58 protein-coding genes, 1 tRNA gene and 5 pseudogenes (2 of these 64 only partly in view) are annotated in these 53,889 nt (G+C 62.1%); 28 read left to right on the top strand and 36 right to left on the bottom strand.

Annotation, left to right across the window (positions count from 1 at the left end; translation table 11 throughout):
* Window positions 1-546, bottom strand: partial view of a hypothetical protein gene (locus ASD00_RS09400; protein ID WP_025427471.1) — the 5' portion only. The gene continues 27 nt to the left of window position 1, outside the view; the window shows 546 of its 573 coding nt (coding positions 1-546); the start codon lies at window positions 544-546; its stop codon lies beyond the left edge, outside the window.
* Between the two features lie 415 nt (window positions 547-961).
* On the opposite strand from ASD00_RS09400, the pseudogene ASD00_RS41570 reads away from it, so the two are divergent.
* The 3 genes and pseudogenes from ASD00_RS41570 to ASD00_RS42270 all read left to right on the top strand — a co-directional run.
* Window positions 962-1,114, top strand: a pseudogene (locus tag ASD00_RS41570) (IS5/IS1182 family transposase); the annotation flags it as partial.
* Window positions 1,115-1,771: 657 nt separating this feature from the next.
* A complete protein-coding gene (locus tag ASD00_RS09390) occupies window positions 1,772-2,080 on the top strand; it encodes an SEL1-like repeat protein (protein ID WP_162249721.1) in 309 nt (102 codons plus the stop codon).
* 650 nt (window positions 2,081-2,730) lie between these two features.
* Window positions 2,731-2,865 carry a hypothetical protein gene (locus ASD00_RS42270; protein WP_255569852.1) on the top strand — a complete coding sequence of 45 codons (135 nt, stop codon included), beginning with the start codon at window positions 2,731-2,733 and terminating at the stop codon, window positions 2,863-2,865.
* A 120-nt stretch (window positions 2,866-2,985) separates the two neighbouring features.
* Here the strand turns inward: ASD00_RS42270 and ASD00_RS09380 are convergent, their stop codons facing one another.
* Window positions 2,986-3,306: a DUF4440 domain-containing protein gene (locus ASD00_RS09380; protein WP_025427474.1), complete on the bottom strand. Its 321-nt coding sequence runs from the start codon at window positions 3,304-3,306 to the stop codon at window positions 2,986-2,988.
* A 307-nt stretch (window positions 3,307-3,613) separates the two neighbouring features.
* On the bottom strand, window positions 3,614-4,162 hold the full coding sequence (locus ASD00_RS09375; RefSeq protein WP_025427475.1) for a BA14K family protein: 549 nt from the start codon (window positions 4,160-4,162) through the stop codon (window positions 3,614-3,616).
* A gap of 410 nt (window positions 4,163-4,572) precedes the next feature.
* Between ASD00_RS09375 and ASD00_RS09370 the strand changes: the two genes are divergently transcribed.
* Entirely contained in the window at window positions 4,573-4,995 is a 423-nt protein-coding gene (locus ASD00_RS09370; RefSeq protein ID WP_025427476.1) for a YciI family protein, read from the top strand.
* A 220-nt stretch (window positions 4,996-5,215) separates the two neighbouring features.
* On the opposite strand, the gene ASD00_RS09365 is transcribed toward ASD00_RS09370, so the two are convergent.
* The 7 genes and pseudogenes from ASD00_RS09365 to ASD00_RS09335 form a co-directional block, all read right to left on the bottom strand.
* The gene (locus tag ASD00_RS09365) at window positions 5,216-6,547 is read right to left on the bottom strand and encodes an amidohydrolase family protein (protein ID WP_038577126.1); all 1,332 of its coding nucleotides are present in this window, start codon (window positions 6,545-6,547) and stop codon (window positions 5,216-5,218) included.
* Between the two features lie 523 nt (window positions 6,548-7,070).
* Complete coding sequence (locus ASD00_RS09360) at window positions 7,071-7,676, bottom strand: hypothetical protein (RefSeq protein ID WP_057206235.1); 606 nt, start codon at window positions 7,674-7,676, stop codon at window positions 7,071-7,073.
* Between the two features lie 223 nt (window positions 7,677-7,899).
* Entirely contained in the window at window positions 7,900-8,484 is a 585-nt protein-coding gene (locus ASD00_RS09355) for a helix-turn-helix domain-containing protein (protein WP_025427479.1), read from the bottom strand.
* Window positions 8,474-9,142, bottom strand: a complete 669-nt coding sequence (locus ASD00_RS09350) for a hypothetical protein (RefSeq protein ID WP_225906313.1) — start codon at window positions 9,140-9,142, stop codon at window positions 8,474-8,476. The genes ASD00_RS09355 and ASD00_RS09350 overlap by 11 nt, the downstream gene beginning before the upstream one ends.
* Window positions 9,081-9,734 carry a hypothetical protein gene (locus ASD00_RS09345; RefSeq protein WP_057206234.1) on the bottom strand — a complete coding sequence of 218 codons (654 nt, stop codon included), beginning with the start codon at window positions 9,732-9,734 and terminating at the stop codon, window positions 9,081-9,083. The genes ASD00_RS09350 and ASD00_RS09345 overlap by 62 nt, the downstream gene beginning before the upstream one ends.
* 1,193 nt (window positions 9,735-10,927) lie before the next feature.
* Window positions 10,928-11,305 carry a hypothetical protein gene (locus ASD00_RS09340; protein ID WP_025427482.1) on the bottom strand — a complete coding sequence of 126 codons (378 nt, stop codon included), beginning with the start codon at window positions 11,303-11,305 and terminating at the stop codon, window positions 10,928-10,930.
* 4 nt (window positions 11,306-11,309) lie between these two features.
* Window positions 11,310-11,576: pseudogene (locus tag ASD00_RS09335) on the bottom strand (repressor LexA); the annotation flags it as partial.
* 243 nt (window positions 11,577-11,819) lie between these two features.
* On the opposite strand from ASD00_RS09335, the gene ASD00_RS09325 reads away from it, so the two are divergent.
* Window positions 11,820-12,509 (top strand): S24 family peptidase, encoded by a 690-nt coding sequence (locus ASD00_RS09325; RefSeq protein WP_057206233.1) that lies wholly within the window; start codon window positions 11,820-11,822, stop codon window positions 12,507-12,509.
* Between the two features lie 455 nt (window positions 12,510-12,964).
* Here ASD00_RS09325 and ASD00_RS09320 read toward each other — a convergent pair whose 3' ends face one another.
* The gene (locus ASD00_RS09320; protein ID WP_025427486.1) at window positions 12,965-13,213 is read right to left on the bottom strand and encodes a hypothetical protein; all 249 of its coding nucleotides are present in this window, start codon (window positions 13,211-13,213) and stop codon (window positions 12,965-12,967) included.
* Window positions 13,214-13,461: 248 nt separating this feature from the next.
* Between ASD00_RS09320 and ASD00_RS09315 the strand changes: the two genes are divergently transcribed.
* The 6 genes from ASD00_RS09315 to ASD00_RS09290 all read left to right on the top strand — a co-directional run bounded on the left by ASD00_RS09315 (window position 13,462) and on the right by ASD00_RS09290 (window position 16,695).
* The gene (locus ASD00_RS09315) at window positions 13,462-13,899 is read left to right on the top strand and encodes a hypothetical protein (RefSeq protein ID WP_025427487.1); all 438 of its coding nucleotides are present in this window, start codon (window positions 13,462-13,464) and stop codon (window positions 13,897-13,899) included.
* The gene (locus ASD00_RS09310; RefSeq protein ID WP_025427488.1) at window positions 13,899-14,105 is read left to right on the top strand and encodes a hypothetical protein; all 207 of its coding nucleotides are present in this window, start codon (window positions 13,899-13,901) and stop codon (window positions 14,103-14,105) included. The genes ASD00_RS09315 and ASD00_RS09310 overlap by 1 nt, the downstream gene beginning before the upstream one ends.
* A gap of 256 nt (window positions 14,106-14,361) precedes the next feature.
* Window positions 14,362-14,781 (top strand): GNAT family N-acetyltransferase, encoded by a 420-nt coding sequence (locus tag ASD00_RS09305; protein ID WP_025427489.1) that lies wholly within the window; start codon window positions 14,362-14,364, stop codon window positions 14,779-14,781.
* Between the two features lie 115 nt (window positions 14,782-14,896).
* Window positions 14,897-15,535 (top strand): putative immunity protein, encoded by a 639-nt coding sequence (locus tag ASD00_RS09300; protein WP_200951447.1) that lies wholly within the window; start codon window positions 14,897-14,899, stop codon window positions 15,533-15,535.
* 34 nt (window positions 15,536-15,569) lie between these two features.
* The gene (locus tag ASD00_RS09295; RefSeq protein ID WP_057206230.1) at window positions 15,570-16,190 is read left to right on the top strand and encodes a C39 family peptidase; all 621 of its coding nucleotides are present in this window, start codon (window positions 15,570-15,572) and stop codon (window positions 16,188-16,190) included.
* Between the two features lie 100 nt (window positions 16,191-16,290).
* Window positions 16,291-16,695, top strand: coding sequence for a hypothetical protein (locus tag ASD00_RS09290; protein WP_025427492.1), 405 nt, complete (start codon window positions 16,291-16,293; stop codon window positions 16,693-16,695).
* Between the two features lie 230 nt (window positions 16,696-16,925).
* Here ASD00_RS09290 and ASD00_RS09285 read toward each other — a convergent pair whose 3' ends face one another.
* Entirely contained in the window at window positions 16,926-17,078 is a 153-nt protein-coding gene (locus ASD00_RS09285) for a hypothetical protein (protein WP_025427493.1), read from the bottom strand.
* 168 nt (window positions 17,079-17,246) lie between these two features.
* Between ASD00_RS09285 and ASD00_RS09280 the strand changes: the two genes are divergently transcribed.
* Complete coding sequence (locus tag ASD00_RS09280; RefSeq protein WP_057206228.1) at window positions 17,247-17,735, top strand: hypothetical protein; 489 nt, start codon at window positions 17,247-17,249, stop codon at window positions 17,733-17,735.
* 375 nt (window positions 17,736-18,110) lie between these two features.
* Here the strand turns inward: ASD00_RS09280 and ASD00_RS09275 are convergent, their stop codons facing one another.
* Together ASD00_RS09275 and ASD00_RS38540 are read right to left on the bottom strand one after the other, a co-directional pair.
* The gene (locus ASD00_RS09275) at window positions 18,111-18,512 is read right to left on the bottom strand and encodes a hypothetical protein (protein WP_025427495.1); all 402 of its coding nucleotides are present in this window, start codon (window positions 18,510-18,512) and stop codon (window positions 18,111-18,113) included.
* An 83-nt stretch (window positions 18,513-18,595) separates the two neighbouring features.
* Complete coding sequence (locus tag ASD00_RS38540) at window positions 18,596-18,769, bottom strand: DUF1328 domain-containing protein (RefSeq protein WP_025427496.1); 174 nt, start codon at window positions 18,767-18,769, stop codon at window positions 18,596-18,598.
* A gap of 237 nt (window positions 18,770-19,006) precedes the next feature.
* Between ASD00_RS38540 and ASD00_RS09270 the strand changes: the two genes are divergently transcribed.
* Window positions 19,007-19,669, top strand: a complete 663-nt coding sequence (locus ASD00_RS09270) for a hypothetical protein (RefSeq protein ID WP_025427497.1) — start codon at window positions 19,007-19,009, stop codon at window positions 19,667-19,669.
* Between the two features lie 445 nt (window positions 19,670-20,114).
* Here ASD00_RS09270 and ASD00_RS09265 read toward each other — a convergent pair whose 3' ends face one another.
* The 5 genes and pseudogenes from ASD00_RS09265 to ASD00_RS09240 form a co-directional block, all read right to left on the bottom strand.
* Window positions 20,115-20,477, bottom strand: a complete 363-nt coding sequence (locus ASD00_RS09265) for an SPW repeat protein (protein ID WP_025427498.1) — start codon at window positions 20,475-20,477, stop codon at window positions 20,115-20,117.
* A 94-nt stretch (window positions 20,478-20,571) separates the two neighbouring features.
* Window positions 20,572-21,171 (bottom strand): annotated as a pseudogene (locus tag ASD00_RS09260) (DUF6596 domain-containing protein); the annotation flags it as partial.
* Window positions 21,172-21,621: 450 nt separating this feature from the next.
* Window positions 21,622-21,942, bottom strand: coding sequence for a hypothetical protein (locus ASD00_RS09255; protein ID WP_025427500.1), 321 nt, complete (start codon window positions 21,940-21,942; stop codon window positions 21,622-21,624).
* 174 nt (window positions 21,943-22,116) lie between these two features.
* Complete coding sequence (locus ASD00_RS09250) at window positions 22,117-23,634, bottom strand: DUF1254 domain-containing protein (protein ID WP_057206224.1); 1,518 nt, start codon at window positions 23,632-23,634, stop codon at window positions 22,117-22,119.
* Window positions 23,635-24,512: 878 nt separating this feature from the next.
* A complete protein-coding gene (locus ASD00_RS09240) occupies window positions 24,513-25,124 on the bottom strand; it encodes a hypothetical protein (RefSeq protein ID WP_025427503.1) in 612 nt (203 codons plus the stop codon).
* Window positions 25,125-25,472: 348 nt separating this feature from the next.
* Here ASD00_RS09240 and ASD00_RS09235 point away from each other — a divergent pair, with 348 nt between their 5' ends.
* The 4 genes and pseudogenes from ASD00_RS09235 to ASD00_RS09220 form a co-directional block, all read left to right on the top strand.
* Window positions 25,473-25,670 (top strand): hypothetical protein, encoded by a 198-nt coding sequence (locus tag ASD00_RS09235; protein WP_025427504.1) that lies wholly within the window; start codon window positions 25,473-25,475, stop codon window positions 25,668-25,670.
* A 55-nt stretch (window positions 25,671-25,725) separates the two neighbouring features.
* Complete coding sequence (locus ASD00_RS09230) at window positions 25,726-26,007, top strand: hypothetical protein (RefSeq protein ID WP_025427505.1); 282 nt, start codon at window positions 25,726-25,728, stop codon at window positions 26,005-26,007.
* Between the two features lie 145 nt (window positions 26,008-26,152).
* Window positions 26,153-26,347, top strand: coding sequence for a hypothetical protein (locus tag ASD00_RS09225; RefSeq protein ID WP_025427506.1), 195 nt, complete (start codon window positions 26,153-26,155; stop codon window positions 26,345-26,347).
* Window positions 26,348-26,402: 55 nt separating this feature from the next.
* Window positions 26,403-26,717, top strand: a pseudogene (locus tag ASD00_RS09220) (hypothetical protein); the annotation flags it as partial.
* A gap of 87 nt (window positions 26,718-26,804) precedes the next feature.
* On the opposite strand, the gene ASD00_RS09215 reads toward ASD00_RS09220, so the two are convergent.
* Window positions 26,805-26,880, bottom strand: a tRNA-Lys gene (locus tag ASD00_RS09215).
* A 444-nt stretch (window positions 26,881-27,324) separates the two neighbouring features.
* Window positions 27,325-28,242: a PhzF family phenazine biosynthesis protein gene (locus ASD00_RS09210; RefSeq protein WP_057206218.1), complete on the bottom strand. Its 918-nt coding sequence runs from the start codon at window positions 28,240-28,242 to the stop codon at window positions 27,325-27,327.
* 564 nt (window positions 28,243-28,806) lie between these two features.
* Here ASD00_RS09210 and ASD00_RS38535 point away from each other — a divergent pair.
* From ASD00_RS38535 to ASD00_RS09195, 3 genes are all read left to right on the top strand, one after another.
* Window positions 28,807-29,511, top strand: coding sequence for a DUF930 domain-containing protein (locus tag ASD00_RS38535; protein WP_025427509.1), 705 nt, complete (start codon window positions 28,807-28,809; stop codon window positions 29,509-29,511).
* 318 nt (window positions 29,512-29,829) lie between these two features.
* Complete coding sequence (locus ASD00_RS09200) at window positions 29,830-30,450, top strand: TetR/AcrR family transcriptional regulator (RefSeq protein WP_038576209.1); 621 nt, start codon at window positions 29,830-29,832, stop codon at window positions 30,448-30,450.
* Window positions 30,451-30,462: 12 nt separating this feature from the next.
* Entirely contained in the window at window positions 30,463-30,999 is a 537-nt protein-coding gene (locus ASD00_RS09195; protein ID WP_025427510.1) for a DUF6151 family protein, read from the top strand.
* A gap of 153 nt (window positions 31,000-31,152) precedes the next feature.
* Here the strand turns inward: ASD00_RS09195 and ASD00_RS09190 are convergent, their stop codons facing one another.
* Window positions 31,153-31,401 (bottom strand): hypothetical protein, encoded by a 249-nt coding sequence (locus tag ASD00_RS09190; protein WP_025427511.1) that lies wholly within the window; start codon window positions 31,399-31,401, stop codon window positions 31,153-31,155.
* Between the two features lie 173 nt (window positions 31,402-31,574).
* Here ASD00_RS09190 and ASD00_RS09185 point away from each other — a divergent pair, with 173 nt between their 5' ends.
* Both ASD00_RS09185 and ASD00_RS09180 read left to right on the top strand, forming a co-directional pair.
* Entirely contained in the window at window positions 31,575-31,907 is a 333-nt protein-coding gene (locus ASD00_RS09185; protein ID WP_025427512.1) for a hypothetical protein, read from the top strand.
* Window positions 31,908-31,999: 92 nt separating this feature from the next.
* Window positions 32,000-32,530 (top strand): GNAT family N-acetyltransferase, encoded by a 531-nt coding sequence (locus ASD00_RS09180; protein WP_025427513.1) that lies wholly within the window; start codon window positions 32,000-32,002, stop codon window positions 32,528-32,530.
* Window positions 32,531-32,771: 241 nt separating this feature from the next.
* Here ASD00_RS09180 and ASD00_RS09175 read toward each other — a convergent pair whose 3' ends face one another.
* The 8 genes and pseudogenes from ASD00_RS09175 to ASD00_RS09145 form a co-directional block, all read right to left on the bottom strand.
* A complete protein-coding gene (locus ASD00_RS09175; RefSeq protein WP_025427514.1) occupies window positions 32,772-33,506 on the bottom strand; it encodes an NUDIX hydrolase in 735 nt (244 codons plus the stop codon).
* A gap of 2 nt (window positions 33,507-33,508) precedes the next feature.
* Window positions 33,509-34,615: an endonuclease/exonuclease/phosphatase family protein gene (locus tag ASD00_RS09170; RefSeq protein WP_025427515.1), complete on the bottom strand. Its 1,107-nt coding sequence runs from the start codon at window positions 34,613-34,615 to the stop codon at window positions 33,509-33,511.
* On the bottom strand, window positions 34,584-34,910 hold the full coding sequence (locus ASD00_RS39855; protein ID WP_128090503.1) for a hypothetical protein: 327 nt from the start codon (window positions 34,908-34,910) through the stop codon (window positions 34,584-34,586). Before ASD00_RS39855 ends, ASD00_RS09170 begins: the two co-directional genes overlap by 32 nt.
* A 152-nt stretch (window positions 34,911-35,062) precedes the next feature.
* Window positions 35,063-36,430, bottom strand: a complete 1,368-nt coding sequence (locus tag ASD00_RS09165; RefSeq protein WP_225906321.1) for an FAD-binding oxidoreductase — start codon at window positions 36,428-36,430, stop codon at window positions 35,063-35,065.
* 135 nt (window positions 36,431-36,565) lie between these two features.
* Window positions 36,566-38,956, bottom strand: a complete 2,391-nt coding sequence (locus ASD00_RS09160; RefSeq protein WP_025427517.1) for an arylsulfatase — start codon at window positions 38,954-38,956, stop codon at window positions 36,566-36,568.
* A 476-nt stretch (window positions 38,957-39,432) separates the two neighbouring features.
* On the bottom strand, window positions 39,433-39,729 hold the full coding sequence (locus tag ASD00_RS09155; RefSeq protein WP_225906314.1) for a hypothetical protein: 297 nt from the start codon (window positions 39,727-39,729) through the stop codon (window positions 39,433-39,435).
* 199 nt (window positions 39,730-39,928) lie between these two features.
* Complete coding sequence (greA, locus tag ASD00_RS09150; protein WP_025427518.1) at window positions 39,929-40,411, bottom strand: transcription elongation factor GreA; 483 nt, start codon at window positions 40,409-40,411, stop codon at window positions 39,929-39,931.
* Between the two features lie 336 nt (window positions 40,412-40,747).
* A pseudogene (locus ASD00_RS09145) lies at window positions 40,748-41,648 on the bottom strand (LysR family transcriptional regulator).
* A gap of 137 nt (window positions 41,649-41,785) precedes the next feature.
* Between ASD00_RS09145 and ASD00_RS09140 the strand changes: the two are divergent.
* Together ASD00_RS09140 and ASD00_RS09135 are read left to right on the top strand one after the other, a co-directional pair.
* A complete protein-coding gene (locus ASD00_RS09140) occupies window positions 41,786-42,559 on the top strand; it encodes an SDR family oxidoreductase (protein ID WP_057206216.1) in 774 nt (257 codons plus the stop codon).
* A 161-nt stretch (window positions 42,560-42,720) separates the two neighbouring features.
* Window positions 42,721-44,964 carry a mechanosensitive ion channel family protein gene (locus ASD00_RS09135; RefSeq protein ID WP_025427520.1) on the top strand — a complete coding sequence of 748 codons (2,244 nt, stop codon included), beginning with the start codon at window positions 42,721-42,723 and terminating at the stop codon, window positions 44,962-44,964.
* 131 nt (window positions 44,965-45,095) lie between these two features.
* On the opposite strand, the gene ASD00_RS09130 is transcribed toward ASD00_RS09135, so the two are convergent.
* The 3 genes from ASD00_RS09130 to ASD00_RS09120 all read right to left on the bottom strand — a co-directional run bounded on the left by ASD00_RS09130 (window position 45,096) and on the right by ASD00_RS09120 (window position 48,277).
* Window positions 45,096-45,911, bottom strand: a complete 816-nt coding sequence (locus ASD00_RS09130; protein ID WP_234907742.1) for a nucleotidyltransferase domain-containing protein — start codon at window positions 45,909-45,911, stop codon at window positions 45,096-45,098.
* Between the two features lie 104 nt (window positions 45,912-46,015).
* The gene (gene ftsZ / locus ASD00_RS09125) at window positions 46,016-47,065 is read right to left on the bottom strand and encodes a cell division protein FtsZ (RefSeq protein WP_025427522.1); all 1,050 of its coding nucleotides are present in this window, start codon (window positions 47,063-47,065) and stop codon (window positions 46,016-46,018) included.
* Window positions 47,066-47,668: 603 nt separating this feature from the next.
* Window positions 47,669-48,277: a glutathione S-transferase family protein gene (locus ASD00_RS09120; protein WP_057206215.1), complete on the bottom strand. Its 609-nt coding sequence runs from the start codon at window positions 48,275-48,277 to the stop codon at window positions 47,669-47,671.
* Between the two features lie 219 nt (window positions 48,278-48,496).
* Between ASD00_RS09120 and ASD00_RS09115 the strand changes: the two genes are divergently transcribed.
* On the top strand, window positions 48,497-48,793 hold the full coding sequence (locus tag ASD00_RS09115) for a hypothetical protein (RefSeq protein WP_025427525.1): 297 nt from the start codon (window positions 48,497-48,499) through the stop codon (window positions 48,791-48,793).
* A gap of 73 nt (window positions 48,794-48,866) precedes the next feature.
* Here ASD00_RS09115 and ASD00_RS09110 read toward each other — a convergent pair whose 3' ends face one another.
* Genes ASD00_RS09110 through ASD00_RS09100 form a run of 3 tightly spaced genes read right to left on the bottom strand, consistent with a single transcriptional unit; the run spans window position 48,867 to window position 52,671 of the window.
* Window positions 48,867-49,892, bottom strand: a complete 1,026-nt coding sequence (locus ASD00_RS09110; protein ID WP_025427526.1) for an ABC transporter ATP-binding protein — start codon at window positions 49,890-49,892, stop codon at window positions 48,867-48,869.
* Complete coding sequence (locus ASD00_RS09105) at window positions 49,880-51,682, bottom strand: iron ABC transporter permease (RefSeq protein ID WP_025427527.1); 1,803 nt, start codon at window positions 51,680-51,682, stop codon at window positions 49,880-49,882. The genes ASD00_RS09110 and ASD00_RS09105 overlap by 13 nt, the downstream gene beginning before the upstream one ends.
* Window positions 51,683-51,690: 8 nt before the next feature.
* On the bottom strand, window positions 51,691-52,671 hold the full coding sequence (locus ASD00_RS09100; protein ID WP_025427528.1) for an ABC transporter substrate-binding protein: 981 nt from the start codon (window positions 52,669-52,671) through the stop codon (window positions 51,691-51,693).
* 139 nt (window positions 52,672-52,810) lie between these two features.
* On the opposite strand from ASD00_RS09100, the gene ASD00_RS09095 reads away from it, so the two are divergent.
* The 3 genes from ASD00_RS09095 to ASD00_RS09085 all read left to right on the top strand — a co-directional run.
* Window positions 52,811-53,068 carry a hypothetical protein gene (locus tag ASD00_RS09095; protein WP_025427529.1) on the top strand — a complete coding sequence of 86 codons (258 nt, stop codon included), beginning with the start codon at window positions 52,811-52,813 and terminating at the stop codon, window positions 53,066-53,068.
* A 311-nt stretch (window positions 53,069-53,379) separates the two neighbouring features.
* On the top strand, window positions 53,380-53,850 hold the full coding sequence (locus ASD00_RS09090; protein WP_025427530.1) for a carboxymuconolactone decarboxylase family protein: 471 nt from the start codon (window positions 53,380-53,382) through the stop codon (window positions 53,848-53,850).
* Window positions 53,850-53,889, top strand: partial view of a sigma-70 family RNA polymerase sigma factor gene (locus tag ASD00_RS09085; RefSeq protein WP_025427531.1) — the start only. The gene runs 818 nt beyond the window's last position; 40 of the gene's 858 nt are visible here — the first part of the coding sequence; the start codon lies at window positions 53,850-53,852; the stop codon falls past the right edge of the window. Before ASD00_RS09090 ends, ASD00_RS09085 begins: the two co-directional genes overlap by 1 nt.

Genomic DNA, 53,889 nt, shown 5'->3' with positions numbered 1-53,889 from the left:
CGACAACGAACCCAGCAACGTCTTGAGGCTTTCGCTGTCGGGTAAGCGTTTCTCGCCTCGGTCGTCACCGCATCTCGAGCGCAGGCCACGCAAGAACTGGGCGACATCGACGAGTTCACCGATCTCCACCCGCACCTGCGCCTCGATCGTCCTGTAGATCTCTTCGAGCTCTGCCGCTTCCCCCACATCGACAGAGCCGGAAAGGGTTGAAACCCTCGCCTTGAAATCATCCAGCAGCCCATCGAACTCGCTGGCGTCACGCGCAGCCTTGGCCTCCAGGCTCGCAATCAGCATGTCGAGAATATCCAAGTGCCGCCGCTCCACCGATTGCAGGTCGAAGGCCGCACGCAGGTCCTTGCGGGTGCGTTCGCCCTTGCGCAGATGGGCCTTGAGGCGGACGCCGTTCTCCGCGCAACGCCTCCTGATTTCATCAACGGAGAATTGGCCCTCCGCCAACTGGTCGAGAAAGGGCCGGATAAGCGCCGGTGGCGCAGTGATGTTCAGCGCTGCCGAATAGAGCGCCAAGTCGATCGAAGCATCCGGCATACGCTACCTCCGCCTCATAGGGGCCTCTGGACGCCAGACTAACAGCATCCCCAAAACGCAAGCGCAGTTTTGTCGACAATGCTTTCCTATTTGTTAAGCAGAATCACCGATCGTCCGCGTCGCGACATGAAAGTCGTCGGAGCAAGACCATGAGCTACGATTGGACCGGCGGACGCCGCCGCCGCATCACAGTGGCCAAGTACGGAGCCGCTCTCGCACTCGCGACACTTCTGGCAGTGCTTGCGGCCTCAATCGCCGTTTAGGCTCTGGACCCAATAATTTTGGCTGACATCTGATTTAGATTCTTCGCTGAAGGATCCGATGAGTGGTTTGTTCTTGTGGCTCTAGGGTCAAAACCCAATCAAGCCATTGAACATTCTTCGTTGCCATGATTCAATCACTCAACCAAAGGAGGACCATCTACAACCGGTTTCATCGCTGGTCGGCACGGGGAATATGGCGGCGGCTGGTTGAGGCTTTGGTCAAGTGTGGCGATGCGGATATTCATATGATCGATAGTACGACCGCCAAAGCGCATCGATCGGCAGCCGGAGGAAAAGGGGGGGCAGATGCGCATCCGTCATCTCGCCGATCTGGTTGACATTGACATTCACGTCCTTCGGCATCAGCGAGGCCACGGCCTTGAGAAAATCGTGCGGACTCTTTTCGATCAGCGCGTGGATCGCGGCCGCCCCCCGGCTCTCCCAGGCAACAAGCATGTCTTCGAGAAACAGCTCGCCGAGCTTGGTGCGCACCGCCTTGCGGGCGCGTGTCCGGACTGGTGTCGCCGCCCCCGGCACACGCGGCAGGAAGCGCCCGGTCTTCGGGTCCTTGGCTGGCTTACCGATGCTCATGATGATGGCTCCCATGCAGCGCCACGCGTCGATTTAAGGAAACATGCAGTAGCGCCGCAAAGCTCTCTAATGTCGCCCACGCACCCACGCGCCCGGCCATCGGCAATCAGGCAACAGCCACCCGATATCCACGGGGAATTGCATTCACCTACTTGACCTTAGGTTGTATTCTGTCACCAATACTAATTTACACGCAGCGCATTCGCGGCACGCTGGGCGGCCAAAGGCGCCTCGCAGCGGATATGACAGGCAGGTTGAAGACATAACACTTTCAAATCGCAGCATAATTTATCCGTTCGATCGATGCCGACTTTGAGGAATTATGCGATGAATAAGACGGGTGTCTGATGATCCAAAATGCAGTCAGAAGGTTGAAGACCATTTTTAAGCCGCGGCTCTCCGCCGCAAATGTCTCGCCAAGGTTGCTCGAACTCGCCACGTCAGGAAATCTCGACGCCCAGGCGGCGCTCGGCGAAATCTATTTCAACGATGGCCGCAAGGAAAACTACGCTGCGTCCTACCACTGGAACGGCCAAGCCGCCCGCCAGGGCGACGCCGCATCGCAAGCCCGCCTGGCAGCGATCGACCACAAGGGCATCGGTGTCGAGCCCGACCAGCAGGAGGCACTTCGCTGGTTGCGGAGCGCGCGCGCAAGGGTCATCACGGCGCCCGCCAGGTGATCGACAGGCGCAATCAGGACGACGGTGGCCCCGAACAGAACACGGCATCGGCCAGCCTGTGCGCAGCACTCGATCCCCGCGAAAGGCGCGAAGGACCCGTCGAAAGAAAGCCTGCGGAAAGCCTGTCAAATCAGGCGCTGGAGAGGGTCGAAGACGAACAGAGAGAAACTGGGCGCCGTTGAGTACAACGAGAGGTGTTGAGTACAACGAGAGGTGTCGCCCGGAAGGGCCGCCTGCCCCGCTAAAATGAAAAAGGCCGCTTCGATTACGAAACGACCATCCTGTAATATCCTTAGCCCGGTTCTAGGCGAATGGCAACCCTCTCGGACAAACTTTGTTCTATTTTCGTTCTTTTTTTGAGGCCGCACATTCCGGACCATGCCATCACGTGCGGCCAGGCGGTCTCAACGCGAAACTGACAAAGTCCCATCGACTTCGCCGACGGCTCCAAACGCAGATCGGACAACCAAAGCCCGCGTCCGGCCGATTAAACCGGATATCTTCAAACCGCTCGGAACAACCCACGCCCCGCCCTCGTTGTCCCTTCGGGCTCGACTTTTGCCTGCAGCCAATGCCGGTTCTCGAGGATGTGCAGGAATTTGGTTGTGCGCGTCCGATTGTGTTATCATCGCTGCCGGGAGGAGAATGTCATGGAGAATTTCTTCGCACTACTCGCCGTCGTCATCGGTTCTGCCGTGCTGGGGCTTGCCCTCGCCTACGGGATGCGCCGCCAGAGAGACAGCCACCCGCCACCCAAACACGACGACGCCACGCTGAAATTCTAGGCGCTTGCGCAAAAGTGTGAAGCGGTTTTGCGATAACGACATGCGCAAAAACAACGCTGAAACCGGAGTTGACCGCAACGTCGGTCCACATGACGCAAAAGCCGCGCCCGCCCGGATGAATTAGCCGCGGCCATCAACCAGGCAGCATTGTGCGCGAGCATCAGCACCTGCTTCGGTCGACATCGTGTCGTCGCCCCGGGCGGAAATGCGCGTCAGCGAAAAGTCCGTCGCTCGAAGCTCATCACCCGCTGGGTCGTCGTCTTCCTCTGAGAGAAGGTCGATCATTTCCGCGCGGTGATATTTCGTCCCGGACGCTCCGAACTCGACAAAGCCCTCGGCCAGCAGCACCTCGACGGCCGCTCTTGAGCGACGCAGCTCCGGACGATGAAGCGCCTCCTCGAGTGCCCGGATCTCGTCAATATGAACGGCAAAATCGGCCATGTCTCACGCGCTTCCATCAGGGGTCATCGGGGACACCATGCACTCTACAGCGCCGCGCGTATTATCAGACGCGCAAAGGTCGCTGTAACACTTTGAGTTACTGCATGTTTTTATCCTTAAATCGAATAGGATTTAAGGAAACATGCAGTAGGTCACCGGCAATCCAGCGAGGAGGCGCGTCCATCGTCTGTGGGGCTCGGTTCGGCCTGGCAGCTCAAGTAAAAGCGCGCGCCGCGACCGAACGAAGCGTCTGGCAGGTCCCGAGGAAACCCGCCGATCGCAGCCGATCGGCGGGTTCTCTTTCAGCTCAATAATACGGCGAGTAGCACTGCTGCCGCGGTCCGCCATAGGGCTGGAACGAGTTGTCCCAGGCGCGGTAGGAGCGGTAGCGGTCATAGCACCAGCTGGCATGACGCTGGTTCACACCGGACTCGACGCGGCGTGGCGGAGCAGCGATCGCACCGCCGATGATGGCGCCGGCGCCGAAGGCTGCCAGCGGATACCACCAGCCGTCATTGTGGCGACGATAGCCGTCGCGATAGCCGCGGTAGCCGCGGTGACCATTGTACCAGCCATAGCGGTATCCGCCGCCATGCCAGCCCGGCCGCGGGCGGTAGCCGCCATCCCAGTGCGGACGCGGACGGTAGCCGCCGTGCCAACCTGGGCGCGGCCGATATCCGCCATGGTTCCAACCCGGCCGCGGACGATGTCTGTCGCCGCCCCATTCGCGATTCTGTACCCTGTCCATGTCACTCTGCTGCGTCAGCTGAACGGCTGCAACCGGCATGGCATTCGCAGGCGTGTAGCTCGTCAGAGCCGTCACCGCCGCAAGGATCACAATGCCTATCTTCTTCATCTCGATACCTATCCGTTTCGAACAGGCGCAAGCTATGTCCCCCTGACGTGAACCCATGGTGAATGCGTCCTTCGTCATATTATCATTTAAAAACATAGAGATATGAACGACAGGTCATCACACTCGGAAACCAGCGCGACAGCGCAGCCGATCTCGTCGCCAGCGCATCTCGCCATCCGCGGCAATCGCCATATCTTTACGAAGATGTCTTCCCTGCGCTGGTCGACGACACCACCTGAGCACTCGGCCAGGCGTTGCGGAAACGCTGCGCTCCCTCTCTGCGTGGGGTTCACGCAGTGCCGCGACGGTGTGCGGAAAAAAGTTTCGGCGAAATGTCGGCCCCGTCGTCGGCCGATCGTCATTCAGGCAGAGAGGTCGTTGTGGCTTCGTCGATCAAAGGAGAAAAGACCATGCGCGTGATAGTTATGGTGAAGGCGACCGAGGATAGCGAAGCGGGCAAGATGCCTTCGACCGAGTTGCTCGATGCCATGGGCAAGTTCAACGAAGAACTGGTCAACGCCGGCATCATGCAGGCGGGCGAAGGCCTGCATCCCTCGTCCAGGGGCAAGCGCGTCGCCTTCGACGGCGCAAGCCGCCTCGTCATCGACGGCCCCTTCACCGAGACCAAGGAGCTGGTCGCCGGCTTCTGGATCTGGCAGGTCAAGGACATGGACGAGGCGATCGCCTGGGTGAAGCGCTGCCCCAACCCGATGCCGGGCCCGAGCGAAATCGAAATCCGCCCAGTCTTCGAGGCCGCCGATTTCGGCGACCTGATCACCCCGGAGATCGCCGAGCGCGACGACCGCCTGCGCGAACGCATCGGCGGCAATTGAGAGCGTCTTAGACCGGCAATGCATTGCGGAGAGCTGGGGTTCTAACGAATCCCGGCTGTCGACACCAGCATTGAGCACGCCATCTTCCCGGGTACGTCTTTGCCGCCTGTGCCTGGCTATCATCTGACGGCAAATCCGCCGCCGCTCGGGCCTGCGCCGTCAGCCTGCTGTACCGTTTCTCACAATCGTGTGCCAGGCAACAAGCCGTTTTAGTTGTTCCTTATTTCACCAACGTGTTCTTGTAGATGATGCCGTCCTTCATGATGATCTTGAAGTTGTTGGCGGGATCGGCCACCAGGTCGATGTTGCCCAACGGGTCGCCGTCGACGAGCAGGAGATCGGCAAGCGCGCCCTCCTCGATCACGCCGAGCTTTCCCGGATAGGGATTGCGCGGGCCGGATAGCGCCAGCAACTCCGCATTAGTCCCAGTCGCCATGGAGAGCGCTTCGGCAGGCGTGTACCAGCGAACGAGGGAGGCGAGGATCGCCCCCTGCTGCTGCGCCAATGCGCGGGAGAACAAGACATCGGTGCCCCACGCCGTCTTGATCTTGTACTTCTTCGCCAGCTCGTAGGTTCTGCCGATGCCGGGCCACACCTCATCTGCCTTGGCCCGCTCGACCGATCCCTCAGGAAAGCCTTGCCGCAACAACTCGGGAAGCGGTTGCAGGCTTAGCCAGATGCCCTTGTCGGCAATCAGCTTGGCGGTTTCCTCATCCATGAGGAAGCCGTGTTCGATGCACTTCACGCCGGCGGCAATCGCTGTCTTGATCGCATGCGACGTGAAGGCGTGTGCCGCAACGTAGGTGCCCCAATTGTCGGCTATTTCGACCGCGGCCCGCAGCTCAGCCTCGGTAAAGGTAGTTACATCCAGCGGGCTGTGGGGTGACGACACGCCGCCACCTGCCGTCATCTTGACCAGCGCCGCGCCCTGCATCAGTTGCTCACGGACCCGCATGCGCACCTCGTCGGGGCTGTCGACGACGATGCTCCCGCCGATCTGCTCCATGCGGGTGAGCGGGCCGCCGATCACCCGCGGCAGGTCGGTCATCTGGCGGAAGTCTCCATGCCCGCTGGTCACGGTGATCATGGCGCCGGAGGGGTAGATGCGCGGGCCCTCGACAATACCGGCGTCTATCGCGCGCTTCAGACCGAACACCGGCCCTCCAACATCGCGGACGGTGGTGAAGCCACGCATCAGTGTGTCCGTCGCCTCGTCGCCGGCCACAAGATTGTTGAAGCCGACGTCGCCGAACGATTCTGCAGGAGTGGACCGGGCCAGCATTGCGTGCCAATGCGCATCGATAAGACCCGGCATCAGCGTTCGGCCGTTCCCGGCAATGCGCTGGGCACCCTCCGCTTCGACAGGGCTTGTCGAGATCCGAGTGATCACATTGCCTTTGACCAGTACATTCGACGGAGCCGAAAGCGAGGTCGCTCCTTTTCCATCGAAAATGCGGACGTTCTCGAAAAGCACATCATCCGCCCACGCAGCCGGGCAGGCTCCGAGCACGAGAACTGCCGCAATCCACCGCCTGCGGGACAGCAGCACCATGAAAGCTGTGCGGACACAAGCGTACACGGCTACGGCGTGGGACAAGGCACGCGTCACAAACGTGGCTTTCATCAACTCCTGCGATTCGAAAGAATTGATACACACGGCGATTCTCCAACCTTGAGGAAGGGATGGGTCGTGGCACACGAGAGAAAGTTGCAGCATCCATTGCGATGGGCCGAGGCGCGAGCCACCGCTCGTCCATGCACTTGCAAGGCCATGTTCGCAGTCAGGCCGATCGCCATTCGGCACCAAACAATATCAACGTCTGCTTTTAGGTACAAGCAGACGTTGATGACGCAAGCCGAAGCGTCGCCATGGATCATGGTTGCACCAAGGCCATCGCGGCGCGATTCCGCCTCACCCTACAGCCCAGCGCGCCTTATCAGACGCGCAAAGGTCGCTGGATCCCGGCCACAGGGACGAGGATAAGGTCAACGGGGTCACTCCCAGGCATTATCAGCAATTGCCCGGAGCCTAGGGGGCCTGCCTGAGACCGCTCCCTCGGCAACAGGCGCGCCACTCAAACCGCCTCCCTCTCCCTGGAAAGCCCGAGATGCCAGTGCAGTTCGGTCAGGCCGCGCTTCAGCCAGGCCAGTTGCGGTTCCGGCATGGTGCGCAGCACCTCGTAGTCCATGACGCAGACGTTGAAGACCGTGGTCTTCACCCGCGGCCCTTCCGGCAGCTTCAGAAGCACGCCCTCGAGCTCCATCATCCGGTTGGTCGCAGCCATTGCGGCCCGGGTGCGCTCGGTCGTCTCGCCTTCGAAACCCTTGACGCTGAACAGCGACTGCGCCCGCACGCTTGGGAAGGGAATGCCGGTCAGGCTGTAATAGCGCGCCATCTGCCGGGCATACTCGTCGCCAGCCGCGCGTTCGTGTGCGGTCAGCTTGCCGTCGAGAAACATCCGGCCGAGTGTGTAGCCGGCAAAGGGACTGCCGACATCGACGCCCTTCGCTCCTGAAAAGTGGTGACTTTGCCGTGCGGCGATGGCGACCGAGCGCACCTCTCTTTCGGTTTCGCCATGCTTGATCTGCCCGCCGGGATAGCGCGCCACATCGGCCTTGCGCGGCCGGCCCGCCTTGCCTGCCCGCTTGGCCGCGGCAATGCGGGTGCTCGCCTCGAAAATACGTGTTCGTCAGTGCGTCCATCGTGCACCGGGCCTGGCACCGCCACACCCGCCCGATGGCGACGGCGAGCAGAGACTGCAGCCCGCCACCGGCGATAGCCGGCGACCCACCAGCCGAAGCTGGCGATAGTCCGCCGCCCAAGCCACCCCGTCCCGTCGCCGCCGATCGCGATCGCCCGTGGACCGGGCCACGATCCGTCAGGCCGACCGCTCAGAGAGCGGCTCATCGCTTCGCCCTGCCCTTGTTGACCGCGTGCAGCACCGAGGTGTGGTCGCGCCGGAAGATGCGGCCGAGCGCCGGAAGCGAAAGGTCCTCCCGCTCGTCATAAACCGCCGCCATGCAGCGGTGGCGCGGCTCCACCAGCCGGCGCTCCCGGCGAACCCCGATCACATCGGCCCAGCCGATGCCGGGATAGGCAATGAGCACCTCCTCGACGATCTCGCGCACCGGTCGGCGGCTGAAGAGGCCGCCCTCGCCGTCGGCATTCGTGCCGCAGAGCAGCTGCGCTTGCGACAGGATCCGCGCTTCAGCGTCGGCAAGCGCAAGCTCCAGCTCCAGCACCCGCAGCCGCTGCGCCTTCACATGGGCGCTGAGCGCGCCGAGCAACGCGTCGGGCGTTGGCGCCTGCGGCGGCTCGCTTTCGCCGGCATTTCCGCTGGTCGTGCAGTCCGCCGTCCGCGTTTCCAAAGAATGCGGCTCGGCATCCGGCCCGCCCCTCCTGCCGCGCGCGGTGCCGACGCTGCCGGACCCCTTCTGGGCGAGCTGCTCGCCCGTCGGCATCGTCGAATATCTCGTTTCAGGCTGCATCGCTCGCCACCTCCATGGTCAAATCCATCGCCGCCCCACGCCCTGCGGGATGGGCCATCTCGCGTTCCAGCCTCACTCGATAGGCGCGCTGTTCGGTCGTAATGGTGGCTGCATCGGGAAGCCCGATCATCTCAGCCAGCACCCCGGCCCGCGAGACCGCTGGCGCCTCGCTTGGCATGGCCTTGGCCGCCTTGACCGCCGCCTGCTCGGCACGAAACTGGCGAAGCCGCACCCTCACCCGCTCGCGGATCTCGGGCGAGCGCTCAGGCACTGGCCCTGTCGGGTTCAGCGCCACGGCGAGGTCGCGTCTGCGCGCCAGTTCGGCGCGCGTCGCTGCTGCCTCGCTCTTGGCCAGCGCCGCCAGCACTGGCGGCTTCGGAATCGTGCCCAGAAGCACGTTGGCGTTGGCGGCATAGTCGCCGCGGATCAGCTTCTGCGTCGCTACCGAAAGCCCGCAAGCGGGCACCCCCGCCAGCGCATATTGGTAGACAGGCAGAAGTTTTCGGGGATCGATGCCCTGCGGCATGGTCATGCCGGCCGTCTGCATCACGTTGAGGCTGCGCAGGATCGCATCGTCGCTTGCCGGCGCCAGCCGTTCAGTGAGCGCGGTAATCTCCCGGCTCAAGGTCGAATATCGGTTTGTTGATAAGGTCGTCATTTCCAAGGTTTCCATTGAGTTCTCGCTCTATCGCTTGTCGGCATTCCCGCTGGTGGCGGGCAAAGGCGCTTTCGAGCGGCGGCGCCTGTGGCCTGTGATCCTTGCGCGGCCTTGCGGCATTGCGCATCCGGTTGCGCCAGGTGGCGAGCCAGTCGAGCTTGGCCGCGTCCCGACCGGATTTCGCCGTCCAGTAATCCCGGAATTTTTCAAGCTCCAGCTCCACCTGGGCCGCGCCGAAGCCCAGCCGGGCGGCAAAATCCCGGTCCGGCTCGAATTGCTCGGGAAGGCGCGTGGCGCGCCTGCCACCTGGCACAGGACGCCGCGGCGCAAGGGTTTGGGTGTTGTCGGGAGAGTTAATTTCTTTAGGGGGTGCGGGGGATCTTTCTTTATCAGAGAGGGGGACGCCGTCCGTCGCCGTGACGACCTGTGACGTCACGTGAGCGCGGCGGCGCTGTTGCCGTTCGCGATCGCTGGCCCGGCGTTTGTCGATGCCCGATTGCTGGCCGGCCTCCGCCGCACGCACCGCACACAGGATCATCTCCGGCGTCGCGCCGCACTGGACCAGAGCCTCGACGATCGATGTGATGCGCATCGCCTAGTCCTCGCTCGCAAGGGCTAGAGAATTTCCAGGAAAAGTACGAAGCGGTTTTCCGTCAGGAAATGCGTAAAAACAAAGAGATAGAGCGTTTGTTCGGTTCCGTTTAAATCGGAAACGCTCTAGCGCCACGCGGACGAAAACACCGCGATGCCGCTGCGGCAAAAGCCGCTGCACAAACCTGTTGATCCGGCCGGCGATGGCGCGCGGTCGAACAGGCTGGGCAAGCGTCGCCAAGATCCCGCTCGCAGACGAAAGGACACGACCATCCACCGGCACGACAACGGCAGGCACGCCGCCTCGCCGCAACGACCGGTCCGCCATGGCGCTACGGTCGTGCACGCGCCGGCTCGACCAAACGCTCGCACCCGCCACCCATCTCCGCGGCCATTTCTCCGCCGACAGGACCGACGCACAAAGAAATCTCTGCAAACTCACTTCTCGCATCACGTCGCTCCTCATGATTGTCGGCACAGGTTCGCGTCGCCCAAACCGACGATCGCTCTTCGTGCCCTGCACCTGGTCTGACTTTCCTCCGCGCCCTCGCCGGCAAGCCGTCTGAAACCCCGCCTGCAGCCTGCTGGGCGGGACTGGGTTCGGCCACGTGACCGTGGCGCTGGAGCGCTGCGCGTCCGGTATGCCCCGGCATCCACGATGCCCTGGCACCCCCCATGACGCACAAACCGCTCCAGCCTTTCGAACCCGCGCATGATCACGCACCGAGATCGCATCCGATCGTCGGGGGCATGCGTCAGAAACGGTTTGCCGGCGCCGAAATGGAAGCGAGGGGCCACCGGGGAGGAGGTGGGCAGCAGCCCCTCGCTGTGATCGCCGCTGCGGCTGCGCCCGCGCGCCGGATCGGCACGCAAGGGACGCTGCAGCCGCGCCGCATGGCACCGAAAAGATCGGGGGCAGCAGCAGGACGACGATCAGTCTCTTCCACAGCGCCGCGCGTCTTGTTAGACGCGCAAATGTCGCTGTATCCCTTTGAATTGCTGCATGTTTTCGTCCCTAATCGAATACGATTTAAGGAACATGCAGTAGGGCCTCACCCGTCGTTGCCGACGAACCAATGGCCTACAATTCCCTGGCCTCTTCCCGTTCACCTGAGGGAGGGAGCCATTCCCCACCTCGCCTTCAGCCGGCGACAGAGCCACCGACAAAGGCGATGACGACTGTCGGACCGGACATCACGATTTCCTCCTGTCTCGCCAGACCGGCGCGAACGCCTCGTCGAGCTCGCGTTGCAATGCCTCGAAGTCGAGACCCGGCAGGTCCTCCTTGCCCGGCAGGTCCCTCTTGCCCGGTGCGTCCCCCTTGCCGATCAGCTCGAGCCCCGGCGCCAGCTTCATCCGGCCCGCGAGAAGCGCCATGCCCCACCGCCTAAGCCGGCCGGCCAGCCCGGCCTCACCGACCGCCCTCCTCCTGCCCGTGCGCTGCCTGCCGCAGCCAAGCGCCGGGCTGGCAGCCCAGCTGAAGGCGGCGAGCGTCACCGAGGTGGCGGAAAAGGCTGCAAGCCCGGCGAAAACAGGATTGCCGAGAAGCGTGTCCGTCACGTGCTCAAGCATGTGCCACCTCCACCACGACGATTGCCCTTGCCCGGTTTTTCAGCCGGCGGATAACGCCGCGCTCCTCCATCGCCGCCACCATCCGCGAGATGCCGGATTTCGATGACAGACCCAGATGGTCCTTCATCTCGTCGAACGTCGGCGAGACCCCGCCCTTGTCGGCGCTGTAGCAGCGAATGAATCTGAGCAGCTCGTTCTGCCGCAGCGTCAGGCCGAGCGGCTGGCGCGTGGCGCGCCTGGTTGTCCTTGATGCGATTCTGGTGGCAGTCATCGGCTCACTCCAGCAAGCAGGCAGTCATCGTCGATGCGGCCCGCCGCGTTACCTCGTCGGTCACACCCGCCCGCGAAGCACGAGGCGTCGCGCCTGGCATGCCCGGCAAAGTGCCAGCCGGCCCGCTCCAGGCTGGAGCCGCGACCGAAAATGTCGGCCTCGTAAAGTTCGATTGACTGTTCGTTTCCGTTCATATCCTATCAATAATAGGATCGTATCGTTTTATCAAGAGGAAAAATCCTATTGGACGTAGGAAGCGGAATCTGGGATGCCATTGCCATGGATCAATTGCGGCGCCTTATCCGGGAAGCAGTCGACGCGAAGAGGACGACCTACAAGGATCTGTCCATCGCGATCGGGAAGAACCACGCCTATATCCAGCAGTTCGTCGAGCGCGAGAGCCCGCGCGAACTGCGCGAACGTGACGTGCGCACCATCACCGACCTGATCAGCGCGACGCCGGACGCGGGCGAAACCGGCCAACCCCGCAACGCCACCGGTTTCAATCCGCAGATCGTGCCCGGCGAGCAGCTCGTCGGCCATCGCGACCTGCCGATTTTCGTTGCCGCCCAGGGCGGCGACGGCCATGTGATCGTCACCTTCGATGCGGTCGAATACGTCAAGCGCCCCTCGGTGCTCGAAGGCGTCAAGGGCGCCTATGGCATCTACCTCACCGGCACCTCGATGATTCCGGCCTATGAGCCCGGCGACATGGCGCTGGTGCATCCGCACCTGCCGCCGGCGCGCGACAAGGATGTCGTGCTCTACCACGTGCCACCCGCCAACGACGCCGAGGCGATCATCAAGCGCCTGGTGTCGTTCAACGACCGGGAATGGACGCTGAAGCAGTACAATCCCTATCTGGAATTCATCGAGAGCCGGGTGGAATGGTCCTTCTGCCACCGGGTCGTGGGCAAATACAGCGCCCGCTGACGCTGCGCAGGCATCGCCCGCCAGCCGCCGCCCGGAACACCGCTCCGCAACAGCTTCAAAAGTAATAGCTTTTCGAAAATGGCGCCTGCTTGACGCTACGTCATGCGCGAGAGCAGCCGGCGATAAGGATAAAAACATGCAGCAATTCAAAGCGCTACAGCGACCTTTGCGCGTCTAATAAGACGCGCGGCGCTGGAGTGCACTGTCAGCAGCGGAGCACGCAGCCGAAATGGCACGCCGCCGAGAGGAAGCCGGCACGCAGTAAAAATCCCGGGAACCGGCGCGTGCAACGTGGCCGCCGGCAGACACGGCGCCGGCTCGCATGACAGTTGGGAAGCCTTAAGCGGCCCACCGGCGCCCAAGCGCCCGCCCACACAACGCACCCCGCCGCCTGGGACACCGGAAAAGAACGCGAGACCGACGGACAGGCCCGTCTCACGCAATTGCCGATCCGTCTATGCGGCCATGATCTCCTGCATCTCGGACGGCAGGTCGCCGCCGATAAAAAGGATGGTCGCGTCTTCGAATTCGCCGGTCGACAGATCCCCTGCCCGGCTGAATGCGACAACGCCCACCTTGGTCGATGCCAGCCTTTCGGCCAGCCGGAGCGCGTGATCGGCCCCTGTCGCCTGCACCGGAGTGTCGGCGAGCAAGGCACCCCGATTTCCCCGCGTAAAGCTCTGAACGACGAAGTTTGTGACCATGTCATGCTCCTCTCTGCCACCTGCAATGGCAGCCCTAAGCTGACTCAATCTTCCGAACAAAACAAGAACAAACAGAAGGATATCGACAGGCCAGTCAGAAAAATCCTGCCGAATATATTTTTCCTATTGATGGATAAATAGGATTTTCCCTACTATGTGACCATCAATTGAAAACGAGGAAAGCCGGATCCGGCAGCGCGCCTCAAGGCTCGTGCCGGCCCTTCCTGCTGTTTCGCCAGGGAGAAGGCATGACAGTGACATCAGTACGAGAAGGTAAGCTTGTCAGCCCCTTCACCCAGAGCCGCGAGATCATCCTCGCGGTCACCATGCTCGGGCGCGGCCATTTCATCGAGGAAAGCGATTGCATCGGCACCATCTTTGCGACTGCCGCCGATTGGCTGAGGGCCCATGACGGCGAGCACGCCACCAAGCTCATCCGCTTCGATCTCGAAGCGCTCTCCGGCGAAGACATCTCCGAGACCGTCGCCGACGCCTGGCTCGACGATTTCGATCGCACCCCTGACGATGAACACCTCCTGCCCGCCTTCGTGCGCACGTCTGAGGCGTGGGAACGCTGGTGCGCGGATTTCGAGGCGCCGGGTGGTGGCCTCCGCCAGGCCGCTCCCTTCTGCCAGCCGGGCCACGGCACGCTCAATCACCGCCAGCAGTTCGGACCCCAGCCCTGATGGATATCGCACTCGACAAATCGGCCCTCTTCGCCGCCATGGAAGCCTTCTGGCAAACGGAAGACGGCAACGACAAGGGCGTCGAGGCAGCCGTAACAGCCTATATCGAGCGCATGGGCCTTGCCCCATTCAACGAGATGGCCACCCGCAAGCGCGCCACCCTTGCCGCCGCCACTGCTCGCCAGCCTGATGCGGCGCGGCGCTGATCACTCGTTCGCATCTGTTCCACCACTTGAGGGTCGAGCAACGACCCGCCCTCATCACCCAAAATGCCAGCTCAAATACCGATCTTGGCTGCCCGTGCGATCGCTCTTCATTCCCGTCTCAGACATTCGTCCCGCTGTACGCTTCTGAAAATCCGCCATGGAAAAAGATGCGCTGGCCGCCTAAAGCTAGGCGTCGTGCCCGCATCTCGCTCGGCGGATTCTTTACGCCCTGACTCGACCACATCCGGATTCGTTGATGAAAATCAGAAGCGCCACCATCGCCGACTACGACAGCCTGGTCGCCCTCGATACGATTGCGGCTGGCGACCCCGAGCGCCGTGATCATATCAGGGCGTGGATAGAGACAGGCTGCTGCTACGTGGCCGAGACGGACAAATCCGTCGGAGCCTATGGTGTCCTGGCCTACCATTTCTTCGGCAACGGCTTCATTGAAATGGTCATGGTCGGCGCGCAGTTTCGTCGCCAGGGCCTCGGAATGGCGCTCGTCGAACATTTCAAGAGCATATGCGCAACGCCGAAGATCTTCACATCGACGAACCAGTCCAACAGGCAAATGCAGCAGCTCCTGAGCGGCGCCGGTTTTCACACAAGCGGGTACATCGACAACCTCGATGAAAACGACCCCGAAATCGTGTTCTGTTTCCGCGCCGCATAGAGCATTTCCAGGAAATGTGCGAAGCGGTTTTCCGTCAGGAAATGCGTGAAAACAAAGCGCTGCAGCGGTTCTGAGACTAGAAACACCCTTGGCCGGCCGTAGAGAGGCGTTGAACGTGACAGCCTTTGGGGGACGCTCCACGCCACGCCCTGATATTGCCGAAATCCCCCGCTTCATCGAAACAGACATCGACACGCCCATCGCGCCGGGACCGCAGATGATGCCCATCGAAACGAATCCGCCACTGCTGAACGAAGAAGACCTGCGCAATATTGCGCTCTGGGCTGCCGTTTGCGCCGAACGCGCCCTCCCCATTTTCGAGACGGAGGCCCCTGATGATACCCGCCCGCGCGCAGCTCTCTCGGCCATCCGCGCCTTTGCGCAAGGCGGTGCGCGGACTGCAGCGCTGCGCAAGCTAGCCTGGGCGGCCAATTCCGCTGCACGCGAGGCCGGCGATCCCGCAGCCTCCGCCGCCGCCCGCGCCGCAATGGCTGCCGCCGGATCCGCCTACGCCCATCCGATCGCCACCCCTCACCAGGTCAACCACATCCTTGGCCCGGCAGCCTACGGCGCGCAAGCCGCAGCGCTCGCCGCCGTCGATCCGGCCGGCATCATCGAAGCGGAAGTCCGCTGGGCGATCGCGCAGGCACCACCCGAAGTCCGGCACATCGTGCAGCGAATGCCGGCGCGCGCACCAAGCAAGGGCCAGTTCCACGCGCTGCTCTACCGGCTTGATAGGGGCTTGCGCCAATGACAAAAGTTGCGTCGCGCCCGACGGAGTAAGCGGTATGGAAACAGTAGAACACAAGGTCCCCTATTTCAGCCAATGGGAAAGCCCGGAGATGACATTGGCGGTTCTGTCGGAGGGTGCGGCGGCCCTTCACCGCGATCCGCTCTGGCGCAACTCGGGCGCTGAGACGATTGAGGAATATGCGCGCTGGGCGGTGAATGTCTGCGGCATGGCCTGCCTGAAGATGATCCTGGCCGCACGCGGCGAGTTGCACCCGATCCTGTCGCTTGCGCGCGGCTGCACCGACTATGGCGGCTATGTCGTCAACGAGGCCGATGCCTCGATCAAGGGACTGATCTACGCTCCCTTCGTGTCTTTCGTCGGCGAGCGCTTCGGGCTTGCCGCCGAAACGCTGACCAACATCCCGACGACGGACATTCCGGAGGTGCTTTCCGAAGGCCGCTTCTTCATCGCTTCGGTCAGCAGCGCCATACGGTGGCCGCAGCGCGAGCCGCCTTCAAAAGGCGGACACCTCGTGCTGGTAACGGCCGCCTCGCGCGAGAGCGTCCGGTTTCACAATCCTTCCGGCCATGACCGGGCCAATCAAGCCGATGTCGTCGTGCCGCTTTCCACCTTCGACCGTTTCTTCGCCAATCGCGGTATCGCCGTCAGCTGCTGATCTCGCACCCAGCCCAAAGAACTACCCAATAAAGGCAGGCAGCAATCATCTGCGAAAATGCTAATAATCAGGTGGGGCAGGAACAGAGGGGAATTACTTTATGCCACGCCTAGCACAATTGTATTTCAAGACAGCGATCATCTTTCTGATCATCGGCATATCGATGGGCCTGCACATGGCCATCGGCCAGGATCACAGCGCGATCGGCGCCCACGCCCATGCAAACCTTTTGGGATGGGTGACGATGGCGATCTTCGGTGGTTACCACGCGCTGAACCCGGCCAAGGCGCAGAAGCGTCTGGCGATGATCCAGTACTGCGTCTACACCGCCGGCGTCGCGCTGCTGGTGCCGTCGCTGTACCTGATGCTGACCGGCAGCCCGCAACTGGAGCCGGTGGTCGCCATCGCGTCGGTCATCACCTTCATCGGCGTGCTCCTGTTTGCGGCCATCATCTTTGGCAGCAGCGAGACGGTGACGCGGCCGACCGCGGTGCCGTCGCGCTAAAGCATTTCAAGGAAAAGTGCGAAGCGGTTTTCCGTCAGGAAATGCGTAAAAACAAAGAGCCATAGCGTTCTGCGGCTCAGTCTAAACGGGAAACGCTCCAGCGCATTTCAAGGAAAAGTGCGAAGCGGTTTTCGTAAAAAACAAGGAGCTAGCGCGTTTCCGTCTTTACCGGAACCGCGCTGGCTCGCAAAGACGCGCGGCCGTCTCCCGGTGGCAAGGCCGGGCGCTCTTTACTGAGCGCTCGCCTTCAGCACCCGATACGTCGCATTGTCGAGAGCAAGGCCGGTCTCGGTGCCGTCCTTCTGGAATCCGCGCACCGTGTTCCCGCAGGCCGTCAGCGAAAGCAGCACCGGACACACCAGCGCGATGGTGGCCCTGGACATCCTCATCTCCGTCTTGATTTGCCTCGCCTGACGAGATGACGCGCCCGCTGGTAAAATCAACGTGTCCGACAACAAAAACAAGGACTAAACCAGTTTCGTGCCGGCACCGCCCACTCGACACCTTCCGAAACTTGGAGCACTCTTAAACCTGTCGTTCGAGAGGATTTCATGATCAAGCTTATGCGAAGGAGTGGCACCCCTTTGGAGCTAGAGGCAAGCCAGGTGCTGCGCATCCGCAAGACGGATCCGCGCCTCGATGACGGTCTCGGCAACACGCTGATCAATGCCGGCCAGACCTTTTTCGTCCAGGAGGAGGCAGCGGCCGTCGCCGCTGCCGTCAAGGCCGAGCTGCCATCCCTCTATCGTTTCACCCATCGCATCGGCGCGCCGGTCTGGGTCAATGTGCACGCGGCCAAGGGGCCAATGCCGCTTGCGCCCAACCACCGCGTGCCTGGCCTAGGGTCAGCGCTGGATATCGGCGGCAAGCGCCAATATGTCCGCGAAAGCCCGGAAGAGGTCAGAAGCGCGATCGCGGCGGCGGGCGGTGATGTGCAGCCGATCCCGGACGAAGGCCTCTGGGTTCAGGGAAGAGAGACGCTGAGGGAGATCCTGGGCAGCCTCGAGGCCTGGGACGAGGAATTGACGACGCCGGAATAGGCCCGCCACCTGTCTCGCCCCGGCGGCCCTGAGCCGTACTGCCGGCCCGCGCAACCGCGCCGCTACAGCTCGCCCGTCGTATTTATTTCATCAGGCGTACCGGAATCGCCGAATCGGACCTTCCCCAGCCCAAGGTCGGCATAGTATTTACCGTACCGCGCAGTACGTTCCTTTATGAACTGCGCTTCCCCGCACCCTGAGCCATTTTGGGTGCTTGCTTGCCCCGCCATCGCGCGGGGCTTTTTCTTACCGGGCGCAGAACCTTTCCAGGAAAAGTGCGAAGCGGTTTTCCGTTAGGAAATGCGAAAAACAAAGAGACCGAGCCCTTCCAGGAAAAATGCGAAGCGGTTTTCGTCCGTCGATGACGGAAACATTTCAATCGACCTTGAAGACGGCATCGCCGGCGAAGACGATGACATATTGCCCCTCCGTCGTCGGCTCGCTTGCCCAGTCCGAAAGCTGCCGCCAATAGGGCTCGCGTCTCCAGATATCGGGGAAGTCCGGATCGACAAGCACGGTGATCTGCGGCCCCTGCCGATAGATCATCATGTGCGAATTCGCAGGATCCCATTCGGGCCCGAGCCGCTCATCCGTCATCCATAGACAGAGAAAATCGCGGCAAAGCTGCGGCCGCCGCTGATAGATCCGGCAGCCCTTGCCCTCGACGCAATTCTCACACCATTCGTTGGCCGGCTTTGCCAGCGCATCGATATCCGGCAGCCGGCAACAGAGCGTGCAGGTGCCGCAGGCGCGATCGGCAAGGAAGGTCTGGTTCATGCGCGGGTCCGTATCATCTCGCTGACGGCGGCGACAGAAAATTCGATATGTCCGCCAGTGTCGGCGCCGCAGCCCTCGTCACCTCAAACGACAACGCTACCGGCCATGAACGCCAGCACCAGGAAGATCAGGAAGACGATCAAAGCAAGATAGAACAGGATCTTGGCGATGCCCGCCGTTGCCGACGAAACGCCGGAGAAGCCGAGAAAGCCGGCGATCAATGAAACGACGAAGAAGATCAGCGCCCACTTGAGCATCGCAAATACTCCTGTTTGGTTGTCGCTACGGAAAGTCGAATCCCGGCAAAAAGTTCCCGTCCGCGTGGCATTCCCGGTGATGCGCTTTACCTCGCAAAGCGTCGGAGATACGGCCCTTGCCCTTGCGTTACTCCGCAGGCTTAGTCAGCAAACGGGGTCGATACTCAGATAAGGCTAATGTCCCGGTTCCGCCCCGCATTGTAGGATATGCCCACGGTTGCGACCCTGGGGGCGGCAATGTTTCTGCAACGAACCGAAATCCGCGAGCACACGATAGAGGTGCGGGAGTTCGTTGGCGAAGGCAGCGTCGAAATCGACGAGCGCATCCTGTTCGATGACGAGGATTCCCACATCGTTCTGCTTCTGGAGATCCTGGCCGGCGACGTCACCTTCACGCTCAGGGGCCCGGATGTCGCAAACCTGGCCAGGGATTTCGCCGATCGCGTGCGGCTCTATATCATACCCCCCGCGCGGCGGGCCTACGATGCCTTTCTGGAGATCCGCGCCCGACCCGGCAGCCGGTTTCGCGCCATCATCGCTCGCATCGGCAGCGCCTTTGTCAGTGCCGCCAGCGAGTTGTCCTGCCGCGCCTGCAAGCAGGTCTGCAAGCTCCTGGCTTCCACCGTGCTCGCCTATGTCGGCGTCCCCAACCCGGAAGATCTGACGCGGGGTGAGGTGCTGCACATCACCGCCGAGCAGTCGTACGAACTCGACGAGGGGCTCGGTCATGCCGCCATCCACGGCCCGCTGGCGGAAGGCCCGATCGGAACGTTCCTTGCCCTATTTGCCGACAACGTCAGGAGTGTCGTCTGGTCCGCATTGCAGTCCGCGCAGCAAGTCTTCGAGCCGCCCGACAGGACCTATACATTCGCCTGCAGACGCCTCGGTTGCTGCCCATAAACCGCTGAACGCCGGCGCCGTGGGCGCAACGGCGCCTCGCGGCCCGGAAAGCCGCCGCCCGCGATCGCGGCCCGACAATGGAAAGCCGGCGTCGGCGCTCGCCATTGGTCTATCATTCCAGCGATTTTCCGATTTCATTGCTACCGCATGTTTCCTTAAACCCTATCCGGCTTAGGGACAAAAACATGCAGCATTCAAAGCTACAGCGACCTTTGCGCGTCCAACAGGATGCGCGGCGCTGTAGGGCCCAACCAGCATTGCAAGACGCTGCTCCGCCCCAGACCCGGAGCCCAGCCCCGGAGCCATGAGAACTTAACGAACAGTTCCAATGAACGCACGTGTCGTCAGTCCCTTGAGAACCCTTCGATCAAACCTGTCCTTCGTCCATGATGGCCCTTCGGCTTGCGCCTACCGGGGCCATCATGGATTATCAGACGATGCTCTTTCACGCATGCGCATGCGGATCGTGGCGATGCGCCCAAACCGCCCAGGCCGACACGGCGGCCACGAGCAGCCCGAGGACGGCGTGCGTCCACATCACGCTCATATTGACCGCATAGCCGAGCACCCAGGGCGACACGACCAGCCATGCCCCAAGCGCCAGATTGGCCCACTCCTCCCACTCTGCGAAGACCGAGAGAGTAGCGTAGGCCAGCACAGCAAGCGCAAGCCCAACAATCCAGGCATTCCAAGCCGGAACGGTTTCCATGCTATACCCGATCACCCAGGGAGAAAGGAAAAGGCACACTGCCAGCGCAAGATTGCACCAATCCTGCCCTCTTTTGCCTTCCATGAAATGGTACGCCATTTGATAACCTCCACGAATGAAGTTTCACCAAGGCGTCACTGCCAGCGCGCAGTTGCACGCCCTGGATTCGAGATGGTTGTTGCAAGGTGAAACTTCAAGTGGCTGTTCGCAAAGGACGTTCTGCCCGCTGCCGCAGGAAGGCCGCATCGGAAGGCGAACCGGCGAGAGCAATGGCGATCGCATAGGCTTTTGCCGCTTCGTCCGCTTGCCCCATCCGCGACAGGAGCTCCGCTCGCGCCGCATGATAGGGCTGGTAGTCCCGAAGCTCGGCCGAAAGCGCGTCGAGCGAGCGCATCGCCGGTTCCTGCCACCCCGCCTCGCACAGCGCCACCGCCCGGTTGAGCCGCACGACAGGCGTCGGCTCCAGCCGCAGCAGGCTGTCATAGAGCAGTACGATCTGCGCCCAGTCGGATGCCTCGCCCTGAACGTGGCAGGCGGCAATGGCGGCCTTGATCTGGTATGGCCCCGGCGCGCGCCGCCGCATGGCGGTATCGATCAACCCGAGCCCCTCGTCGATCTGCCCCAGGTTCCATTTCGTCCGGTCCTGCTCGCCGAGCGGCACGGTGACGCCATCGCCGTCGACGCGCGCCAGGCAGCGCGCATGCGTGATCAGCACAAGCGCAAGGCACCCCTCGATCTCTGGATCTTCAGGGCGAAGCCGGTTCAGCAGCCGGCACAGAAACAGGGCCTCCTCGGCGAGATCCCGGCCCTGCGCCGGAGGGCGTTACTCACCCTGATCCAGAGAACGAACCAGATTGGGATGAGCAGGAGGGCGTAGAGGGAAGTGGTCGTCAGCATCATGGGGATATCCCCGGTTTGAGTTGCGTACGACCCAAGAACGGAAGCCGCCGTCGGATTTCGACATGCGTCCGAAATATTTTTGGAGGATCGGCGAGAGAGGCTCGAGCGCGGCGGCCTGTTGGCATGCCGGCAAGGCCTGAAGGTGAGGATGCAGTGGATTGCGTCTGTCGAAACGGAAGCGCTGCCGACAAAAAAGACCCCATCAACCGAACACGGCTGATGGAGCCAGACAGATCACTTGATAGTGCACGGTCAACAATAGGGCGAGATGCACCACGCCCTTACCCCTGCCCTCGGCACATAGGCGCAGAGATTCGCGGCGGCCGGGACAGATTGCCTCTCGCTACTTGACGGTCACGCCCATTGCGGGCGAGCCCTCGTTCGACCAGCACGAACACGGCTCGCCGGCCGGACCTGCGCCATAGCCGCACTGCTGTCTCGGGGTCTTGCACTGTCTTGGGCTCTTCGCATCAGCCAGCGCCTTCGCCTCGGCCGCAGTTGCAGTCTTGGCCTTCTTGCCGCTCGCAGGCTTCGCCTTGGCCTTTTCGCTCAGATGGGCATTTTCGACGCCAGCCCGGGAATCCCCGGACGGACCAGTTTCGCTGCAGGACGAAACAAGCAAGAGGGTAGCAACAGCAAACGCAATTCCGGAGAAGATCTTCATGAGATATCCGGTAATCCGACAATTGCGATTTTTCAAGATGGGTGGCGCGCGGATTTACCTCCAGAGCGGCTGGCCTTGGCCAGCGCACGGCTCCGATCGGCGCTGCGAGACGAACCTTCGCCTGACGATCGAACGAGCGGATGGCGAACCATCCGCTCGTTCGACTGTTTTCCCCTATTTCACCAGTTCGATCTCACCAGGCCGCCAGGAATTGTTGAACCAAGGTTCCAGCGGACCGTACAGGCGAAGGATCATGAACCAGCCCTTGCCCGGGATTGTCTGCACCCAGTTGTTCTCCATTCCCGCCGGGGCTTTCGGTCCGAAATAGACATCCACCGAACCATCCGCATTGGCCTTGACGCCCTTGTTCTGGCTACTGACGCTTGGGGCTTGCTGGTCGGTCTGCACCATCGACCGGGTCTGGTTGTCGTAGACGATGACCGACCAGAAATCCTTGACCGGGACATTTGGCGGCAGGCGCAGCTTGTAGGTCTTGCCGCCATTAAAGGGATTGCCCTCCGAATCCTGAACCGACCACGGATATTGCGAGCCCTCGCCCACCATCTTCTCTTCCATCGCCGGTGTCACGCCGATGGCGAAGTAATAGTAGAAGACAGCACCATCCAGGTTGCTGACACCGGGCGCCGACTCGAACTTGTAGCCGCCAAAAAACGGCAGGCGCCACGTACTGTCAGGATAGAAATACGCATCCTTCGCGCGAACCTTGAAAGCGATCGTCCGGGCCGTCACGGCGCCGATGTTGGCGGCATCGGTGAGGATCTTCTTCATCCGCTCATCGGGATTGAAGGGCTTGCCCTTGACGATGCCGATCGAGGCGAACAGGCCCAAGGTGGTGGGATCGGAACCGTCCGCCGGCTCTTCCTGGATGACCTGGTTCAACAGGCTCCAGAACGAATAGTCGCCTGGCGAGACGAAATTCGCCGGAATTCCGGAGGCATTGACGAATTTCATCGGCGGCGGGTTGGCGGCCTCGTCCAGGCGATAGATCCGCAGGTGCTTCTTGACCGAGTCAACCCCGGGCTGGGTGGAACCGTCTACAACGAAGGCGCGAAAGACGAGGTAGCTGCCGAAAGTGCTCGGCCGCACCACGTGATACCCCGATGGTATGTCGCCCTTGAATCCAGGCGGCAACAGGAGGTACTTGCCGCCTTTGCCCTTATCGGCCCCGGTGATGCCGATGTCGGCCACCCACTTGTACCAGAAGTCGTCGACCATCCCCAGCACCTTGGGCGGTATCTCGGCCACCAACGGTCCCTTGCTCGTGTCGACCCAAACGTAGTTGTAGATCGTGTTATCGTTGGCCGTCAGCTCCACGGACTTCGGATCGACCAGATTTTCCCAGATCACGTCGGTCTGGTTATCAGGCCCGAACTTGCGTATCGAGTCGCGCATGCCGGCCTGATTTACGATCGGAATCGCCAGCAGATAAGCCTGCAGCGCGCGCGAACGGTCGAGGTTGTCGTAGATTTTGTCGACGGTATCGGCCGACGGGTAGCCGTAATTGAGATTCAGCGTCCCGATCGAGGACTCGATCTTATCCGGAACCGCGACGCCCGACGCAAAGGGCGTCGTCATCTTGTAGGTCTGCGCCGTATCGGCAGCAGAAGCAGTACTCAAGCCTATCAGGACTGCCGCGGCGGCGGCGCAAAGCAGTCTCGTCGTACGTATCATTGCTCTCATGGCCGAACCTTTAAAATTGCGTTGGATCTGTGAAATAGAATTCCCTCAGTGCACCACTTACGCTGCGTCGCTTCCGGGCTTAGAGCAACGTAAATTACTGTTACGAGCGTGTAACTAAACCTCGAACGCGATGCGCCCTTCGGGGCAACGAGGCTTCAGTGGCGGGCGTATCGGACGACGTGCTGCGGTCTGAGTGGCACTTCCGTCGCTGCGACGGCTGTGGCTGCCAGCAGGAGATTCCGTCTGGTCGTCATGGTCTGCCCCTCGCTAATGCAGTAGGACGTGTGTGTTGCACGCCGTCGCAAGACGGCTTTGCTTGCGCGACATTCATATTTCTACGGTACTGAGCAGCAAACAGAGTTCGAAACCACTGATTTTACGCCAGGGCTCTGTTATTTCTGGAGTTTTTTGCACGATGTCTACTTAAGGGAACCGGCGGAGCTGTCCTCAATGGTCAACATGAGACGCGAAACGGTCGACCAAAGCCAGCCGATCGATTCTTACAGAGCAGGACTTTTGGAAATAAATCAGCAGCTTAAGGAAGTTTTGGTGGGTGATCACGGGCTCTAACCGTGGACCCGCTGATTAAGAGTAATTGACTTTAGGCTGAAAACGCCACCGCCCAAGTAAAGCTGTTTCCAATGTGCTTAGGACAAAGCACGAGAAACGCCGGAACATATCGCGAATTGGCAACCGATTCTGATCGCTATTTAGATTATTTTCTGTAATTCCACAAACGACCGACACACATTGCCAATGCCGTTCGGCGTTTGGTGAACTAAGGAATTCGATCGGCTGCAGTGCGATGGCGCAACCGATAGAGAACATAAATCGTGGCATTCGGAAGATTTGGAGACGAAGAAGGTCCTTCAGAAATTGAACCGCACGCCAAGGACATTTGCATTGGAGCCTCCGTGCATGTCGCCGAGCGTCCCCCAGGCTCCGGACCGGTGGTGAACCCGCCAGAAGAAATCAACGTCGGGCATGGTTTCGAAGGAAAGGTTCAACTCGGGGCCGAGATAGAACAGGGTTCTGGCATTCCCGTTGCGTTCCAGCTCGTTCTGGCGCTCCCGTCCCTCCTGGGCATGCGTGACATAGCTGATGCCAAACGTAAGGGCTGGCGAGATACGGACAGCATCGCCAATCTCGAAACCGTCGTAGCGACCGACGACGCCGCCCCAGAATTCCGCATTCGGATGCCCGCCGAATCTTCCGGCGAGCCCCGCTTCCAGTCCAAACCTGAAGGAGCCCATCCTTACCGGGAAGTACTGGTAGCCGAGGCCGACGATCGGGAGGTCGGCGTATTTGACGCCGAAAGGATTGGCTGACTGGAACATGTCCGCGTCGACCATCGTGCCGCCGAAGGCGAATACCGACTGATCGACGTCGCGGTTCTGTGCCTGCGCGTCGGTTGTTCCCAAGAACGGCATCGTGGCAGCGCCGAGCAGCAGAGCAAGCGGGATGGCAGTTGAAGCCTTCATATCGGACTATTCCTGCACTTCATGTTTTCTCCGGCGCGCGCGTGCATCCACTTTGCGGAAGTCCGCCTAAGATTTCTTGAATAGGCAGGTTCAAAAGGTCGACGTCAAGTTTTGCGGTACAGACCTCCGGGAATGACGCCTGACGTTGATCGCGCTAGTGGCAGCCTTGCGTGTGAGCCGTGCGACGCTACCCTCGGCATCACAGCGCCTGGGGCCGGAGGGGAAACCCTCCGGCCAATTCTTCGATCCGTGCTCTTGTCGAGTCGACTACCCCGAAAAATCACTATCACTAGTGAGAGTAGCCAACCGCAACCGATGCGCCTTAGCCTCCGATCAAAGGAGACCATCATGGAAGCAACCCCCTTCATCACCGAGCTTGACGACGACGATTTGCGTGAGTTTTGCCTAGTGGGCATCTTCCACCTTGCTCATGCAAATTGGGTCAACGGGGTCGACGACGACGTGTCGTGCGACGTGCTCGAAGAGGCCTACCAGCGCGGTTGGACCGACATGCACATCGTGTTCGAGAAGGCATCAGTGAATTAGCTAGGCCTTGAGAACGGCAACCCGCGCCCTACCATCTTCTGCGGGAGGACACGCCATGCCGAAAATCGCCGCGCCGAAGCATCCCAAATGCCATCCAGATCGCGACCTCCATTGCCAGGAGGCGATAGAAGCCGAATTTCAGTCGATTGCCGATCGGGCCTTCCAGGCCGGACGGTCACGCGAGGAAGTGGCGACGGCGCTGATGGAACTTGCCGACAACAATTTCCTCGCGATGAATTCGAATGCCGAGATGTTCGAGATTGGCGCCGGTGTCGTGTTGCTCGCACGCAAGCGGCACTCGCCTCTCCTGCAGGAGGACACGCCACGTGGACATTAGCTGGCTGCAAGTGCTCACCCTGCTTATACCAACTTTGCACATGGCGACCATAGCTGCTGCGGTATGGTCACAGAGCGATCCGGCGCAAGACGACCCTGATGCGCGTGTGATAGAGACTATTTGTTTCTGAGACGAGGAACTTCCGATGACCGAGAAGACCTTCTTGACGATTGCGGCCGCAATATTCGGGATCGTTGCAATGGTGCACTTGGTTCGCATTCTCATAGGTTTTTCGGTTGTCATCGACGGCTGGACAGTTCCTATGTGGGTAAGTTGGGTCGGCCTCATCGTCAGCGGTGGCTTGAGCTACTACGGCGCCAAGCTCGCCAAGTTGATCTAATCTGGTGGGCTTTCCGTGGCCGTTTCGATCTCCAGCCACATGTAGTGGGCCGCCCCAGGCCCCCTCCTATAAGTCGGCCGACGGTTTCCGGACCGAATGGCAGAAGCTGATGAAGAAGCACGAGTTCACACGGTTCCGCGACGAGCGGATTGACTTTCACGGATTGCGCAAAAACGCGGTCATCAATCTGCTGGAAGTTGGGTGCACCGAGAACCAGGTCGGGGCGATCTGCAACATGTCGGCGCAGATGGTTCAGCACTACGGCCGAGAGGTCGCGCTGCGGTCATTGGCGAAGGACGCAATGAAGCTGATGGAGGCTCGTTGGAGCGAGATTGAACCGGCTGCTTTCCGGAACAAGAACGCAATGTAAATTGGAATCCGTTTCCAAATTCTTGGAAACCGGCAACTTCTTACAGAGCAGGAATTTTGGAAATAAATCAGCGGCTTAAGGAAGTTTTGGTGGGTGATCACGGGCTCGAACCGTGGACCCGCTGATTAAGAGTCAGCTGCTCTACCAACTGAGCTAATCACCCATCCGGACCGCTTCGGTGTTTGTCGCTGCGGTCTGGAGGGGCGTATAAAGGCGTTCTTTCGGCTTGTCTAGCGTCCTTTGTAAAATTCTTGGGAAAAAATTTCAGACGGGCGGAAAACAGGCTTTTTCCACAGGATCTGCCGCCCTTCTCGCCAACTGCGTTGGATGCACCCACCATAAGCCTCTGAAACAACACGCCGTCTTTTCCCCTGCCCGACCTTGAACGCCGCGTCTGTGGCGAATGCATGCCTCCCAAAGCATATCGCGGCCTCGGGACGACGACATGCATCAGGCTAAATACATCGAGGACAAGAACCCAAGCGCATGTCGCGCAAAAGCGTGCAGCCGGTTTGCGGGTAGCGACACGCCTAAAGTCCGACTGGCCAACCCCAGGGATCGCGGCACGCTACAAGCGCCCTGACATCCGCCCCTGCGCCATGCTCCCTTAAAGCAGCAGCTCGCCGGCGGCGATCTTCACTGCATGGCCGCCGATGCGCGCCGTGTTGATCTGGCCGCCCGCCACATCGAGATGCAGGCGGATGAAGGACGGCCGCCCCATCTCCACCCCTTGCTCGATCAGAAAGGGGTGGTGGCCATCGACCAGCTGGTCGAAGTGGTGGATGGCACCGGAAAGTGCTGCCGCCGCCGCACCCGTTGCCGGGTCCTCGGCAAGGCCCATCTCGGGCCTGAACATGCGGGTGTGGAACCGCGCCGTGTGGTTGATGCCGCCGCGACAATAGAGATAGGCAGACGCTAGGCGTCCTTCGGCAAGCGGCGCCAGATGCTCCCAGCGCTGCGGGTCGAATTCGACGGTAGCGGCCGCGGATACATCGTGCAGCGGCACCATGACGAAGGGAACGCCGGCGCTCCAGAAGGACGGCGCATGGTTCTCGAAGCCGATCTGCGAGGTCTTCAGGCTCAGCGCGTCGGCAAGCGCCTGCTTGTCGAAGCGGGCGTCGAGCCGGGTCGATCTGCGCGGCAGGTCGAATTCGGCAAAGCTCGCCTCGCCCGGCTTGATGCGCACGGCGCAGCGCACCGGCCCCACCTTCTCCTCCAGTACCTGCACGAGATCGGCGCTCTCCTCAGCCATGCCGTGGGCTCTTTCGGCGATCGCCACCGCAGCACCTACGGTCGGATGCCCGGCAAAGGGAAGCTCGCGCCCCGGCGTGAAGATGCGCAGCCGCGCCGTATGCGCCGCCCCGCCCGGCCGGCGGATGAACACCGTCTCCGAAAGGTTGAACTCCTGCGCGATCGTCTGCATCGCCTGATCGTCGAGTGCATCCGCCCCGAAGACGACGGCCAGCGGATTGCCCTCCAGCCGGTTCTGCGTGAAGACATCGTAGATCGCGTAGCTGAGCGGCATTTATTCCCCCTTGCGAATATAGTCCGGCCACGAACTTGCAATGTCATCGCCCGGGCGGCAAGCGCAAAAACGCCATCGTGCACCACACCCATCGTTATCCGATCCCCCTCGCCACTGGGCCGAAAACAAGGCCGCCGTTGACCGCATGGGACACCCGTCAGCGGCACGACTGCGCAAGAACGCCCCTGCCGGTGCCGGAAAAGTGATCGCCGCGGCCGCCAATGCGCGACCGTGCCGCGGATTTGGTGCTGATCTCATGCATGGCGCCCGAAAATGTCCCGCGCTTCCGCGTCACGACGTGCATAGGGCGAGAAGCCAAAGCACTTCCAGGAAAAGTGCGAAGCGGATTTCCGTCAGGAAAAGCTAAGAACAAAGAGGTAGAGCGCTTCTGCGACCCCGTCGAAACGGGCAACACTTCAAAACACAACGCAGCAAACCGATCTTGAACGACGTGATCTACAGCGCCGCGCATCTATTAGACGCGCAAAGGTCGCTGTAGCACTTTGAATGGCTGCATGTTTTTATCCTTAAATCGAATAGGATTTAAGGAGCGGGCAGTAGCGCATGCAGCAAACGATGCGACGGGCGGATGACACGACGATCTGGTGGGCCTTGGCGCTTGCGCTGGTGCTGCATGCCTTCGCCTTCGCCGCATTCTCGCGCCTGCCGCCGAAGCTGATGCCCCCGCCGGGCGCCGTAGACAGCATCGAGGTCGAAATCCTGGCCGGCGTGCCGGAAAAGCCGAAACCTGCCGTGCCCGCGTCGGAAGCGAGCCTGCCGGTGCCAGAACCGCAGCGCGAAAATCTGAAGACGCCGGCCAAGACGACCGACGAGCGCCCCCGCGGCAACCAGCCCGCGCCGCAGGCCCCAGGCATGGTGCACGCCCAAAACCTCTATTCCGCCGGCATCCTCGCCTCGCCGCGTAGCCGCCAGGCGCGTAAGGGTCTGGCGCAGCTGGCGCCCGAAGAGCGCGTGGTGCAGCTCTGCAATCTCGAAGCGATGGAACAGGTCCACCGCTGGAAGGCCGACCTCGATCCGGATTACCTCGTCGCCTATGCCCTGTCGGGCGTGAAGTTCTCCGGGGAAACGCTGAAGACCAATGGCGGAGCGTTTCGCAGCAAACGGCAATGGTGGCGCATCGCCTATTCCTGCTCGGTCACGCCGGATCGAACGACAGTGGTCGGCTTCGACTTCAAGGTCGGCGATGCCATCCCGCGCGAGCAATGGCAGGACCTTGGGCTTCCCATCGCCGACACTGCCGCCGACTGATGGTCGCGACCATCCCCTCGCATTACCCGCCCTTCGCCATCGCTCCGGCGCCAAACCGTTATGGCGCGTTGCGCCAAAACCGGGGCCGCATGGAGATGTTGCGTTGCGTTAAATAGCGCGCGCAATTCCTTGAATAAATTCAGGCATTTGCCCATCATGATCCGGGCCCGTGAGGTACCCCGTGTCGCGTCCCATTCCGGCCTTCGTCAATGCAATGACACGAAAATCACCCTCATAGCCGCTCGGGATCGCTCCTATCGCCCAGTTACCAAAAAATCCCGCCATTGACACATACCGACCGTATGGTATGTTGGTTAAATGCCCAGACCAACAAAGCAATCACCCGAACGCGGCAACGCACGGATCCGGCTTCTCGATGCGGCGCGCGATGTCATTCGCGCAAAAGGCTTTGCGGCCACCAGCGTCGACGACCTCTGCCGTGCGGCTGACGTCACCAAGGGCGCGTTCTTCCACCATTTCGCCAGCAAGGACGCGCTCGGCGTCGCTGCGGCCGATTACTGGGCGGAAACGACGACCGACTTTTTCGCCGCCGCCCCCTATCACGGACCGCCCGATCCGCTGGCGCGCGTTCTCGCCTACGTCGCCTTCCGCAAGGCGATCATCCTCGGTGAAATCACCGAGTTCACCTGTCTGGTCGGCACGCTGGCGCAGGAGGTCTATGCCAGCGCGCCCGACATTCGCGAGGCTTGCGCCCGCAGCATCTTCGGTCATACCGCCACGCTCGAAGCCGACATCGAGGCCGCACGCAGCGACCGCGGCATTGTCGACGCCTGGACGGCCGAAAGCCTGGCCCGGCACACGCAGGCCGTCATCCAGGGCGGCTTCGTGCTCGCCAAGGCCGGCAACGACCCCGAGCTTGCGCGCGAAAGCCTCGACCATCTCGACCGGTACATCCGGCACCTGTTTCACGTCACTTGAGGAGGATGCGACATGAGCGATACCACCCATATCGGATGCGCCTGCGGACAGACACGGCTGAAAGTGCAGGGAGCGCCGATCCTTGTTTCCGAATGCCTTTGCGACAGCTGCAGGGCGGCCGCCGCCCGCCTTGGCGCCCTGCCCGGCGCCCGCAACATCCTGACTTCCTATGAGGCCACCCCCAGCGCCGAATACCGCAAGGACCGGATCACGATTGTCTCCGGCGAGGAGAACCTCAGCGAATTCCGGCTGTCAGAGGGTGCGGGCTCACGCCGCGTCGTCGCCACCTGCTGCAACACGCCGATGTTTTTGGAAATGAAGGGCGCGCACTGGCTCAGCCTCTATCTGCACCTCTGGCCGGCCGAGACGCGGCCGAAGGCCGAGCTGCGCACCATGGTCGGCGACCTGCCCGACGCTTCCTGGCTGCCCAAGGACATCCCCAACCTGAAGACCCACACCGTATCCTTCTACGCCAAGCTTCTCTGGGCCTGGATCGCCATGGGCTTCCGCAACCCGAAGATCGCAATAGCGCGCAAGATCGAGGCCTGACGCCGGCGTGCGGATGGGTCGGCACATGTCGGCCTTCCGTCTCGCGCCCCTGCCAGCGGCGCTGCACCAGCAACGCGACATCATGCCCACCAGCCCGGACCCCGCATCTGGCGAGCGCTGCTGACTGCATATCTGCGCACCCAACCACAGCAATCAACCGCGCGATGCGAGCATCGTCATGAAAATGGGCGTCCCGACCACGACGCCGGCGAAGACAAACAACGGTCCGTAAATCAGCGCGCTCAGCGGGATGATGGAGACACACGCCCGCAAACCGTCATTCAGGCAGTTGTGCGTCCCGCCCTCGAAAATGCCGTAGACGGGTAGAAACAACCCCGCGATGATCAGGCTGGAAGCAAACGCCAATGCGGCGGATAGGATGAGGCAAGCGAGTGTCTTCATGCTTTACGGCTATAGGATTTTGGTGATCCGAGCCAACGCCCGACCATTGGGCACCATCGGGGTCGGATACGCATTGAATGCGGCTACGCGGAAGAGTTGCCTTTACCTTGCCGAAACTGCTCTTGCGATAATCTCGGATGAAATCCTGTCACGACGCCCATCAACATCGACAAATGCCCAGCACAACAAAGCGGCTACTCAACAAGCTCAGGGAGATGGAGGCGCGGCGCGGCGTCGAACGCCCACCGTCTCGGGGGCTTTTGTCGCCGTTCGCCAGGGGATTGGCGGAATTCCTGCAGGACTATCGCCGCATCACCTCGTTTTATGCCGGGTCGTTTTCCATCGTCATCTATTGTGCATTCGCCAGCTACGTGGGTGCCATCGTCGCACTGCTGTTCCAGTGGCCCGCGATCTATCCGGCCGCAGCCGCCTGCCTAGCCACGATCATTCTTCGGCATTGGGTCCGAAACGCCAAAAAGAGGCACGATCGACATTATCGACCGTGACGCCGTGTCCTCCCTGACGACCGATGTGCAGGCGCCGCCGCACCGCCACAATGCGGATTGTACCGATAGCTTTGCCATGTAATGTGCCGGCCATGGATAAGACCACGACATTCCCGATCTCGCTCTCCGGTTTTGAGATCGAAGGGCTGATTGAAGCGGATGCACCGCGACTGATGCCGCTTTACCAGAACTGTCAGGACTATGTGGTTTTGGAGCGCGGCCATCCACCGGATGCAACCGTGGCGATCGAAGAATTTCAAAGCTTTCCGCCGGGCAGAACCGAGGCCGACAAGTTCGTCTTCGGATTGAAATCGGGCGCCGGGAACCTCATCGGCATGCTCGCCTGCGACCGCAATTATCCGCAGGAGAAGTCCTGGTGGATCGCCTTGCTGATGATCGATCCGGCCTTTCGCCGGCACGGCGCGGCGAAAACACTCTGCGACGACTTCTTCAGCTGGCTGAAGACACAAGGCGCGGACCGCGTGGAGCTCGCCGTCTTCGCAGAGAATGAACAGGGCCTTCGCTTCTGGGAAGGCCAGGGCTTCGAGATGGTGCGCACCGCAGGGCCGGTCCCCATCGGGACAAAGCAGCACAGAATGGAAGTCTTGGGTCGATCGCTGTGAGCGTCTCAATTCCGCACGGTTGACGGTTGCGCCGATCGTTCGCCGAAAAGCCAACGCCGACCGTTTGAATCAGCCCCTGCCATTTTCCGGCATACGCCAAGCAGCCGCGCGCCGCCCATGGATAGCGCCGCCGTTCGCCGCCTGCCGACGAACAGGGCCGCTCCGCGCACCGGTTGACCACATCTCAAAGACGACGCGCTCCGCCGCCGCACAGCGCAATGGCCATGCCCCCGAGACATCGTCACCGCTTTCCGTCAAACAGCCAGGTGAGGATCGGCAAAATGAACGGCGGATAGTTGTGCGCACCCGGATCCGGCCCCCAGATGGCGATCGCCTCGTCGATCTCCGGCTCGGGATCGCCGGCGATATGGGCGGCCACCCTTGCAACCAGCGCTTCCGCCGTTTCCGCCACCCGGTAGAGCCGGAACACCGTCACCGCCCGCCCCATGTGCAGCACGTGATAGCCGGGTTCGGCAGTCGCGGCATCGAGGTCGATGCCGGTTTCCTCCAGCGCCTCGCGGCGGATATTGCCTGGAATGTCGCAGCGGCCGTCGACCACGTCATCAGGCTCCAGCGAGCCCGAGGGGCTGTAGACCCGGGCCGGATTGGCCGTGTGCGATCCCATGCGCACCAGGATCAGGGCACCATCGGACGACACGATCACCGGCATGGCGAACAGGTGGAAGGCGGCGTCCGCGCGGGTCTTGCGCCACCACAGAAAGGTCGAATAGGGCACCACATGCCCCTCGCCGACCACGCGGCCGTCCTCGATCCGGAGCGCCCGCTGCAGCACCATCTGCCCGTCGAAGAGATGCGGGTTAGCGGCGATCTCCGCCCGCCAGTTTTCCTGCGCGGTATCCACCTGATCGAGATGGAAGGGATGCGGGCCCTCCTTCACCCGGATATCGACGCCTGAGATCGGCAGGATCTCGCCTTCTTCGGGCCAGTGGGCAAGGTTGCTTTCGAGAGTATCCATCGTCACACGTCCAGTGTCATGGCCACGGGGCAATGGTCCGATGCCTTCGGCCGGTCCCAGCCGGTGCGCGGATAGCGCTCCACCTCCTGCCCCGGCGGAAAGATCGTGCGGAAGGGCTGGCCGCCGCGGATGATTTCCGGCACTTGGGCTGCATTGCGCTGCGCGAGCGCCGGCGACAGCCAGATATAGTCGAGCTGGCAGAGGTGCCGCTCCTGCGGCCCGCGGCTGTGAAACAGCGTCCAGCGGTCGAGCACCGGCCGGCGCAGCATCGGGTTTTCGACAAAACCGTCTGCAGTCAGCACATCGAGCGCGCTTTCCTCCTCCTCGCGCGGCACGAACTCGTAGCCGTTGCGCCGGTCGCCAAGGATGTCGACCTTCTCCTGATAATCATTCATGTCGCCGCAGATCGCGAACATCTTGTCAGCCGTATGCCCGCGACCAAAGCGGCTTTCGATGATATGGCGCACGGCCTTGGCCTCGGCCACCCGCACCGGCATCGTCGCCTGGCGCCCGTCGAGCCCGTCGCGTGCCGGCCCCATGGATTTGAAATGCACGACATAAAGCGTCAGCGGCCGCCCGCCGATCCGCAGGTCCAGTTCCAGGCAATCACGCTTGAAGATCCGGTCGTTCGGCCGGCTGGAGGCAGCGAGCGCATCGTTGAAGATATCGAGATCCGCATAGGTCAGCCCCGCATGGCTCTTCACCTCGAGGCACTCGATCGGCTGGCCATCGCGCGTTTCCTCGCGCATCAGCACCGCCACGTCGATCCCGCGCGAATCATTGCCCTCGATCAGGTATTTCTGGCGATAGCCGTTGCCGACCATGCGGAAGAGATAGTTGTACTCAAACGCCTGCAGCGACGCCATGTTGTCGGCCTCCTGCAAACACAGAATATCCGCATCGCAATCGGCAATCGCCAGCGCCGACATCTGCCGCGTATCATCCGTATGCGCGATCGTCCGCGCCTCCTCCAGCCGCTGATACTCCGCCTCGCTCTTCACCTCGAAGAGTCTGAGCACCCGGTCCTGCTTGAGCTGATTGCGGAAGCCGGAAAAATCGAAGCGGCTCATGAGATTTTCAATATTGAAGGTGGCAAGTCGAAGGGACATCAAGCAATTCCATAACTGAATTGCCGCGGAGATTAGGCATTGAAGCGCAAATGTCGAGGGCGATTTCCCGGCAGGTGCGGGAGCCTCTCCTGAGTGGCCCCCAACGCTTGTTGTCCAGCGAACGGTCAGTGATGTGGAAAGCACACGCCTGCGTGTCTTCGAAACAACCGAAGACCACCGTGAAGGCGAAAACCAAGAGTTTTTTCGTGCCGACAAAGGCGACCCCATGAGAAACCGCCGGAATACAGCAAATGAAGCGGATGGATTTCTGCCCGCTGCTTGATGCAGCAGCCATGGCCCAGCGTTGTTTCCGCGCCGGTGTCGAGCTGGTCTATTCGCGGTCCCAAGCCTGACGGCGGTGGGCGCATGGCCAACGTGCCGAGCGCCGGCACGTTGGCGTTCCTAGGCACCGCGCGAATTCCTCGCTGCATGAAAGCTTTTGCCGCGTTAGCCCGATTTTCGTTCTGGCTGGATATTCTGGTTGAGCCGGAAGAGATTGCCAGGATCGTACTTGGCTTTAAGCGCCGCCAGCCGTGCATGGTTGCCACCATAGGCCTGGGCGACCCTTTCGGTTTCATCCTCCGGCATGAAGTTGACGTAGACGCCACCTGTCGCATGTGGCGCAGCCGCGGCAAAGATTGCCCGCGCCCAATCGATGGAGGGTTGTTCGTCGGCCTGGTCACGCCACCTGGTGTGAACGTTCATGACAAACTTGGCCTCGCGATGCGGATAGGCGGTCGCGTCGGGTGCCACGCGGCTGCTGGCACCACCGAGCTGCCCGATGAAGATTTCACATTCATCAGTCGGCAACGTCCCTATATGTTCGCTCAGGATCTCAAACAACCCGTCGCTCAGGGCCGTGAAATTGTGCGACTTCCAATAGTTGAATGCCCCTGGCGTGAGAAGCGGATCGAATGCCGTCTGCCATGCGGAATATGGCTGCACGCCGACGACGTCGGCGATCGGTTCGCCAAGCGAACGCAGTGGTTCAAGTGCCTCCTCGGCTCTGCTCGGCTCACCGGCATAGCAGACGGCGAAGACGAGGATTTCCTTGCCGTGCACCTCTTCGGGCAGGAACGGCAATGGCGGCGCCTTACGCAGGACCACCCAAATGGTAAGATCGTCGGACGCAGCGGCCGCCACGCGGCGATACCCCGCAAGAAGTTCACGGGCGTGGGCAAACGGATGAACGATCAGCCCGGATACCAGATCGGGACCGACCGGATGCAGCTTGAACTCGAACGACGTGACCACGCCAAAATTTCCACCGCCGCCGCGAAGAGCCCAGAATAGGTCCGGATTTTCCGTTGTGTTTGCATGGACAAGCTCGCCGTCGGCGGTCACCACATCGGCCGAAATCAGATTGTCTACCGTGAATCCGTATTTGCGACTGAGCCACCCGAAACCACCCCCAAGCGTGAGACCGGCCACCCCTGTGGTTGAGTTGATACCGAGCGGGGTGGCAAGACCGAACGCCTGCGCCTCTTTGTCGAACTCTCCGAGCGTCGCGCCAGGCTCGACCCTCGCGGTGCGTGCCTTGTCATCGACCCGGACAGAACGCATCGGCGAAAGATCGATCAAAAGTCCGCCTTCGCAGACGGCATTGCCGGATATGTTGTGACCGCCACCGCGTACAGAGAGGAGCAATCCGTTGTCGCGGGCAAACTGCACCGCCTTTACGACATCTCCTGCGCCATGGCAGCGCACCACAGCCCCAGGCCGCCGATCGATCATGGCGTTCCAGATTGTCCTGGCCTCGTCGTAACCAGCCTGGCCGGCCAAACACACGTTCCCGCGACACCGAGTTCCCAACATCTCCAAAAGGTCGGTTGAAAGGGTGACCGTTTCGCCCTGAAGCCCACTAAATTGAACATCTGTCATTTCATCCTCCCTGCCGGCACGGATGTACGAGACGCCTCTTGGGGCGCAGACGGACGAACCGGCCCTTGCTTAGTTCAGTTGCACCGACAGCTTGTCGATGGTTCCCGTGAACTGAAATGGCACCTGGTAATCCCCGTCCTCGACGCCAGTGCGGGTATCGACGCCGACATCGAAGGTCTCGTCAATCGTCATGAGGAAGGGCACGGTGTTTGCGACCTTTTGACTGGCGACTTCTTTGCCGTCGACGTTCAGGACTCCGCTGCCGCCCTTGCCGGGGCCGCCACCATCGTATTTGAAGGTAAAGACGATGGTATGCTTGCCCGGAGTGAGCGCGTCCTGGCCTTCCCAACGGAATTTTTCCAGTGCCAGAAGGTTGTAAAGGAAGACCGGCTTGCCCTTCAGCAGGTAGAGCCCGTACCCGCCGAAGCGACCGCCTTGGGTGACCAGCATGCCATCGCCGCCGCCTTGCGGCACGTCTACCTCAGCCGTGACAGTGTAGCTTTTATTGACGATGTCGGGCGCGTTTCCGGATGGAAGACCGGATATTTCGCCTGAGTACGTAAACAAGGTTTTTCCGGCCGTGGCACTCGGGCGGGGTGCGAGAACGCGCTGGAGAAAGTCGTTGTCGAGCGGAAACACACCATACTTCGCTGCCTCGACGAGGAACAGTTCCTTCAACTCCTGAAGCTTGTCAGGCATCTTGGCCGCGAGGTCGTTGTTCTGCGAATAGTCCTCGTTGAGATTGTAGAGTTCCCAGGTGTAGCCATTGACCACTTCGGGCATCTTACCCAAACCGAGCAACCACGGCGCAAGCGGCGGCGTTGTGGATGCCATCCAGCCGTCGTGGTAGATGGCGCGGTTGGCCAGCATTTCGAAATACTGCGTCGTACGCCGAGACGCAGTATTGGCGTTCTCCTTGTCCCAGCTATAGGCCATGGAAACGCCTTCAATCGGCTTCTGCGCCACGCCGTTGACCATCACGGGAGCCTGAATGCCGGTCGCCTCGAGGATCGTCGGGACGATGTCGATCAAATGGTGGAATTGTGTGCGGATTCCACCGGCATCCTTGATACGGGCCGGCCAGGCCATGGCCATGCCTTGCCGGGTGCCGCCAAAGTGCGATGCCACCTGCTTCGTCCACTTGAATGGGGTGTCGAAGGCCCAGGACCACGCCACCGACATGTGCGGCTGGGTCTTGTCCGAACCCCAGACATCGTAATATTTCAACTGTTCCTTGACCGGAACATTGATGCCTTCGATCGCGGCCAGGTCGAACGGCGTGCCAACGGTGGAACCTTCGGCACTGGTACCATTGTCGCCTTCGATGTAGATGACGAGCGTATTGTCGAGCTTGCCCAAATCGTCCACCGCCTGGATCACCCGTCCGATCTCATTGTCGGTGTAGGCCACATAGGCGGCATAGACTTCCGCCTGGCGCGCGAAGAGCTTCTTGCTGTCGGCGTCGAGCGTATCCCACTTGGGCAGATCGTTGGGCCACGGCGTCAGTTGGGCGTTCGCCGGAATGACGCCCAGCTTCTTCTGATTGGCGAATATCTGGTCGCGCATGGCATTCCAGCCCATGTCGAACTTGCCCTTGAACTTATCGACCCATTCCTGGGTTGGATGATGGGGGGCGTGGGTGCCGCCCGGCACGTAATAGAGGAAGAACGGCTTATCAGGCGCAACGACGCTGAGTTGTCGCATGTAGCCGATCGCCTCATCCGCCATGTCAGTCGTGAGGTTGTAGCCGGGCTTTCCGATCCATGGAAAAATCTGTGTGTGATCGCGGAACAGGTAGGGTGTCCACTGGTCGGTCTCGCCGCCCATGAAGCCATAGAAGTATTCGAAACCCATCCCAGAGGGCCATTGGTCGTAGGGGCCCGCCAAGCTGTACTGATAGCTCGGCGTGTTGTGGTTCTTGCCGAACCAGGACGTCGCATAGCCGTTGTCTTTCAGGATTTCACCGACGCTGGCGTTATCGAGACCGAGGATGGAATCATAACCTGGATAACCGGTGGCCTGCTCGGAGATCACACCGAAACCCACGGAGTGATGATTGCGGCCGGTAATCAGAGCCGCGCGCGAGGGCGAGCAGAGCGCCGTCGAGTTGAACTGGGTGTAGCGGAGCCCCGCCTGCGCGATCCGGTCCAATGCAGGCGTGGGGACAACACCGCCGAAGGTACCAGGGACACCGTAGCCCGCGTCGTCGGTCATGATCAAAAGGATGTTCGGCGCGCCTTTTGGGGGCACGATCTGCGGCGGCCAATAGGGCTTCGAGTCTTTCGCGCTGAGCCCGATCGCACCACCGAATGTCGGCGGGGGGTTGGGGAGATATCGCCCGTCGACCGTCGTCGTGGCATCCGGGTTGCCCGGTGTGCCGGTGATCTGTTGTGCGCTCGCCGCACCAAACCCCATCAGGATTGTGATGATGGCGGTCGATGCAATCGCGGTCGATTTCATGCTACGCATGTCAACACCCTCCCCTCGTGGCAGCTCCGTCCGAGGGCGGACGCGCACTGCACCATTTCGATCTCGCTCGGCGGCCATTCCATACTGAAGAAAGGTTCGATCGGACTGTAGAGACGTAGGACTGTGCCCTTGGTCGCCTTGGGCACGGCCGGCAACATCGGCGGAGCTTTCAGAATCGGCACCTTGATTATTTCAGCGATGACGCTTCTGAGCAGGACGACGTGACGGCAGTGATTGCAGCGAATGCGAGCAACCGGACGGCGTCATTGATGCGCCGCTTGGATCAGTCTTCCGGATGTGGCGGAATACTACCACACAGATTGCGCTCTTGATACTGACTCAACCGCTCACGACCCGGCGTGGCTCGCCCCCGACCGTCGAGTAGCCGGGTGAAAGGCAGCGGCAGCTTTTGGCCGATACCGTTGAAAAACACCCCCGATGTGAAGTGGCTCAACGTCGGCGAGATATTAAGTTATCAGTTGCAAAAGCAGCGAAGGCGAACTTAGGAAGCCGCCAACAAAGAGGCCAACGAATCCAAGAGCTAGCGCTCCGACAAGTCCATGGTTCTCCCAGCCAGTCGAAGCTCCCACCGCTGTCGCTGCGACGATGATCGACACTGACCATACGATCTTGATGAGCACGACCGTGCGCCGCATGACTGTAGGTTTTTCTTGCGCCATGGCAAAACCAGTTTGTTTCGAAGCCTTTGTTGATTGAATATAATATCGAATTCTCTTTCCACGATAGCCGTGATTGATAGCCATCGTCCCATCCCGGGCCAGTAGCAGCCAAGCCAGCGCCTCTAGCTGTGAACTTTCAGGAGGTTGTCCATTTGGAGCAGATTTAGGAGACTGGAGTTACCACACCTCAGTTTTCCAGGATCGCACCGAATGAACATTCACAAGAATGCCCGACTGACGCCGTTGCATCGAGAGGAAATGGCCGTCGGACAAATCGCCCGCCCTATGAAATCCCCGTAATATCCAGCTCGTGTCCGCCCATGGCAGCCACATCGCCGACCCCCTTGCCCATGAGGATCCGGGCCACCGGGGAAACGTAGGAAATCGATCCGGCCTTCGGGTCCGCCTCGTCCTCGCCGACGATGCGATAGGTCTGCACCCGGCCGTCGTCGCGGCTGAAGGTGACGGTGCTGCCGAAGGCGACGATGTCAGTCGAGGTCGGGGCGGCGACGAGCTGGGCGGTGCGCAGCCGTTCGGCAAGATAGCGCAGGTCGCGCAAGGGGCCGGCCGCCTGCCGCCGGCGCTCGTTGACGTCTTCGATCCCGCTGGTCGCATCATAGGCCGCGCGCGCTTCGCGCTGCTGCTGCTCCAGCACCTTGAGGCCCGCTTCGGTGACAAGGTTGGGATGCGGCGAAACCGGGCGGTCGGGCAAAAGGGTTTCCGCCGCGGTTTCGGCACTTTCTTCCTTGGTGAAGGCAACGCTCACGATCGAACTCCGTTTGGACGCGGCAGGCTCTTACAATGCCTCCGCGCGAAAGCCCACTGTCGGTGAGGCACCGCGCTGGGGATGACAAGAGTAATCGCTGATATTGCCCCATCCGCGGGCGGCGGTCACCCCGCATTATCTGACGTCATCCGCTGGCATGAGGCACTTGGAAACCGGCACCAGGCAGAGGCGCGGATCGGCCATCCATGACAGTCCGAAGCCCGAATGAGTAAGGGCCATCGCCGCACCGGACGCCTCCTCTTGTCCGCAAAACCCGCGACGCGCCTCGCCACCCTTGCAATCAGCGGCTGCCCGCCTTCGCCGCCACGCACCCCATCAGGTGGCGAGCAACGGCCGCATCAATCCCTCCAGCCACTCGGCAAACACCTGGAAGCGACGGGAAAGATGCTGGCGGTGCGGGTAGAGCAGCGCCAGCGGCATCGGCTCGGCGCAATGGCCGGGCATGACCTCGACGAGGTCTCCGGCCTGCAGATGCGCCTTGACGTCATAGGCCGGGATCTGGATGAGGCCGAGATCCGCCAGGCAGCAGGCGATGCTGCCCTCGGCGCTGTTGACGGTAACGCGGCCGGCCATCGCCACGGTCCGTGTCTCGCCACCTTCGATCCACTCCCACTCCTCCACCCGGCCGGTTGAGGGCGACGCGTAGTTGACGGCGAAATGCCGGGCCAGGTCTTCCGGTTTTTCGGGCGTGCCATAGCGCGTGAGATAGCCGGGCTTGCGACATTGACGAGCTTGAGGTTACCGATCGGCCGGGCGATCAGGGCGGAATCACTGCGCGGCCCGACCCGCAACGCGCAATCGACGCTTTCCTCGATCAGGTTCACCGCCCGGTCGGTCATGCCAAGGTCGACGTCGATACCGGGATATCGCTCGAGGAAGCTGGCGAGTTCAGGGCGACGATCAGCCGGCCGATCCGGCTCGGCAGCTCGACGCGCAGCCGGCCGGTCGGCCAGTCCTCTCCCTGGCGAAACAGGTTTTCCGTCTCGTCGACATCGGCGATCAGCCGCATGCAGCGCTCGTAGAAGGCCGCCCCATCCTGGGTCGGCGAAACCTTGCGGGTGGTGCGATGCAGGAGCCGCGTGCCCACCCGGGTTTCCAGCGCCTGCACCGCCGCCGACACCGACGAGCGCGGCATATCCAGCGTGTCGGCGGCGCGAGTGAAGCTGGCGCAGTCGACGACGCGTGTGAAAATGCGAAAAAGCTCGATCCGGTCCATGGTCAGCCGCTTATTGTTCGAGATTCCTGACAGGTTATGTCACGGACGGCGGCTTTATAACAGAGATGCCGACGATATGCTTCGGGTGGAAAGACGGCCGCAGCGGGCGGCCTTCAAGCACCGAAAAGGTTCTGGCCATGACCGATCACAGCATCAGAGGTAAATCCGTTCTCATCGCCGGCGGCGCGAAAAACCTCGGCGGTTTGTTGGCGCGCGATTTTGCCGAACAGGGCGCCCGCGCCGTCGCCATCCATTACAACAGCGCCGCAACTAAGGCCCCCTCCGAGGAGACCGTGGCTGCGATCAAGGCGGCTGGTGCCAATGCCTTCGCCTTCCAGGCCGACCTGACCGGCGCCAGCGCGGTGGAAAAGCTGTTTGCCGATGCCAAGGCCGCGCTCGGTGGCATCGATATCGCCGTCAACACGGTCGGCAAGGTGGTGAAGAAGCCGCTCGTCGACATCACCGAGGCCGAGTATGACGAGATGACCGCGGTCAATTCCAAGTCCGCCTTCTTCTTCCTGAAGGAAGCCGGCAAAAATGTCAGCGACAACGGCAAGGTCTGCACGCTGGTCACCTCGCTGCTCGGCGCCTTCACGCCGTTTTACGCCGCCTATGCCGGCACCAAGGCGCCGGTTGAACACTTCACCCGCGCCGCCGCCAAGGAATTCGGCGATCGCGGCATCTCGGTGACGGCGATCGGCCCGGGGCCGATGGATACGCCCTTCTTCTATCCTGCCGAAGGCGCCGATGCCGTTGCCTATCACAAGACTGCTTCCGCGCTGTCGAAGTTCTCGACCACAGGCCTTACCGATATCGAGGACATCGTGCCTTTCATCCGCTTCCTCGTCTCCGACGGCTGGTGGATGACCGGCCAGACCATCCTCGTCAATGGCGGCTACACCACGAAGTGACCGGCAAAGGGCGGTGCTGGCGCCGCCCGTCGACAGGACAGAAATTTCACAATAGCCTCATAAACGAGCCGCCCTGCTCCGCCGACGGAAGATCGACCGGAGCGGGCGGCCGTTCGACCTGCTGCGGCATCCAACGCCCCGGCGCTTCACGGATGGATTTCATGGCGTCTTTCCTGCCCACGTCGCCTCGCCTGCCTGCGCTGCTCGCCCTTCTCGTCATGCTCCTTCCGCCGCTCTACGCCCGGGCGCAGACGCCGCCGGCCCCCGTGACCGTCGTTCTCACCCATGGTCAGCCAAGCGAGGAGATCGAAAGCACGCTGCGGGCAGCAGCCGCTTCCGGCCGGCCGGTCACCGTCGAATGGCGCGATGCGCCGGACACCGCACCAAAGGCACCGATCGACGCCACCACAGCCGCCGCCACAACGCCTCAGCCCCAGTCGCCCGCGGCCGACGACGCGCTCGAGGGACTATCGGCTCGCTTCGTCAATGGCCTGCAGATGGGCCTGAATGGCACCTCGGCCATCGCTGCCGTCATGGGCGATGTCGCAGCCAGCGTGCGCGCCGAGGGACGGTCTATCCTTTCGGTCACCTCGGTGGCGCTGGCGGCCATTCTTGCCGGCCTCGCCGCCGCCGGCCTGCTCGGCTTTGTCTTCCACCGCCTCATCGGCAGCCATTTCGCCATCGTCGACGTGCTGCACCGCGTGCGCGCTTCGCTGGTGCGGCTGGGTCTCGACATCATCCATCTCGTCATCTTCGCAGGCGTCGCGCATGCGATGCTAAGGTTCTTCCTCACCGCCGGCACTGCCTCGCAAGAGCTGGCCCGCGCGCTGGTAACCGTCGCCGTCACCACGGCCGCCTATGCGGTCTGCGGCCGCTTTCTCTTCGCCCCGTCGCGGCCGCAGACGCGGTTGCTGCCCATCGCCCGGCCACGCTTCCATTTCGCCATGCTGGTTGCCTATGGCGCCATCGGTGCCGTCGTCGGCGCCAGCGTGCGCTTCGCCAACGAGCGTGCCCTGGAGCCCGCCGCCATCGAGGGCTGGTTTCTGATCGGCGTCACCGCAGTGACGTTCCTGAAGCTCTACTGGTTCATCGCCGGCCGCACCGATATCCGCAATCTCTTTGCCGGCGAAGCGCCCGGCGCCGTCCGCCGCGCCATCGCATTCGTCGTTCCCGAGTTCTATGCGCTGAGTGCGCTGACGCTCTGGCTCATGGGCTGCATCGTCGCCGGCAGCCCCAACAGCGCTCAGTGGAGCTTTGCCGGCGGCACGACGCAGGTCATCCTGCTCGGCCTTCCCATCCTCGCCTTCGGCATCCATTCGCTGGCGGGTGCGGCCGCCGATCGCCGGCGCACGCCCGCCTCCTCGCCGCTGCACCTGGCCATCGCCGGCAGCGTGCAGACCGCCCTTGCCGGCGCCGTGTGGCTGATCGGGCTGCATATCATCATCGTGCTGTGGAGGCCGATCATGATCCAGGGCGATACCACCGCCGCCGTCGACTGGATCGTCATTCTAGAGCGCGTCAGCCTTGCCGTCGTCGCCAGCTGGGTGATCTGCAGCTTCCTCTGGCGCAGTTTTGAGGCCTTTGCGCCCACCGCCCGCGTCTCCATGCCCGGCGAGACCGAGGAGGAGGCGCAGATCCATCAGACAAGCCGGCTTTCGACCATCCTGCCGCTGATCCGCAATCTCGTCTTCGGCGGTATCTTCGCCGTCACCAGCCTCGTCGTGCTTTCGGCGCTCGGCATTAACATCGCGCCGCTGCTTGCCGGCTTCGGCGTGCTTGGCCTGGCGCTTTCCTTCGGCTCGCAGACGCTGGTCAAGGATGTGGTATCCGGCATCTTCTTCATCGCCGACGACGCATTTCGCGTCGGCGAATATGTCGACACCGGCAAGCTCAAGGGAACGGTCGAGCGCATTTCGCTCCGCTCGCTGCGCCTGCGCCACCAGAACGGCCAGATCCACACCATTCCCTATGGCCAGCTTCAGGCCGTCACCAACTACAGCCGCGACTGGAGCACGGTGAAGTTCGAGCTGAAATTCGAGCGCGAGGACGATCCGGAAATAATCCGCAAGACCATCAAGAAGGTTGGCCTTGCCATGCTGGAGGACGAGGAGTTCGGGCCGGAGTTCCTGGTACCCTTGAAGATGCAGGGCATCCAGGACGTCACCGAAAACTCGCTGGTCGTGCGGCTGAAATTCACCGCCCGGCCGGGCAACCCCAGCATCCTGCAGCGCGAGGCGATGAAACGGCTGCTGCCCGCGCTGCGCGAGGCCGGCCTCAGCCTCGCCTCCAATGCCGTCACCGTGCGCTCCGGCCCCGGTGGCCTGAGCGACGCCGATGTGGCTGCGGCGAATGCGAGGCTGGCGAAAAAGCCGATCGATCCCGAAGCGGCCGCCGCCGAGACATAACGCTTGTCGCGCAAACGTGCGCAGCGACATGCTGCTAATACACGAGCTTGAAGCGCACCCTGGAAATCGCGGCGCGCCGTGCCACGGCATTTCCTGGCGGAAAACCGCTTCGCACTTTTCCTGGAGATGCTCTAGCCCGAAAGCCCACCCTGCCGCCGTGCAGTCTGCGGCGCATCGCGGCGATCACCGTCAAACAGCGGCCCACCCTGGCGCTCGAGCTCGTCCTGCGCCAGAGTCACCAGCACATCTGGCTGCGCCTCGCCAGCCAACCGGAAAGCGTCGTCGAAGCGCTGCGCCAGCGCGGGGTCAAGACGCTGGAGGAGCCGCGGCAGCCATTTGCCCTTGCCCGACCAGTGGCCGCGCCCGAGCAGCGCCAGGTCGCATAGCGGCTGGTGGAGGGCCGCGGCGATCGCCCGCATTTCCGCCGTCGGCCGCCTATCCCTGAGGTCGTCAAGCAGGTCGGTGATCTGGTAGCGAAGCATGTCCCGCCGCTCCGCCTTGAGCGGACCCGGCCCGCATGAAAGCCTGGCCTTTGCCTCGTTCTGGAGGGCCAGGCCGCGATCGATGTCCCGGCCGACAACTGTTCCGCCTGCGACCATGTCGAGCAGCACGGGATAGCCGCTGGCAAGATCCTGATCGACAAACCAGTTCAGCGTCTCGAAATCGTGGACGAAAGCCTCGACCGGAAATCCGCCGGCGATGAAGCTCTCGCGCCAGGCATTGCTCAAGTGTTCGTGCAGCACCACCAGATCGATATCGGAGGATGGCGTGCCCTCGCCGCGCAGGATCGAGCCGGCAACGATGGCAAACAGCGCGCCTGGATAGCGCTCGTTCAGGATCGTTTCGGCCGTGCGAACCGCCCGCACGCGCTGGGCGGCCGTGGCGTCGTTGTCGGGCAAACCCGCCTGACCGTCTCGTTCCGCGTCCATCATGCCCGTCTCGTCCATACGAAAAATCCCCCCGGGCGGCTGTCATCGCACGGGAGGATTTTCAAAGAAAGGCAGAAGGCTTCGATGCCGCCAGGAACCTGGCAGCGCGTGAGGCCGAGCCGTTACTGCAGCGTGCGGGTCGGCGCCTGGCCGGGCTGGCCGGGCTGGCCGGCGTTCGCCGCAGCACTTGCCGGGTCTGCCGCGTTGCGCTGGCTGTCGAGGCCGGTTGCCACCACCGACACGCGGAAGGTGCCGTCGAGCGTGCGGTCGAAGATCGAGCCGACGACGATGTCGGCCTCGTCATAGACTTCCTCGCGAATGCGGGTGGCCGCTTCGTCGACTTCGAACAACGTCATGTCCATGCCGCCGGAGATCGAGATCAGCACGCCCTTGGCGCCGCGCATCGACACTTCGTCGAGCAGCGGGTTGGCGATCGCCGCTTCCGCCGCCATCAGCGCGCGGCCCTCGCCGGTCGCCTCGCCGGTACCCATCATCGCCCGGCCCATGCCCTTCATGACGGATTTCACGTCGGCGAAGTCGAGGTTGATCAGGCCTTCCTTGACGATCAGGTCGGTGATGCAGCCGACGCCGGAATAGAGCACGCGGTCGGCGATCACGAAGGCATCGGCAAAGGTGGTCTTGGCGTCGGCGATGCGGAAGAGGTTCTGGTTGGGGATGACGATAACGGTGTCGGCCGCTTCGCGCAGGCGCTCGACACCCTCTTCAGCCATCTGCATGCGGCGCTTGCCTTCGAAGCTGAACGGCTTGGTGACGACGCCGACCGTCAGGATGCCGGCCTTGCGGGCTGCCGCCGCGATCACCGGCGCAGCACCGGTGCCGGTGCCGCCGCCCATGCCGGCGGTGACGAAACACATATGCGTGCCGCCGAGGTGATCCATGATCTCGTCGATCGATTCTTCCGCCGCCGCGCGCCCGACTTCCGGCAGCGAACCTGCACCAAGGCCCTCGGTCACATGCGCACCGAGCTGGATCAACCGCGACGCCTTCGACATCGCCAGTGCCTGGGCGTCCGTATTCGCCACGATGAAATCGACCCCCTGGAGCCCTTCGGTGATCATGTTGTTGATGGCATTGCCGCCGCCGCCGCCGACACCGATGACGGTGATCTTCGGGCGCATTTCGGTGATCGTGGGCTTCTTGAAATCGTTCATGGCTTTGTCTCCTAGGGCGAACGCCGCCAAAACAACGGATCGGGGCGAATCGGGCAGCTGTTATTTTAGGAATTGAAAAAAGCCACGGAGAAGGCAAGAGAAAAGGCTGATGCCACTTTCCACACATGATTTGTCATTTGCCGTTCGAGTGGGATTTCAGTCCTTCGCCCAGTTCGTCGTGGCGACCAAATTAATTCTTTTTATCAATGACTTGCTACATTTCCACATAGGCAACCGCCATTTGCCTCGGATCGAGCCGGCGCCACCCTCTTCTTGCTTCAATGGACCGAAACGGCGCGGCGCATCTCTTCCCACTCTATGTCGACAGGGCGGATCGGCCAATACAAGTGCCAATCGGGGGCAAACGTGAACTGCAAATGGCGGCCAGATTTGCCCCTCACCCCAGCCCTCTCCCCGCGTGCGGGGAGAGGGAGAACCGAGCGTGCGGCCCCCTCCAATTCTCCGCACGTCCAATTCCATCCCTCTTGCGGAATGCGTCTCGGCGGGTGCCGCAAAGTCCCTTCTCCCCGCCAGCGGGGAGAAGGTCCCGGCAGGGGGATGAGGGGCGGATCACCGCGATAACCCCGTCCCTCGACGGGCGGTCTAAGCCTCAAAGCTCGGCCGCGCCCGCACCCTTTCCAGCCAGCGCTGGACATTCCTGAGATCTCCCGGCACCTCCATGCCGAAGACGTCGCCAAGCCAGGCGCAGACGCCGGCGGTGATGTCCGCGATCGAGAACTTGTCGCCGGCAAGGAACGGCCGGCCATCGGCAAGCTCCCGGTCGAGCCAACCCCATTTCCTCGGCACCGCCTGCCGCTCGGTCTCGGCGAAGGCGGGAAACTGCCTCAGGCGGTCCTTGAAGAAAGCATCGGAATGCAGCGCGACATTGCCGATGGTGCCAAAAATCACCAGCTCGGCCCGCCGGTTCCACATTTCCACTTTGGCACCGCTGACGGCGTCGCTGCCGAAAAGCTGCGGTTCGCGGTGCGTCTCCTCGAGATAGCGGCAGATGGCGACGCTCTCGGTGATGACGGTGCCGTCATCCAGTTCCAGCACCGGGATCTGGCCAAGCGAATTGAGCGCGAGGAACTCGGGCCCCCTGTGCTCCGCCTTGGCGAAATCGACGTCCACCATCGGCAATTCGATGCCCTTCTCCGCCATGAAGATACGCACCCGGTACGAATTCGGTCCCATGCCCTGATAAAGTTTCATCGCTTCCTCCCATCGGCTCGCACGGCATGATTGCCGCCCCGTCGTGATGCAGCCACTATGCCATACCAGTTGTTTTTAGCAACCAGTTTTATTTAACTATATAGTTTATTTCGAGCCGCGGTTGCGCAAGCCGACTGCGTCAAAGTCGCCAGGCGCAAAGGTAACCCGACTTGAACACCGCCGGGCTCCGTGGACTGCTGCTGCAAACAGGAGCCGCGCATGCAGATCAGAGCCCTGGCCCTTTCGGCTGTCGCGCTTCTCGGCGCCGGCGCTTCCCATGCCGCCCTTGCGCCGAACTATCAGCGCGCCAACGAACTGACCGCGATCATCAGCGCCGTTGCCGCAGCAGTGCCGAAATATCCGATCGACAAGATCATCAGCCAGGGGCGCGACCGCTATACGGTGGTCGCCGGCAAATGCACCGTCATCGCCCACATCGTCGGCCTGCCGGCAGAGCCGGGGCTGGTCGGACCAAGACAGTTCAAGGTGGAGCTCGACAGACCGCGTTGCGATTGATGTTTCTGCCTGCCTGTCGACCCGGCGCAGATGCTGCCGACCGTCGGTCGCGATCGGCGCTTATCCTATGCCCTCAAAGCCGCCAGCTGCTGGCAATCGCGAAGGTCGCTTTCTGTCCAACAGGAATGGCCGTGCCGCCATAGGCCTTCAGTGCCTGCCCGTCCGGCAGCGCCAGCGTCAGCGCAAAGCGTTCGCCCTCGTAGACGCAAGCCTTGACCTCGAGCGCGATGCCGTCGGCGGTGAGCCGCACATGCTCGGGCCGCACCAGCACGTCGCGACGAAGGCCGCTGTCGGTGGAGCCGATCGCCTGGCGGAGCATCGGCCACTCCAGCGCCCTCGGCGCGCCCTCTGGTAGTGGTAGCCTGAGGATCGAGCCGCGGCCGATCAGCCCGCCGACAACACTGCCTTCCGGGCGGGTATAGATTTCCGCCGGCGGCGCCAGTTGCACCAGCCGCCCCTCCGACATCACGGCAACATCGGTCGCCAGCGCCATCGCTTCCGACTGGTCGTGCGTCACATAGACCATCGTTGCGCCGGAGCGCTCATGGAAGATGCGGAAGGTCTCCTCCATCGATTTACGCAGGTGCTGGTCGAGATTGGCGAGCGGCTCGTCGAGCAGCACCACATCGGGCGACGTCACCAGGCAGCGCGCCAGCGCCACCCGCTGCCGCTGTCCGCCGGAAAGGGCCGCAGGTCGGCGCTCGGCATAATCGGTGAGTTTTACCAGCGCCAGCGCCTCGCCGACGCGGCTGCGCCAGGTCTCGCCGGAAATGCCGCGCACCTTCAGGGGATAGCCGACATTTTCCGCCACGGTCATATGCGGCCAGAGCGCATAGGACTGGAACACCATCGCCATGTTGCGCTTTTCCGGCGGCAGCGCCCGCGAGGCATCCGATAGCCGGCGCTCGCCATAGTCGATCGAGCCGTCGGTCGGCTGCTCGAAGCCGGCGATCATGCGCAGCACCGTGGTCTTGCCGCAGCCAGATGGCCCAAGCAGCGCCAGAAACCCGCCTTCGCGCACCGTCAGCGACACGTCGGAGACGGCAGGACGACCGCCGCCGAAATCCTTGGTCAGGTGATTGAGGATCAGTTGCGCCACGGCAGCACGCCTTCCGGTAGATAGTTTGCAAGGGCCTCGAGCGCCGCCATCAGTACCATCACCATGATGACGACCAGCACCGAGAGCGCCGACGCCAGATCGGATGAGCCGCTGTCGTCGAGGTTGAAGATCGCCACCCCCAGCGTCTGCGTACCCGCCGACCACAGCAGGGCTGAAACCGTCAGCTCATTGGCGGCTATCAGAAAGACGAGGATGATCGAAGCGCCCGCCGCCGGCGCCACCAGCGGCAGGATGACGTCGCGCATGCGTCGGAAGAAACCGGCGCCCGACAGCCGCGCCGCCTCCTCCAGCGATGGGTCCATCTGCAGGAAGGCGCTCATAACCGGCTTCAGGCTGACGGCAAGGAACGAGGAGAAATACGCAATCAGGATGATCCAGATGGTGCCGTAGAGCGATACCTTGAGGATCGGCAGCGGCGCTGCAAAGGTGAGGATGAAAGCAACCGCCAAAACAATGCCGGGCAGCGCATAGGGAATCTCGATCAGGATGCCGATCGTGCTTGAAAGCGCACCCTTGCGCCGGTTCATGAGATAGGCGGCCGGCACCGCGACGACGAGCAGCCCGAGCGCCGCCGTGCTCGCCAGGAACAGCGAATTGCCAAAGGCGCTCAGCGTCATCGTCTGGCGAAAGAGAATTTCTTCATAGGCGCGCAGCGAGACGGTCTGAAGGTTGAGCGGCACGCCATAGGCCGGAACCAGCGAGCTGGCGATCAGCGCCGCCAGCGGCGCTACCAACACCAGAAACAGGATCGCCGAAAGCGCCAGTTCGACAGCCACACGAAAGCGCCCGAGCGAAAAGGCGGCGCTGGCGCCGGAAAGGCCGATGATGCGGTAGTCCCTGCCCGCCAGCGCGCGCTGTTGAAGGATCAGCCCGGCGGCCGCGATCACAGCGATCAGGCTGGAGAGCAGCGCGATCTCGCCGAAGGTGCCGGTGCCGAAGCTCGCGAGCCGCGTGTAGATCAGCGTCGGCAGCACCGAAATCCCGGCGGGAATGCCGAGGATCGCCGGAATGCCGAAATTGCCGACGCCGGAGACGAAGGCGATTGCGGCACCGGCGATCAGCCCGGGGGCGGCCAGTGGCGCAACGATATCGAGAAAGACGCGAAACGGCGACGCGCCGGAAAGTCTTGCCGCCTCCACCCCGTCGCGCGGCGACGCAGCCAGCCCCGCCTTCAGCGCCAGGAACACCAGCGGCGCGTGCTGCACCCCGAGAAGCAGAGAGATGCCAAACAGCGAATAGAGCGGCTGCGGGCTGCCGAGCGGCGGTGCGATCCCCAGCGTTTTCAGGAGCGGGCTTGCCGGCCCGGTCATCTCCACCCAGGCAAGGGCCGTCACCTGCGGCGGGATCATCATCGGCAACATGAAGGCAAAACTCAAAAACAGTTTGCCCCTGACATCGGTGAGCGCCACGGCAAAGGCAAAGAGCGCGCCGATCACAAGCGAGATCAGCATGCCGCCTGTCGCCGTCACCAGAGTGTTGCGGATGGCCGCATAGGTCGCAGGCTCGGTCAAGACAGCGATGGAATTGCCATTGATCACTCCCGCAAAGCCGGCTTTGGCGAGGCTGATGAGCGGCAGCGCGCAGAGGAAGAAAAGGCAGGCGAGCACGAAGGGCACCAGCCAGCGCGGCTCGCCGGCGGGCGAAGCACCCGGTCTCGCGCGACCCGACCCTGGCTCGCTTGACCTCACCCGCCCCGGACGCTGCAGCCCCGCAATGGGAAAGCGCAGCCAGCGGTGCCGGCTGCGCATGGTTTCACCCTGTTCGGACATTCAGGCGATCAGTTCGTACCGAAGATGCCGGAGAAGGTCTTGAGGTCGGCGTCGGAATTCTTCACGGCCGAAGCAGCATTGATCGGCAGAACCTTGATCGTCTCGCGCGCCGGATAACCTTCGGGCAGCGCCACGCCGTTGCGTGCCGGGATATAGCCCATCTTCACCGCCGTCTTCTGGCCCTCCACCGAGATCAGGAAGTCGACGAATTTTTTGGCGGCGTCAGGGTTCTTGGCGGTCTTCAGGATGCCGACCGGCTCGGTGACGGCGGAAACGCCCTCGGCCGGGAAGACGAACTCGACCGGCGCGCCCTTGGCCTTCTCGCGGATCGCCATGAAGTCGACGATCATGCCGTAGGCCTTCTCGCCGGTGGCGACCGCCTTCAGCACGCCGCCATTGCCGCCGGCAGCCGTGGCACCGTTTTCGGCCAGCGCCTTGTAATAATCCCAGCCGAGGCCGTCGATGCCGGCAAGCGTCTGGGCGTGGATGAGGGCCGCACCCGAGGTCAGCGGGCTCGGCATCGTCACCAGGCCTTTGGCGTCGGCCTTCGCCAGATCCTGCCAACCCTGAGGCTTCGTCGAGGCCGAGGTGTTGTAGATGATGCCGGTGGTGATCATCTTGGTGGAGTAATAGGCGCCGTCGGCGTCATAGAGCGCCGCGTCGTAGTTGGCCGCTTCCGGCGACTTGTAGGCGAGCAGCTGGCCGGCTTCCTTCAGGCGCTGCATCGTCACGGTGTCGGCGATCAGAAGCACGTCGGCAACCGGGTTGCCGGCCTCGATCTCGGCCATCAGCTTGGCCATCAGCTTCGTCGTGCCTTCGCGCACCCACTCCACCTCGACACTGGGATTGGCCGCCTTGAAGGCGTCGACCGTCGCCTGCGCATCCTCGTTCGGCTGGCTGGTGTAAAGCACCAGGCTCTCGGCAAAGGCGGCGGTGGAAAGCAGCGAAGCGACAAGCGCGCCGGCAACGACGGAAACAAACGATTTCATCGGCATATCCTCGGTTCAAGATGGCGCCGAGCCTTAGAGCCGGTGTTTTACAGGGGTGTGACAGGGCCGCCGGCTGACACACCCTTGACAGCACCGGCAAGCCGCGAAATCGTGCGCCCCAAACGGATGGAGAATTGTGATGGATACTTTGCTGAAAGTGGCCGGCGCTCTGGTCATCCTGGTATCGGCTGGCGCGGCCGTTGCCGTAACCCTGCCGTCCTTCGGCGCACCGGCGGTGATGTGGGCGCTGCAATGGGCGCTTCCGGGCATCGGCATCGGCATCGCCCTTGCCGCCTTCGGCTCGATGCTCGGCCAATTGAAGCGCATTCGCCTTGCCGCCGAGCGCCAGGCCGATCTGTTCCAATCCATTCTGGAACGCCGTCAGCCCGCGAAATAACGGTACCGCTTGCGATCGGCGACGACCCTATCCCGCAGCCATCGGGTGAGACCGTGGGCTCTCGCCGCAGGTCTCTTCGACGTGCGGGAAACACGTCACGCCCATAGACAGGCAAACACGTTTCCAGCTTGGCCGCGGCGAAGATGGCGGCAAGGCTCAAGCGCAACCATCTGCTCACCACCCTTCAAAGGTGCAGCACGCACCCCGCCTGCGGGCCTGCCAGAAAAAATTCGCGAAAAAATCTGCGTCGATGTCACAGGGGCCAATCCTGGCTCGTCATGTAGTCGGAACCAACGAAAGGAAACGGAACCATGACTGCCAAGATCGACCTTTTCGCCGCCGCTCCGCAACTGATGAAGAGCTGGACCAGCGTCTCTATGTCCGTCGCCGCCAGCCTCGAGTCTGATCTCATCGAACTCGTCAAGATCCGCGCATCCCAGATCAACGGCTGCGCCAACTGCATCAACATGCACACCCAGGAAGCGCGCGCCAAGGGCGAGACCGAGCAGCGTATCTACCTGCTGTCGGCCTGGCGCGAAGCCCCCTGCTATTCCGAACGCGAGCGCGCCGCGCTAGGCTGGACCGAGGCGCTCACTCGCCTGTCGGAGGGCCATACCCACGAAAGCGCTCGTCAGGCTCTGCAGAACCATTTCACCGAGGAGGAGCAGGTGAAGCTCACGCTCATGATCAACGTCATCAACGGCTGGAACCGCCTGGCCGTCGGCTTCGGCCTCTGGATCGAGCCGGCAGCGGCAAAGGCAGTCGCCGAGGTCGCCGCCTGATGACGGGCAACGCCCAGCTCGACGCAGCGGCCGGTTTCG

This window comes from Ensifer sp. Root31, from assembly GCF_001424825.1.
Lineage (GTDB): Bacteria > Pseudomonadota > Alphaproteobacteria > Rhizobiales > Rhizobiaceae > Ensifer > Ensifer canadensis.
The sequence above is the reverse complement of the archived record's forward strand: the minus strand, read 5'-3'. Positions and strand labels throughout refer to the sequence as shown.

What these genes read in the sequence shown, in the direction of transcription:
- ASD00_RS42270 (WP_255569852.1), top strand. Translation starts at nt 2,731, where the DNA reads ATGGAGAATTTCTTCGCACTACTCGCCGTCGTCATCGGTTCTGCCGTG.
- ASD00_RS09380 (WP_025427474.1), bottom strand. Translation starts at nt 3,306, where the DNA reads ATGGCCGATTTTGCCGTTCATATTGACGAGATCCGGGCACTCGAGGAG.
- ASD00_RS09375 (WP_025427475.1), bottom strand. Translation starts at nt 4,162, where the DNA reads ATGAAGAAGATAGGCATTGTGATCCTTGCGGCGGTGACGGCTCTGACG.
- ASD00_RS09370 (WP_025427476.1), top strand. Translation starts at nt 4,573, where the DNA reads ATGCGCGTGATAGTTATGGTGAAGGCGACCGAGGATAGCGAAGCGGGC.
- ASD00_RS09365 (WP_038577126.1), bottom strand. Translation starts at nt 6,547, where the DNA reads ATGGTGCTGCTGTCCCGCAGGCGGTGGATTGCGGCAGTTCTCGTGCTC.
- ASD00_RS09355 (WP_025427479.1), bottom strand. Translation starts at nt 8,484, where the DNA reads ATGCAGCCTGAAACGAGATATTCGACGATGCCGACGGGCGAGCAGCTC.
- ASD00_RS09350 (WP_225906313.1), bottom strand. Translation starts at nt 9,142, where the DNA reads ATGACGACCTTATCAACAAACCGATATTCGACCTTGAGCCGGGAGATT.
- ASD00_RS09345 (WP_057206234.1), bottom strand. Translation starts at nt 9,734, where the DNA reads ATGCGCATCACATCGATCGTCGAGGCTCTGGTCCAGTGCGGCGCGACG.
- ASD00_RS09340 (WP_025427482.1), bottom strand. Translation starts at nt 11,305, where the DNA reads ATGCTTGAGCACGTGACGGACACGCTTCTCGGCAATCCTGTTTTCGCC.
- ASD00_RS09320 (WP_025427486.1), bottom strand. Translation starts at nt 13,213, where the DNA reads ATGGTCACAAACTTCGTCGTTCAGAGCTTTACGCGGGGAAATCGGGGT.
- ASD00_RS09315 (WP_025427487.1), top strand. Translation starts at nt 13,462, where the DNA reads ATGACAGTGACATCAGTACGAGAAGGTAAGCTTGTCAGCCCCTTCACC.
- ASD00_RS09310 (WP_025427488.1), top strand. Translation starts at nt 13,899, where the DNA reads ATGGATATCGCACTCGACAAATCGGCCCTCTTCGCCGCCATGGAAGCC.
- ASD00_RS09305 (WP_025427489.1), top strand. Translation starts at nt 14,362, where the DNA reads ATGAAAATCAGAAGCGCCACCATCGCCGACTACGACAGCCTGGTCGCC.
- ASD00_RS09295 (WP_057206230.1), top strand. Translation starts at nt 15,570, where the DNA reads ATGGAAACAGTAGAACACAAGGTCCCCTATTTCAGCCAATGGGAAAGC.
- ASD00_RS09290 (WP_025427492.1), top strand. Translation starts at nt 16,291, where the DNA reads ATGCCACGCCTAGCACAATTGTATTTCAAGACAGCGATCATCTTTCTG.
- ASD00_RS09285 (WP_025427493.1), bottom strand. Translation starts at nt 17,078, where the DNA reads ATGTCCAGGGCCACCATCGCGCTGGTGTGTCCGGTGCTGCTTTCGCTG.
- ASD00_RS09280 (WP_057206228.1), top strand. Translation starts at nt 17,247, where the DNA reads ATGATCAAGCTTATGCGAAGGAGTGGCACCCCTTTGGAGCTAGAGGCA.
- ASD00_RS09275 (WP_025427495.1), bottom strand. Translation starts at nt 18,512, where the DNA reads ATGAACCAGACCTTCCTTGCCGATCGCGCCTGCGGCACCTGCACGCTC.
- ASD00_RS38540 (WP_025427496.1), bottom strand. Translation starts at nt 18,769, where the DNA reads ATGCTCAAGTGGGCGCTGATCTTCTTCGTCGTTTCATTGATCGCCGGC.
- ASD00_RS09270 (WP_025427497.1), top strand. Translation starts at nt 19,007, where the DNA reads ATGTTTCTGCAACGAACCGAAATCCGCGAGCACACGATAGAGGTGCGG.
- ASD00_RS09265 (WP_025427498.1), bottom strand. Translation starts at nt 20,477, where the DNA reads ATGGCGTACCATTTCATGGAAGGCAAAAGAGGGCAGGATTGGTGCAAT.
- ASD00_RS09255 (WP_025427500.1), bottom strand. Translation starts at nt 21,942, where the DNA reads ATGAAGATCTTCTCCGGAATTGCGTTTGCTGTTGCTACCCTCTTGCTT.
- ASD00_RS09250 (WP_057206224.1), bottom strand. Translation starts at nt 23,634, where the DNA reads ATGATACGTACGACGAGACTGCTTTGCGCCGCCGCCGCGGCAGTCCTG.
- ASD00_RS09240 (WP_025427503.1), bottom strand. Translation starts at nt 25,124, where the DNA reads ATGAAGGCTTCAACTGCCATCCCGCTTGCTCTGCTGCTCGGCGCTGCC.
- ASD00_RS09235 (WP_025427504.1), top strand. Translation starts at nt 25,473, where the DNA reads ATGGAAGCAACCCCCTTCATCACCGAGCTTGACGACGACGATTTGCGT.
- ASD00_RS09230 (WP_025427505.1), top strand. Translation starts at nt 25,726, where the DNA reads ATGCCGAAAATCGCCGCGCCGAAGCATCCCAAATGCCATCCAGATCGC.
- ASD00_RS09225 (WP_025427506.1), top strand. Translation starts at nt 26,153, where the DNA reads ATGACCGAGAAGACCTTCTTGACGATTGCGGCCGCAATATTCGGGATC.
- ASD00_RS09210 (WP_057206218.1), bottom strand. Translation starts at nt 28,242, where the DNA reads ATGCCGCTCAGCTACGCGATCTACGATGTCTTCACGCAGAACCGGCTG.
- ASD00_RS38535 (WP_025427509.1), top strand. Translation starts at nt 28,807, where the DNA reads ATGCAGCAAACGATGCGACGGGCGGATGACACGACGATCTGGTGGGCC.
- ASD00_RS09200 (WP_038576209.1), top strand. Translation starts at nt 29,830, where the DNA reads ATGCCCAGACCAACAAAGCAATCACCCGAACGCGGCAACGCACGGATC.
- ASD00_RS09195 (WP_025427510.1), top strand. Translation starts at nt 30,463, where the DNA reads ATGAGCGATACCACCCATATCGGATGCGCCTGCGGACAGACACGGCTG.
- ASD00_RS09190 (WP_025427511.1), bottom strand. Translation starts at nt 31,401, where the DNA reads ATGAAGACACTCGCTTGCCTCATCCTATCCGCCGCATTGGCGTTTGCT.
- ASD00_RS09185 (WP_025427512.1), top strand. Translation starts at nt 31,575, where the DNA reads ATGCCCAGCACAACAAAGCGGCTACTCAACAAGCTCAGGGAGATGGAG.
- ASD00_RS09180 (WP_025427513.1), top strand. Translation starts at nt 32,000, where the DNA reads ATGGATAAGACCACGACATTCCCGATCTCGCTCTCCGGTTTTGAGATC.
- ASD00_RS09175 (WP_025427514.1), bottom strand. Translation starts at nt 33,506, where the DNA reads ATGGATACTCTCGAAAGCAACCTTGCCCACTGGCCCGAAGAAGGCGAG.
- ASD00_RS09170 (WP_025427515.1), bottom strand. Translation starts at nt 34,615, where the DNA reads ATGTCCCTTCGACTTGCCACCTTCAATATTGAAAATCTCATGAGCCGC.
- ASD00_RS39855 (WP_128090503.1), bottom strand. Translation starts at nt 34,910, where the DNA reads ATGGCTGCTGCATCAAGCAGCGGGCAGAAATCCATCCGCTTCATTTGC.
- ASD00_RS09165 (WP_225906321.1), bottom strand. Translation starts at nt 36,430, where the DNA reads ATGTTGGGAACTCGGTGTCGCGGGAACGTGTGTTTGGCCGGCCAGGCT.
- ASD00_RS09160 (WP_025427517.1), bottom strand. Translation starts at nt 38,956, where the DNA reads ATGAAATCGACCGCGATTGCATCGACCGCCATCATCACAATCCTGATG.
- ASD00_RS09155 (WP_225906314.1), bottom strand. Translation starts at nt 39,729, where the DNA reads ATGGCTATCAATCACGGCTATCGTGGAAAGAGAATTCGATATTATATT.
- ASD00_RS09140 (WP_057206216.1), top strand. Translation starts at nt 41,786, where the DNA reads ATGACCGATCACAGCATCAGAGGTAAATCCGTTCTCATCGCCGGCGGC.
- ASD00_RS09135 (WP_025427520.1), top strand. Translation starts at nt 42,721, where the DNA reads ATGGCGTCTTTCCTGCCCACGTCGCCTCGCCTGCCTGCGCTGCTCGCC.
- ASD00_RS09130 (WP_234907742.1), bottom strand. Translation starts at nt 45,911, where the DNA reads ATGGACGAGACGGGCATGATGGACGCGGAACGAGACGGTCAGGCGGGT.
- ftsZ (WP_025427522.1), bottom strand. Translation starts at nt 47,065, where the DNA reads ATGAACGATTTCAAGAAGCCCACGATCACCGAAATGCGCCCGAAGATC.
- ASD00_RS09120 (WP_057206215.1), bottom strand. Translation starts at nt 48,277, where the DNA reads ATGAAACTTTATCAGGGCATGGGACCGAATTCGTACCGGGTGCGTATC.
- ASD00_RS09115 (WP_025427525.1), top strand. Translation starts at nt 48,497, where the DNA reads ATGCAGATCAGAGCCCTGGCCCTTTCGGCTGTCGCGCTTCTCGGCGCC.
- ASD00_RS09105 (WP_025427527.1), bottom strand. Translation starts at nt 51,682, where the DNA reads ATGTCCGAACAGGGTGAAACCATGCGCAGCCGGCACCGCTGGCTGCGC.
- ASD00_RS09100 (WP_025427528.1), bottom strand. Translation starts at nt 52,671, where the DNA reads ATGAAATCGTTTGTTTCCGTCGTTGCCGGCGCGCTTGTCGCTTCGCTG.
- ASD00_RS09095 (WP_025427529.1), top strand. Translation starts at nt 52,811, where the DNA reads ATGGATACTTTGCTGAAAGTGGCCGGCGCTCTGGTCATCCTGGTATCG.
- ASD00_RS09090 (WP_025427530.1), top strand. Translation starts at nt 53,380, where the DNA reads ATGACTGCCAAGATCGACCTTTTCGCCGCCGCTCCGCAACTGATGAAG.